58 protein-coding genes, 3 tRNA genes and 1 pseudogene (1 of these 62 running past the window's edge) are annotated in these 57671 nt (G+C 38.6%); 29 read left to right on the top strand and 33 right to left on the bottom strand.

The genetic code is table 11. The features are described from left to right. Window positions 1-428, bottom strand: partial view of a DeoR/GlpR family DNA-binding transcription regulator gene (locus IQ31_RS22090; RefSeq protein ID WP_088161529.1) — the 5' portion only. Its footprint begins 325 nt before the window's first position; only the first 428 of its 753 coding nucleotides appear in the window; it begins with the start codon at window positions 426-428; its stop codon lies beyond the left edge, outside the window. A 294-nt stretch (window positions 429-722) separates the two neighbouring features. Between IQ31_RS22090 and IQ31_RS22085 the strand changes: the two genes are divergently transcribed. Then, window positions 723-1874 carry a glycoside hydrolase family 130 protein gene (locus tag IQ31_RS22085; RefSeq protein ID WP_145330091.1) on the top strand — a complete coding sequence of 384 codons (1152 nt, stop codon included), beginning with the start codon at window positions 723-725 and terminating at the stop codon, window positions 1872-1874. Window positions 1875-2021: 147 nt separating this feature from the next. On the opposite strand, the gene IQ31_RS22080 is transcribed toward IQ31_RS22085, so the two are convergent. The 3 genes from IQ31_RS22080 to IQ31_RS22070 all read right to left on the bottom strand — a co-directional run bounded on the left by IQ31_RS22080 (window position 2022) and on the right by IQ31_RS22070 (window position 4968). Further along, window positions 2022-2095: transfer RNA gene (locus tag IQ31_RS22080), tRNA-His, on the bottom strand. A gap of 248 nt (window positions 2096-2343) precedes the next feature. Further along, window positions 2344-4233 (bottom strand): molecular chaperone HtpG, encoded by a 1890-nt coding sequence (htpG, locus tag IQ31_RS22075; protein ID WP_120335893.1) that lies wholly within the window; start codon window positions 4231-4233, stop codon window positions 2344-2346. A 171-nt stretch (window positions 4234-4404) separates the two neighbouring features. Further along, window positions 4405-4968, bottom strand: coding sequence for a YqgE/AlgH family protein (locus tag IQ31_RS22070; protein ID WP_088161531.1), 564 nt, complete (start codon window positions 4966-4968; stop codon window positions 4405-4407). A 152-nt stretch (window positions 4969-5120) separates the two neighbouring features. Here IQ31_RS22070 and pdxH point away from each other — a divergent pair, with 152 nt between their 5' ends. The 5 genes from pdxH to ruvB all read left to right on the top strand — a co-directional run bounded on the left by pdxH (window position 5121) and on the right by ruvB (window position 9604). Then, on the top strand, window positions 5121-5774 hold the full coding sequence (gene pdxH, locus IQ31_RS22065; RefSeq protein WP_145330089.1) for a pyridoxamine 5'-phosphate oxidase: 654 nt from the start codon (window positions 5121-5123) through the stop codon (window positions 5772-5774). Window positions 5775-5776: 2 nt separating this feature from the next. Next, window positions 5777-6265 (top strand): NADH-quinone oxidoreductase subunit C, encoded by a 489-nt coding sequence (locus IQ31_RS22060; RefSeq protein ID WP_088161533.1) that lies wholly within the window; start codon window positions 5777-5779, stop codon window positions 6263-6265. A 5-nt stretch (window positions 6266-6270) separates the two neighbouring features. Beyond that, entirely contained in the window at window positions 6271-7467 is a 1197-nt protein-coding gene (locus tag IQ31_RS22055) for an NADH-quinone oxidoreductase subunit D (RefSeq protein ID WP_088161534.1), read from the top strand. Window positions 7468-7832: 365 nt separating this feature from the next. Beyond that, window positions 7833-8570, top strand: a complete 738-nt coding sequence (locus IQ31_RS22050; protein WP_075994792.1) for a polyprenol monophosphomannose synthase — start codon at window positions 7833-7835, stop codon at window positions 8568-8570. An 11-nt stretch (window positions 8571-8581) separates the two neighbouring features. Beyond that, a complete protein-coding gene (ruvB, locus tag IQ31_RS22045; RefSeq protein WP_075992593.1) occupies window positions 8582-9604 on the top strand; it encodes a Holliday junction branch migration DNA helicase RuvB in 1023 nt (340 codons plus the stop codon). A gap of 20 nt (window positions 9605-9624) precedes the next feature. On the opposite strand, the gene IQ31_RS22040 is transcribed toward ruvB, so the two are convergent. From IQ31_RS22040 to IQ31_RS22030, 3 genes are all read right to left on the bottom strand, one after another. Next, window positions 9625-10167, bottom strand: coding sequence for a hypothetical protein (locus IQ31_RS22040; protein WP_145330087.1), 543 nt, complete (start codon window positions 10165-10167; stop codon window positions 9625-9627). 7 nt (window positions 10168-10174) lie between these two features. Further along, the gene (locus tag IQ31_RS22035) at window positions 10175-12661 is read right to left on the bottom strand and encodes a S9 family peptidase (RefSeq protein ID WP_145330085.1); all 2487 of its coding nucleotides are present in this window, start codon (window positions 12659-12661) and stop codon (window positions 10175-10177) included. An 87-nt stretch (window positions 12662-12748) separates the two neighbouring features. After that, window positions 12749-14173 carry an ATP-dependent DNA helicase gene (locus tag IQ31_RS22030; protein ID WP_145330083.1) on the bottom strand — a complete coding sequence of 475 codons (1425 nt, stop codon included), beginning with the start codon at window positions 14171-14173 and terminating at the stop codon, window positions 12749-12751. An 85-nt stretch (window positions 14174-14258) separates the two neighbouring features. On the opposite strand from IQ31_RS22030, the gene IQ31_RS22025 reads away from it, so the two are divergent. The 3 genes from IQ31_RS22025 to coaD are packed head-to-tail and all read left to right on the top strand — an operon-like array spanning window position 14259 to window position 16064. Continuing rightward, window positions 14259-15056 carry a DUF3822 family protein gene (locus IQ31_RS22025; protein ID WP_088161539.1) on the top strand — a complete coding sequence of 266 codons (798 nt, stop codon included), beginning with the start codon at window positions 14259-14261 and terminating at the stop codon, window positions 15054-15056. Beyond that, on the top strand, window positions 15047-15586 hold the full coding sequence (gene rsmD, locus IQ31_RS22020; RefSeq protein WP_145330080.1) for a 16S rRNA (guanine(966)-N(2))-methyltransferase RsmD: 540 nt from the start codon (window positions 15047-15049) through the stop codon (window positions 15584-15586). The genes IQ31_RS22025 and rsmD overlap by 10 nt, the downstream gene beginning before the upstream one ends. A 1-nt stretch (window position 15587) precedes the next feature. Next, entirely contained in the window at window positions 15588-16064 is a 477-nt protein-coding gene (gene coaD, locus IQ31_RS22015) for a pantetheine-phosphate adenylyltransferase (RefSeq protein WP_075992599.1), read from the top strand. A gap of 244 nt (window positions 16065-16308) precedes the next feature. On the opposite strand, the gene IQ31_RS22010 is transcribed toward coaD, so the two are convergent. Next, window positions 16309-17262 carry an aldo/keto reductase gene (locus IQ31_RS22010; RefSeq protein WP_145330078.1) on the bottom strand — a complete coding sequence of 318 codons (954 nt, stop codon included), beginning with the start codon at window positions 17260-17262 and terminating at the stop codon, window positions 16309-16311. Window positions 17263-17444: 182 nt separating this feature from the next. Here IQ31_RS22010 and IQ31_RS22005 point away from each other — a divergent pair. After that, a tRNA-Leu gene (locus tag IQ31_RS22005) sits at window positions 17445-17524 on the top strand. A 207-nt stretch (window positions 17525-17731) separates the two neighbouring features. Here IQ31_RS22005 and IQ31_RS22000 read toward each other — a convergent pair. From IQ31_RS22000 to IQ31_RS21955, 10 genes are all read right to left on the bottom strand, one after another. Continuing rightward, on the bottom strand, window positions 17732-18151 hold the full coding sequence (locus IQ31_RS22000; protein WP_120335886.1) for a c-type cytochrome: 420 nt from the start codon (window positions 18149-18151) through the stop codon (window positions 17732-17734). A 91-nt stretch (window positions 18152-18242) separates the two neighbouring features. Further along, entirely contained in the window at window positions 18243-18629 is a 387-nt protein-coding gene (locus tag IQ31_RS21995; RefSeq protein WP_088161542.1) for a hypothetical protein, read from the bottom strand. 43 nt (window positions 18630-18672) lie between these two features. Further along, on the bottom strand, window positions 18673-19329 hold the full coding sequence (locus IQ31_RS21990) for a DUF1345 domain-containing protein (RefSeq protein ID WP_088161543.1): 657 nt from the start codon (window positions 19327-19329) through the stop codon (window positions 18673-18675). 11 nt (window positions 19330-19340) lie between these two features. Then, a complete protein-coding gene (locus IQ31_RS21985) occupies window positions 19341-20153 on the bottom strand; it encodes a hypothetical protein (RefSeq protein ID WP_145330076.1) in 813 nt (270 codons plus the stop codon). A gap of 58 nt (window positions 20154-20211) precedes the next feature. Further along, the gene (locus IQ31_RS21980) at window positions 20212-21201 is read right to left on the bottom strand and encodes an LLM class flavin-dependent oxidoreductase (RefSeq protein WP_120335883.1); all 990 of its coding nucleotides are present in this window, start codon (window positions 21199-21201) and stop codon (window positions 20212-20214) included. 46 nt (window positions 21202-21247) lie between these two features. Next, window positions 21248-22435 (bottom strand): THUMP-like domain-containing protein, encoded by a 1188-nt coding sequence (locus IQ31_RS21975; RefSeq protein WP_145330074.1) that lies wholly within the window; start codon window positions 22433-22435, stop codon window positions 21248-21250. Continuing rightward, window positions 22436-23698 (bottom strand): aspartate kinase, encoded by a 1263-nt coding sequence (locus tag IQ31_RS21970; RefSeq protein ID WP_145330072.1) that lies wholly within the window; start codon window positions 23696-23698, stop codon window positions 22436-22438. Between the two features lie 23 nt (window positions 23699-23721). After that, a complete protein-coding gene (locus tag IQ31_RS21965) occupies window positions 23722-24471 on the bottom strand; it encodes a DUF3298 and DUF4163 domain-containing protein (RefSeq protein WP_158638952.1) in 750 nt (249 codons plus the stop codon). A gap of 63 nt (window positions 24472-24534) precedes the next feature. Continuing rightward, window positions 24535-24987 (bottom strand): GNAT family N-acetyltransferase, encoded by a 453-nt coding sequence (locus IQ31_RS21960; protein ID WP_145330068.1) that lies wholly within the window; start codon window positions 24985-24987, stop codon window positions 24535-24537. Then, window positions 24980-25672: a YggS family pyridoxal phosphate-dependent enzyme gene (locus tag IQ31_RS21955; RefSeq protein WP_145330066.1), complete on the bottom strand. Its 693-nt coding sequence runs from the start codon at window positions 25670-25672 to the stop codon at window positions 24980-24982. The genes IQ31_RS21960 and IQ31_RS21955 overlap by 8 nt, the downstream gene beginning before the upstream one ends. 73 nt (window positions 25673-25745) lie before the next feature. On the opposite strand from IQ31_RS21955, the gene IQ31_RS21950 reads away from it, so the two are divergent. From IQ31_RS21950 to IQ31_RS21940, 3 genes are all read left to right on the top strand, one after another. Continuing rightward, complete coding sequence (locus IQ31_RS21950; protein WP_088161551.1) at window positions 25746-26516, top strand: DUF4296 domain-containing protein; 771 nt, start codon at window positions 25746-25748, stop codon at window positions 26514-26516. A 21-nt stretch (window positions 26517-26537) separates the two neighbouring features. Beyond that, window positions 26538-28907 (top strand): endonuclease MutS2, encoded by a 2370-nt coding sequence (locus IQ31_RS21945; protein WP_145330064.1) that lies wholly within the window; start codon window positions 26538-26540, stop codon window positions 28905-28907. A 63-nt stretch (window positions 28908-28970) separates the two neighbouring features. After that, window positions 28971-29627 carry an MgtC/SapB family protein gene (locus IQ31_RS21940; protein ID WP_075994794.1) on the top strand — a complete coding sequence of 219 codons (657 nt, stop codon included), beginning with the start codon at window positions 28971-28973 and terminating at the stop codon, window positions 29625-29627. 28 nt (window positions 29628-29655) lie between these two features. On the opposite strand, the gene IQ31_RS21935 is transcribed toward IQ31_RS21940, so the two are convergent. The 9 genes from IQ31_RS21935 to IQ31_RS21895 all read right to left on the bottom strand — a co-directional run bounded on the left by IQ31_RS21935 (window position 29656) and on the right by IQ31_RS21895 (window position 38626). After that, entirely contained in the window at window positions 29656-30021 is a 366-nt protein-coding gene (locus IQ31_RS21935) for a hypothetical protein (RefSeq protein WP_232475781.1), read from the bottom strand. Then, the gene (locus IQ31_RS21930) at window positions 29999-30244 is read right to left on the bottom strand and encodes a hypothetical protein (protein WP_075992612.1); all 246 of its coding nucleotides are present in this window, start codon (window positions 30242-30244) and stop codon (window positions 29999-30001) included. The genes IQ31_RS21935 and IQ31_RS21930 overlap by 23 nt, the downstream gene beginning before the upstream one ends. Window positions 30245-30346: 102 nt before the next feature. Next, the gene (gene gdhA, locus IQ31_RS21925) at window positions 30347-31678 is read right to left on the bottom strand and encodes an NADP-specific glutamate dehydrogenase (protein ID WP_075992613.1); all 1332 of its coding nucleotides are present in this window, start codon (window positions 31676-31678) and stop codon (window positions 30347-30349) included. Window positions 31679-32259: 581 nt separating this feature from the next. Beyond that, window positions 32260-33504 (bottom strand): sulfate adenylyltransferase subunit 1, encoded by a 1245-nt coding sequence (locus tag IQ31_RS21920; protein ID WP_145330062.1) that lies wholly within the window; start codon window positions 33502-33504, stop codon window positions 32260-32262. Between the two features lie 29 nt (window positions 33505-33533). Then, a complete protein-coding gene (cysD, locus tag IQ31_RS21915; protein ID WP_088161554.1) occupies window positions 33534-34424 on the bottom strand; it encodes a sulfate adenylyltransferase subunit CysD in 891 nt (296 codons plus the stop codon). 59 nt (window positions 34425-34483) lie between these two features. After that, a complete protein-coding gene (locus IQ31_RS21910) occupies window positions 34484-35179 on the bottom strand; it encodes a phosphoadenylyl-sulfate reductase (protein WP_145330060.1) in 696 nt (231 codons plus the stop codon). Continuing rightward, on the bottom strand, window positions 35169-35747 hold the full coding sequence (locus IQ31_RS21905) for a precorrin-2 dehydrogenase/sirohydrochlorin ferrochelatase family protein (RefSeq protein WP_088161556.1): 579 nt from the start codon (window positions 35745-35747) through the stop codon (window positions 35169-35171). Before IQ31_RS21905 ends, IQ31_RS21910 begins: the two co-directional genes overlap by 11 nt. Before the next feature lie 2 nt (window positions 35748-35749). Then, complete coding sequence (gene cobA, locus IQ31_RS21900; RefSeq protein WP_088161557.1) at window positions 35750-36508, bottom strand: uroporphyrinogen-III C-methyltransferase; 759 nt, start codon at window positions 36506-36508, stop codon at window positions 35750-35752. Between the two features lie 12 nt (window positions 36509-36520). After that, a complete protein-coding gene (locus IQ31_RS21895) occupies window positions 36521-38626 on the bottom strand; it encodes a HEPN domain-containing protein (RefSeq protein ID WP_088161558.1) in 2106 nt (701 codons plus the stop codon). A gap of 199 nt (window positions 38627-38825) precedes the next feature. Between IQ31_RS21895 and IQ31_RS21890 the strand changes: the two genes are divergently transcribed. The 4 genes from IQ31_RS21890 to IQ31_RS21875 are packed head-to-tail and all read left to right on the top strand — an operon-like array spanning window position 38826 to window position 42252. Further along, a complete protein-coding gene (locus tag IQ31_RS21890; RefSeq protein WP_244294556.1) occupies window positions 38826-39743 on the top strand; it encodes a PstS family phosphate ABC transporter substrate-binding protein in 918 nt (305 codons plus the stop codon). A gap of 1 nt (window position 39744) precedes the next feature. Then, window positions 39745-40641 carry a phosphate ABC transporter permease subunit PstC gene (gene pstC, locus IQ31_RS21885; protein WP_075992619.1) on the top strand — a complete coding sequence of 299 codons (897 nt, stop codon included), beginning with the start codon at window positions 39745-39747 and terminating at the stop codon, window positions 40639-40641. Beyond that, on the top strand, window positions 40634-41485 hold the full coding sequence (locus IQ31_RS21880; RefSeq protein WP_075992620.1) for a PstA family ABC transporter permease: 852 nt from the start codon (window positions 40634-40636) through the stop codon (window positions 41483-41485). Before pstC ends, IQ31_RS21880 begins: the two co-directional genes overlap by 8 nt. Further along, window positions 41443-42252, top strand: a complete 810-nt coding sequence (locus tag IQ31_RS21875) for a phosphate ABC transporter ATP-binding protein (protein WP_075992621.1) — start codon at window positions 41443-41445, stop codon at window positions 42250-42252. Before IQ31_RS21880 ends, IQ31_RS21875 begins: the two co-directional genes overlap by 43 nt. A gap of 305 nt (window positions 42253-42557) precedes the next feature. Here the strand turns inward: IQ31_RS21875 and bshB1 are convergent, their stop codons facing one another. From bshB1 to IQ31_RS21860, 3 genes are all read right to left on the bottom strand, one after another. Next, window positions 42558-43289 carry a bacillithiol biosynthesis deacetylase BshB1 gene (gene bshB1, locus IQ31_RS21870; RefSeq protein WP_088161560.1) on the bottom strand — a complete coding sequence of 244 codons (732 nt, stop codon included), beginning with the start codon at window positions 43287-43289 and terminating at the stop codon, window positions 42558-42560. 174 nt (window positions 43290-43463) lie between these two features. Then, the gene (locus IQ31_RS21865; RefSeq protein ID WP_075992623.1) at window positions 43464-43955 is read right to left on the bottom strand and encodes a glutathione peroxidase; all 492 of its coding nucleotides are present in this window, start codon (window positions 43953-43955) and stop codon (window positions 43464-43466) included. A gap of 19 nt (window positions 43956-43974) precedes the next feature. Beyond that, window positions 43975-44607: a DUF4294 domain-containing protein gene (locus tag IQ31_RS21860; RefSeq protein ID WP_088161561.1), complete on the bottom strand. Its 633-nt coding sequence runs from the start codon at window positions 44605-44607 to the stop codon at window positions 43975-43977. 151 nt (window positions 44608-44758) lie between these two features. Between IQ31_RS21860 and IQ31_RS21855 the strand changes: the two genes are divergently transcribed. The 6 genes from IQ31_RS21855 to IQ31_RS21830 all read left to right on the top strand — a co-directional run bounded on the left by IQ31_RS21855 (window position 44759) and on the right by IQ31_RS21830 (window position 51807). Then, window positions 44759-46978: a RelA/SpoT family protein gene (locus IQ31_RS21855; RefSeq protein ID WP_070564136.1), complete on the top strand. Its 2220-nt coding sequence runs from the start codon at window positions 44759-44761 to the stop codon at window positions 46976-46978. Between the two features lie 110 nt (window positions 46979-47088). Continuing rightward, entirely contained in the window at window positions 47089-47580 is a 492-nt protein-coding gene (locus IQ31_RS21850; protein WP_075992626.1) for a Fur family transcriptional regulator, read from the top strand. 128 nt (window positions 47581-47708) lie between these two features. Then, the gene (locus IQ31_RS21845) at window positions 47709-48986 is read left to right on the top strand and encodes an adenylosuccinate synthase (protein ID WP_070564133.1); all 1278 of its coding nucleotides are present in this window, start codon (window positions 47709-47711) and stop codon (window positions 48984-48986) included. Between the two features lie 3 nt (window positions 48987-48989). After that, the gene (locus tag IQ31_RS21840; protein WP_145330056.1) at window positions 48990-50276 is read left to right on the top strand and encodes an anthranilate synthase component I family protein; all 1287 of its coding nucleotides are present in this window, start codon (window positions 48990-48992) and stop codon (window positions 50274-50276) included. Window positions 50277-50338: 62 nt separating this feature from the next. Then, on the top strand, window positions 50339-51004 hold the full coding sequence (locus tag IQ31_RS21835) for a TatD family hydrolase (protein WP_158638951.1): 666 nt from the start codon (window positions 50339-50341) through the stop codon (window positions 51002-51004). A gap of 77 nt (window positions 51005-51081) precedes the next feature. After that, window positions 51082-51807 carry a tRNA threonylcarbamoyladenosine dehydratase gene (locus IQ31_RS21830; RefSeq protein WP_075992627.1) on the top strand — a complete coding sequence of 242 codons (726 nt, stop codon included), beginning with the start codon at window positions 51082-51084 and terminating at the stop codon, window positions 51805-51807. 74 nt (window positions 51808-51881) lie between these two features. Here IQ31_RS21830 and IQ31_RS21825 read toward each other — a convergent pair whose 3' ends face one another. Together IQ31_RS21825 and IQ31_RS21820 are read right to left on the bottom strand one after the other, a co-directional pair. Beyond that, window positions 51882-52433 (bottom strand): BON domain-containing protein, encoded by a 552-nt coding sequence (locus IQ31_RS21825; protein ID WP_157698454.1) that lies wholly within the window; start codon window positions 52431-52433, stop codon window positions 51882-51884. A gap of 35 nt (window positions 52434-52468) precedes the next feature. Beyond that, a complete protein-coding gene (locus tag IQ31_RS21820) occupies window positions 52469-52969 on the bottom strand; it encodes a GreA/GreB family elongation factor (protein WP_088161564.1) in 501 nt (166 codons plus the stop codon). A gap of 114 nt (window positions 52970-53083) precedes the next feature. On the opposite strand from IQ31_RS21820, the gene IQ31_RS27430 reads away from it, so the two are divergent. From IQ31_RS27430 to IQ31_RS21805, 4 genes are all read left to right on the top strand, one after another. After that, a tRNA-Ser gene (locus tag IQ31_RS27430) sits at window positions 53084-53171 on the top strand. Between the two features lie 560 nt (window positions 53172-53731). After that, window positions 53732-53944, top strand: a complete 213-nt coding sequence (locus IQ31_RS21815; RefSeq protein ID WP_075992629.1) for a hypothetical protein — start codon at window positions 53732-53734, stop codon at window positions 53942-53944. A gap of 2 nt (window positions 53945-53946) precedes the next feature. Next, window positions 53947-54492, top strand: a complete 546-nt coding sequence (locus tag IQ31_RS21810; protein ID WP_088161565.1) for a hypothetical protein — start codon at window positions 53947-53949, stop codon at window positions 54490-54492. Continuing rightward, the gene (locus tag IQ31_RS21805; protein WP_244294555.1) at window positions 54489-55118 is read left to right on the top strand and encodes a GNAT family N-acetyltransferase; all 630 of its coding nucleotides are present in this window, start codon (window positions 54489-54491) and stop codon (window positions 55116-55118) included. Before IQ31_RS21810 ends, IQ31_RS21805 begins: the two co-directional genes overlap by 4 nt. Window positions 55119-55242: 124 nt before the next feature. Here IQ31_RS21805 and IQ31_RS21800 read toward each other — a convergent pair whose 3' ends face one another. Next, window positions 55243-56436 carry a TlpA disulfide reductase family protein gene (locus IQ31_RS21800; protein WP_145330051.1) on the bottom strand — a complete coding sequence of 398 codons (1194 nt, stop codon included), beginning with the start codon at window positions 56434-56436 and terminating at the stop codon, window positions 55243-55245. Between the two features lie 160 nt (window positions 56437-56596). Here IQ31_RS21800 and IQ31_RS21795 point away from each other — a divergent pair, with 160 nt between their 5' ends. Next, window positions 56597-57322, top strand: a complete 726-nt coding sequence (locus IQ31_RS21795; protein ID WP_088161567.1) for a DUF6090 family protein — start codon at window positions 56597-56599, stop codon at window positions 57320-57322. A 102-nt stretch (window positions 57323-57424) separates the two neighbouring features. After that, a pseudogene (locus tag IQ31_RS21790) lies at window positions 57425-57671 on the top strand (IS256 family transposase); the annotation flags it as partial.

The following is a 57671-nucleotide window of genomic DNA, read 5'->3' as shown; positions in this document are numbered from 1 at the left end:
GTGCCACCAGCAAAAATCAAGGTGATGTTTGGGAAGTTGGCAAGTATATTAGCTATTGGGAGACTATGTGTAACAACAGTAAGGGTTAGGCTATCGGGAATATTTCCTGCAATTGTCTGTGTTGTTGTGCCGCCATCGAAAAAGACAACTTGATGATTTTTCAATAGTGTGATCGATTTTTCTGCTATGGATTGTTTCTCCATAACATCAAGGTTGTTTCGGTCGTATATATCGAATGGCATGTTTGAACGTAGCGTGGCGCCACCCCGAATAGCGCGAAGCAAGCCGGCGTCGGATAACTCTTTAAGATCACGTCGGACGGTATGTTCAGAGACACCAAGTTCAGCTGCTAAGTCTACCATCGCTAATTTTCTTTCCTTTTTGATTTTAACCAATATAAAATCGTGGCGTTCCTCTTTGGATATCATGCTATAAATATAGCGCTTTTATGCTATATGTTGCAATATTTAACCTTATATTTGTTGTTATGTTGCAATATATTGCAACATAACGAGTTGTTTATCGATAAATTGTTTATTAGTTTTCTAGGGTGGCTTCCAATTCAATTTTTGATGAACTTGTTTTTGTGCCATCTATTTCTTTCAAATAGCGTTATATTTGTGAATGATCGGGGGGGCAGATTCGCTCACCTTTCTGTTGTAACCAATTCTAATTTTCGCCTTTACAGGTTTGCATCTTAAGTATGGGAGATCAAATAAAACATGAATGTTATCGTTAAAATTGCAGGTTCTATAGTGTTCGTCTTTTTATGTGGCTGTAACGTACAGCCTGGCGGAAAGCTTAAGAAAGAACAATGGGTATTAGGAGGCTTTGAGCGGCCCAAAGGTATCAATCCAATTATTGAGCCTGATACGAGTTCGGTATTTTATGATCCAATTCTGAAGAAGGAGATTCGATGGGAGGACAACGACACTTTTAATCCTGCTGCAGTGGTAAGGGGAGATAGTGTTTATGTCATTTATCGTGCAGAAGATCGGACAGGGAAGGCTATTGGCCACCGGACCTCCCGACTGGGATTAGCAGCTAGTGCTGACGGTATTCATTTTGAACGACTGAAAACACCGGTATTCTATCCAGCTCCCGATGAGCAGCAGGATAACGAGTGGCCCGGTGGGACGGAAGATCCCCGCTTAGCACAGACGGAGGACGGGCGTTTTGTGCTATTTTATACCCAATGGAATCGAAAGGTGCCACGCTTAGGTTTAGCAATATCCACTGATCTGAAACACTGGACTAAGTATGGTCCCATTTTTAAAAAATCGAAAAACAGGCCCACTCTTGTTGATGAACCGCACAAATCAGCTTCTATTGTGACAGTAATGAAAGGTAACAGACAGGTCATAGCTAAAATCAATGGGAAATATTGGTTGTACTGGGGGGAACATGGTGTGTATGGCGCCACATCTGATAATTTGATTGACTGGGAGCCCGTAACAGATAAAAAGGGGGCATTGATCGCTTTTATTTCGCCAAGGGATGGTTATTTTGATAGTTCATTGACGGAGTGTGGTCCCCCGGCAGTTTTGACTGATAAAGGAATTGTATTGTTGTACAATGGTAAGAATCATGCTGAAAAAGGAGATAAGCGCTTTAATAAAAATACTTATTCCGCTGGGCAGGTTTTATTTGATTCACGAGATCCGACAAGCGTATTGGCTCGAATGGATGTTCCGTTTTTGCGTCCCATGGAATCTTTCGAAAAAAGTGGGCAATATATCGATGGTACGGTTTTTATTGAAGGATTGGTCTTTTTTAAACAAAAATGGTTTTTATATTATGGCTGTGCTGACTCCAGAGTTGCTGTGGGCATTTATGACCCAGGAAATCCTTCCGTCATGGACCCCTTACCCTAATCGGTGTAAATCTGTTTGTATAGCATGAAAACAGTATTGAGTCTGAATTTTATATTAATTAAAGATTGATGGAGCAATTTTGAAGGGGGCTGTATGGGTTGAATTCGCAAAATTAAAAAAAGGCAGATCATTTGATCTGCCTTTTTGGGTAAGTAATCGGGCTCGAACCGACGACCCCTAGAACCACAATCTAGTGCTCTAACCAACTGAGCTATACCTACCGTGATTTTGATGATACAAAAGTACGATTAAACCCTATTCCCTCCAAATATTTGATTGAAAAAAAACAGCGTTTAATGCCAACTAGGTGAAGATTAGTTTATTAAATTTTAATAAAAAACATCGATATGGTTACGTTTCGATGTTGATGTGCATTTCGCTTGTCTAAATTTGTCATTTGCTTCCGATATTTTAACAAAAAATGCGGTTCCTACCATAGAAACCGCATTTTTTGTTAAAAGAAATATGATTAGATCATTTCTACACTTCTCTTCACGAAAGACGTTAGATCTGCTCCTGACAATAAACCTCTGGACAAGAGCGCTAAATCAAAAGCCTGTTTTGCTAGTTTTGAACCTTCTTCGTCCGATGACGATAAAATTCTTTTGATCAGCGGATGGTTCCCATTGACAGTTACTTTATAATTATCGGGCAATGAACCATAAAAATTCATACCACCACCAGTCTTGGCCATATCTTTCATTCGGCGCATAAATTCATCAATTGTTACCGACACAGGCAAATCGCCTTCATTTAATGCATCAACCTCAACTTTCATGTCTTGACGGGAGATTGCTTTTTCAAAAACCGCTAGTGCTTTTTTAGATTCTTCTTCCGAGAGGGCAAGTTCGACCTTTTCGTCTTTTTGGATCAATTTATCGATAACGTCAGCATCTACACGCTTCAGCTGTACCTTTTCACCGCCTTTTTGCTCCAAATAAGCTGCAAAGTGCGTATCCAGTGGTCCATCGAGCATCAAAACATCATACCCCTTATTTAATGCAGTTTGGATGAAACCATCTTGTTGAGCAGCATCATGTGTATATAAATAAACAATGTTTCCATCTTTATCTACCTGGATATCTTTGACCTTTTCGTAATACTCCTTAATGGTGAAACTTTGGTTACCTGTGTTTTTTACTAAACAGAAGTCATTTGCTTTTTCAGCAAATTTTTCATCGCTTAGCATACCGTATTTGATAAATAAACCGATATCCGTCCATTTCTCTTCAAATCCCTTACGATCAGTCTTAAATATTTCGTTCAATTTGTCGGCCACCTTTTTGGTGATATAACTGTTGATTTTTTTAACGTTACTGTCTGCCTGTAAAAATGAACGGGATACGTTTAATGGAATATCCGGCGAATCAATTACCCCATGAAGTAACATCAAGAATTCAGGAACAATATCTTTCACTTCGTCGGTGATGAACACTTGTCTAGAATAGAGCTTAATTTTATTGCGTTGGATCTCCAGTTCATTTTTAACTTTAGGGAAGTAGAGGATACCTGTCAGGTTGAATGGGTAGTCTACATTGAGGTGAATCCAAAACAATGGTTCATCCATTGAGTAGGGATAGAGTTCGCGGTAGAAGGCTAGATAATCCTCGTCTTTTAATTCAGACGGCGATTTTGTCCAGGCCGGATTGGTATTGTTGATGATATTATCTACCTCTACAGATTTGTATTTTGGTTTTCCTTCTTCGTCTTCACCATCTGGTTCAGAATTTGTCTTGGTACCAAAACGAATTGAAACAGGAAGAAATTTAGCATACTTATCTAAAATGTCCTGTAAGCGTGCCTGGCTTAAAAATTCAGTTGATTCTTCGTTAATATGCAAGATGACATCTGTTCCGCGGGTGCTTCTTGTACCTGTAGAAATTTCGTAAGATGTACTACCATCGCAAGTCCAATGAGCAGGTTCTGCTCCATCCTGATAAGATAAGGATTGGATTTCTACCGTATCGGCTACCATAAATGCGGAATAGAAGCCTAAACCAAAGCGGCCAATGATTTCATTTGCATCATTTGCCTCTTTGAATTTTTCCATGAACTCTGTTGCTCCTGAGAAAGCGATCTGGTTGATGTATTTTTTTATTTCATCTGCTGTCATACCAATACCATTGTCGGAAATAGTGATGGTCTTGGCAGCTTCATCAAATTTTACGTCTACAATCAATTCACCTGTTTCACCTTGGTATTGACCCAAAGATGCCAGGCGTTTGATTTTTTGAGAAGCATCAACTGCATTAGATACCAGTTCACGCAAGAAAATTTCATTATCAGAATATAAGAACTTTTTGATTACGGGAAATATGTTCTCCGTGTGAATTGAAATACTACCTTTTTCTGGATTCATAATTTGTATGTCGCTATTTTTAATTTTATGATTTGTTTAAAACATACAATCAGTGTTCCAAATCGTCTTTATAGGACATGATGGCAGGAAACAGCCTATTTTGTCATAGGCTCATTCGGTGAATTTAAGGGCTCTATAAGTAAACTGCCAGCGAGAGCATGTTCCCTAATACTAATTTAGGCCTGGGCTCTGAGGGAAATTGGCGACATGTGCATATTTGGGACCAAGTCCAATGATGGCATCCTTCCACAACAATTCACCGTTACCTTCAAAAATGAGCTGATGATGGTATTTGTTTTGTACAGCCCAGCTATTTTCTTTGATTTCGCCGTCTAATTGACCTGCAGACCATCCAGAATATCCGATAAAGAATTTTAATTCGTCAGGTTTTATGCTACCGGTTTGTATGGCTTCGATAAGCTTCTCTTCATCGCCGCCAAAATAGATTCCAGGAGCCACTTCTTCGCCACTCAACAGTAAATCGAAACGGCTATGTACAAAAAAAAGGCTTTCCTGAGCAACCGGGCCACCGACGTAGATCGGGAAATTGCAATCCGGTATAGATTCCAATAATTGGCCTATACGAACATTGGTTTGATTATTTAGAACAAATCCGAGTGAACCTTCGGTATTGTATTCACATAACAATATCACGGACCTGAGGAATCTGGGGTCTAGCATAAAAGGCTCGGAAATCAATAAACTTCCTTTTTGTGGGTCTAGTTCGGTAAACATATAGCGCGAATTTAATTATTTATTGAATTTAATCTTTTTTATTCAATCTATGCGAGATTTGTGCCAAAATTAGGATTTTGTCAATTTCTACTAACTTTATAGAGAAAAAGCAATGATTTTAGTAAGTTTGTAGGATATAAAAACAGGTTTCTATGTCCATTCAACATAAAGATATTGCAGCAATCAGACAGGATTACGTATTAGGTAGCCTATCTGAATCGGATGTGGATCGTGATCCAGTCCACCAGTTTAAAAAATGGTTTGATGAGGCTATTCACAGTGAGGTAATCGAGCCCAATGCTATGGTACTTTCAACGGTTTCTTCACATCAATTGCCGTCCTCGCGAGTTGTTTTATTGAAGGACATCGTAGCAGAAGGACTGGTCTTTTTTACAAACTATGAAAGTCGTAAAGGGGAAGACATGAAAGCTAATCCGCATGTTGCATTGTTGTTTTTTTGGCCTGAACTACAAAGGCAGGTCCGGATCGAAGGTGTTATTGATTTTGTAAGTGAGGCCGATTCGGATGAATATTTCCAATCGCGGCCAAAAGCAAGCCGTATTGGTGCGCTAGCATCCCCACAGAGTCACGAAATCCCTAACCGTAATTTTTTGGAAAATAGGGTGGAGGAACTCGAGAATCAATATTATGGAAACGATTCTGTACCGAGACCATCACATTGGGGTGGTTATCTATTGAAACCGATTTATTTCGAGTTTTGGCAAGGGCGTGCAAGTCGGCTACATGATCGTATGGTCTATAAAAAAGTGTCGGATTCCTGGAAGATTACGCGCATAGCTCCATAAATATGACATTTGACGAAATTAAATCGATGCTTGTTTCCAAATTTGGAAGTCAAATTATCCTTAAAGAAGATCGGAATGGGCTGCAGCCAGCACTTTTTATTGATAAAGCAGATATTGTTGCCGTTTGTTTATTTCTGAGGGATACAGAAGGCTTGTACTTTGATTTTTTAAGCAACCTAACTGCAGTGGATTATGAAACGCATTTTGCTATTGTTTACCATCTAAATTCCTTGCCTTATCAACACGGTTTGGTCTTAAAAGTTGAGTTGCCGGGTAATCGTTCGCTGAATGAACTACCTGAGATTCCTTCGCTTACTTCGGTGTGGCGTACGGCAGACTGGCATGAACGTGAAGCATTTGACCTTATGGGGATATATTTTGAGGGACATCCGGACCTTAGACGGATTTTGCTGCCTGACGATTGGGAAGGTTATCCTTTACGAAAGGATTATGAGGAAGCAGAAAAATATCATGGCATTCATATTAATTGATAAAAATGGCGAATCCAAAATATAATGAAGCATTAATACGCTATGAAAAACACCTTACAGAGATCTCAAGCCAGGAAATGGTGTTGAATATGGGACCTCAGCATCCTTCGACGCATGGTGTACTTCGGTTACAACTGATTACAGACGGAGAAATCGTGAAAGAGGTTGTTCCACACTTGGGTTATCTGCATCGTTGTTTTGATAAGCATGCTGAATCGTTGAATTATGCAAAAACAATTCCATTTACTGATCGCCTGGACTATCTAGCTTCGATGAACAATAGCCATGCTTTCGTAATGGGGGTTGAACGTATGCTTGGACTCGACAGTAAAATACCTAAGAGAATTGAGTACATTCGGGTTTTGGTCTGTGAACTCAACCGGATGGCATCCCATCTAATTGCTATTGGTACATATGGTATTGATATCGGCGCAACAACGCCATTTCTGTGGTGTTTTAGGGATCGTGAACATATCATGAATATGTTGGAATGGGCCTCAGGTTCCAGGATGTTGTACAACTATATCTGGGTAGGAGGTTTATTTTATGATTTGCCTGTTGGCTTTGAAGAGCGCTGTACGGAATTTATTGCGTATTTCAAACCCAAATTGGTCGAACTTGATGAAATATTGACACAGAATCAAATATTTATCTCTCGTACAGCTAAAATAGGCGTACTTCCTGCTGATGTTGCCATAAATTATGGTGTATCGGGGCCTATGCTGCGTGCTTCGGGAATAAAATGGGATTTGAGACGAATAGATGGCTATTCTGTTTACCCAGAAATTGATTTTGAGATACCTGTGGGAAAAGGTGAAATGGGGACACTTGGTGATTGCTGGGATCGTTATAAAGTTAGGGTAGATGAGGTCAAGGAATCTGTTCGCATTGTTGAACAATGTCTTGAACGATTACAGAAAGACTTTACACGTACAGCCGAATTTGATCCGCGAGCTTTGGTTCCGAAGAAAGTGAATTTGAAAGCGCAGGACTACTATGTCCGTGCTGAAAATCCGAAAGGAGAATTAGGGTTTTATTTTGTCACAAAAGATAAATCAGATATTCCATTACGTGTAAAATCAAGGGGACCAAGTTTTAATAACCTTTCGGTGATTTCAGAACTCGGAAAAGGGGTGCTGATCGCTGATTTGATAGCGATCCTTGGGTCGATTGATATCGTTTTGGGGGAGGTGGATCGTTAGATTGCGGTAGTGTGCGTGTTTTATAAACGATTTAGCAAAATAAAATAGAGATTGTATTGAAAATGTTGCATGAAAACGCAAATAAATTTGTAAATGAAAGCAATTTTCATCATATTTGCAGTCTCATAATTTAAGTTTATAATTGGTTAATGAAAGCTCGTTACTCCCAAAGTAACGGGCTTCTCTTTTTTATAAGGGTGTAACTTATTGATGCCGCTTATTTATGATGTCGATGTGTTGGTTTGAGCTTGAAGGATTTACTGTCTTTTCTCCCGAGTATTGTTGATTATCCTGTAGATTTCATCGAATTCCTGTACTAGAATTTAACGTAAATGATTACCTTTACTGGTCTTAAATATAAAAAAGTGACGGATAGTTTAGTTATCATTCCAACATATAATGAAAAGGAAAATATTGAAAAAATCATTCGCAAAGTTTTTTCCTTATCACAGGCATTTGATATTTTAATTGTAGATGATGGTTCTCCCGATGGGACGGCTACCATCATCAAGAATTTACAGGCTAATGAATTTACTGGCCGTTTGTTTATCGAAGAGCGAACTGGGAAGCTGGGGTTAGGAACAGCATATATCCATGGATTTAAATGGGCACTATCCCGCGAACATTACCAATATATTTTCGAAATGGATGCGGATTTCAGCCACAATCCAGAGGATCTGCTTCGCTTACGGCAGGCTTGTGTGGATGGTGCAGACATGAGCATAGGTTCGCGTTATATCAAGGGCGTGAATGTTGTCAATTGGCCGATGAGCCGTGTGCTGATGTCCTATTTCGCTTCGGTATATGTTCGTTTTATAACGGGAATAGCTATTCAGGATGCTACTGCGGGGTTTGTTTGTTTCTCCAGGGAAGTCCTCAAGACAATCCCACTTGAAAAGATTAAATTTGTAGGCTATGCTTTTCAGATTGAGATGAAATTCACAGCCATAAAATATGGCTTTAATGTGGTTGAAGTACCCATTATATTCACAGACCGGACCGAAGGTACATCAAAGATGAGCACAAGTATCTTTAAGGAAGCTTTTTTTGGAGTGATCCAATTGAAATTAGGAAGTATCGGAAAGCGCTACAAGAGAAATTAAATATTGCCACAATGAACGAGAATTTAGATCCAAACCCAGAACGTCTGAGCAATACAGATCGTGATATTGAACGGGCATTGCGGCCTCAGGCTTTTGAAGATTTTACGGGACAGGCTAAAATATTAGAAAACCTCAATATTTTTGTGAAGGCAGCTAGGCTGAGAGGAGAGGCGCTGGATCACGTTTTGCTGCATGGCCCCCCTGGCTTAGGAAAGACAACCTTATCCCATATCATTGCTAATGAGATGGGGGTTGGTATCAAAATTACTTCTGGACCTGTATTGGATAAACCGGGTGATTTAGCAGGATTATTGACAAATCTCGAAGAAGGGGATGTTTTGTTTATCGACGAGATCCACCGTTTAAGCCCTTTAGTAGAGGAATATCTCTATTCGGCAATGGAAGATTTCAAAATTGACATTATGTTGGAAACGGGACCAAATGCGCGGTCTGTTCAGATATCCCTGAATCCGTTTACCTTGATAGGGGCCACAACGCGTTCAGGTCTTTTGACAGCCCCCTTGCGTGCTCGTTTTGGAATTAATTCACGCTTACAATATTATGATGCAAAGCTGCTGACAACTATTGTGCTGCGCTCGGCTCATATCTTAAACACACCGATTTCTGATGAAGGTGCCTATGAGATTGCGCGAAGGAGCAGAGGGACGCCCCGGATAGCCAATGCTTTACTGCGTCGTACAAGGGATTTTGCACAGATAAAGGGCAATGGGAGCATCGATAAAGAAATCGCGAAGTACGCTTTGCATGCGCTTAATGTGGATGAAAATGGTTTAGACGAGATGGACAACAAAATCTTAACGACCATTATCGACAAATTCAAAGGTGGTCCAGTAGGATTAAAGACCGTAGCCACAGCAGTTGGGGAGGATGAAGGTACGATTGAGGAAGTCTATGAACCTTTTCTGATTCAAGAAGGATACATTATGCGGACGTCGAGGGGACGCGAGTGTACCGAGGCTGCTTATAAGCATTTGGGCCGTGCCAACCTCTCGAAAGGAAATACATTGTTTTAAGCGCGAGTGAAAAGTATATTTTAATTTTTCTGCTGAATAATTTTATTAGTCCGGCTCATTAAGGCCGGACTAGGTTTTGTCCGTTGAAAATAGCTTATCTGGGCCTGTAATTCCTCATATATCCAAGGGTGCTTCTTTCGCAAGTTATTTAAGATGTCCAGGCAGTTGACCAGTACAGCGACAGGACATGTAGGTTCAATCATCCATTGGGAGGAATACTCGATAATTTCTTCTTCTATCTCATTTTGAAGCGTATATTCTTTGTTTTTTTTCGATGTCAAAAATAGCAGAATTTTAGTGTAGCTTCTAAGGCAGCTCCAGTTTTTTTGTTTTTTTAAATTGTCCAAGAACTGCGGGAGAACAGATTTTAGCAATGTTGTATTCTTTAAAACGATGGTTTCAAATACCCAGGCGGCGCGAAAGGCAATCTTTTTGTCCTTCTCTAAGGAGATGTTCAGCAGATCGGCCAGGGTTATTCCTTGAAGAATATCCAAAGAAAAATCCGTTACCTCGAAAGATCTCAAGGTAACGGATAAAAATGCTAATTTTTCATTGTAGGTCATGTAACCGTTATTTTTGTGGCTTTTCTCGATTCATTTCAGTCATGTCAACTTCGTTCATCTTGGAATCACCCAACAGATATTGGCTAAAGTAATCGCCCATTTTCCAGAAGAAATACTCAGTCATATCGCCAAAGCCATGTCTTTGTCCAGGTAATAGCAGGAAATCAAATCTTTTGTTAGCCTTTATCAATGCGTCTACCATGCGAATGGAATTTGCCGGGTGCACATTGTTGTCAATATCTCCGGTAGCGATAAGTAGTCTACCTTTTAGGTTTTTTGCGAGCTCTGTATTTTTATTGATTTGGTAGGAGAATGTTGTATCGCCTTTAGCGGATACTTTTTCTGTTACCCCATGATGGCGCTCACTCCACCAGCGGTTGTAGATCTGATTTTCATGGTTTCCTGCACCAGATACCGCGACTTTAAAGAAATCAGGGTAAACAAGCATTGCGGCTGTAGACATAAATCCACCTCCGGAGTGGCCGGTTATACCAACGCGGTTGATGTCGATGTATTTATAGCGATCTGCAAGCTGTTCCGCAGCGACTTTTTTATCTTCCAAACCATAGTCACGCAGATTGCCATAGCCATAGGTATGATACCATTGTGAACGTGAAGGATGTCCGCCACGGTTGCCGACTGTGATGACGATAAATCCAAACTGAGCTAGCCTGTCGATTCTGTCCATGCTTCTTCCAAAGGATTTATTGACAGCCTCGGTTTGGGGCCCTGGATATACATATTCCACAATGGGGTAAGTTCTGGTACTGTCAAAGTCAAATGGTTTATACATGACTCCATAAAGATCCGTGGTACCATCTCCGGCTTTTACTTTAAAAGGTTCCGGGAATTTGTACCCTGCAGCAAATAGTAAGGATAGATCTGTTTTTTCCAGTGTCATTACTTTCTGTCCATTGCTATTGTATAAGACCGATTCAGGAGTCGTGTTTACTCTGGAGGAATTATTGATAAAATATCGGGTAGATTCGCTCATTTCCACTTGGTGATCAAAGTTTCCCGGATTTAATAATTTAATTCCGGAGCCATTTGTATTGACACTGTACTGATGTAGATAATAAGGGTCTTCGTTTTTCTCACGGCCCGATGCTGTAAAGTATAGTGTTCCTGAAGCAGGGTCTAAACCGGTAATTTCCTCCGTATGAAAGGCACCTTTTGTAATTTGATTAATCAATTTTCCATTCGTGTCGTAAAGGTAGTAGTGACCCCAGCCATCTCTTTCTGACCAATGGACCAATTGCTTTTTGTTTTCGATAAGGAATGGTTTTTGAACATCCAAATATACATTGGAACGCTCCTGGATAATATTTTTTACCGTACCATTTATATTGACTTTTAGGAGATCAATCCGTTTGAGGTCACGGCTAGAGCGTGAAATGTAAAACTCTTCGTTATTGCCTAACCAGTAGTTGATAAAATAATCCTCTTTATAAGAATTTTTATCCGGAGTTTTTGTCCAGGTAGAGATGGTCTGATTTTTGAACGCGGATATATTGATGCGGCGTGGAGATTTTGCTGCTGCATCGAAGATATAAAGTTCAGTTTCCGTCGAATCGACTTCGCCCGGCATTTGGTATTTATAGGTTTCAAGTGTCGGCCTGGCTGAGCCAACATTATTGATTACCCATAAGGGTTTTAGAGAACGGTTGTCCTTTCTGGTCAAGGTGAAATAACGTCCATCCGGCGACCAGCTGATCCATACTCGTTTACGTTTTGGGTCATTGTCTTTGTCTTTTTCCTCACCTGTAGTTGTGCTGTATTCATCACCGCCCCAAGCATAATATTGTACACCGTCTTTTGTTATCTGGTGCTCTACAATGGTGCTATCTTTTTCATTCTTTACCGCTTTAAGGTAGTTGGGTTTGTCCATCCAATACAAGTTGTAATCTTTCGCAAAATAGACTGTATTGGTGTCAGGGGAGAATGTCGCCCAGCCCAATGGTGATTTTACTTTTGTTGAGTCACTTATTTCAACGACAGACTGTGCAGCTAAGTCATATTCCAGATAAAATAGTTTCTTTTTAGTCGTATCGGACTTATTCTTGAGCTTTTGTATTTCATCTTTGGATTTTACGGTGTCTTTGGTACTCTGAACCTGAAACCTTAATTTTTTCTCATCCTTGGTAAATCGAAGCCCCTGTAATTCCAGATGTTGGGCATCAACAGGATTTTTAACGATTTTAGTAATTTGAGCGGCGAGGTTGTCATTATTGAAAAGAAGTTCTTTCTTTTTTAGTGCAGGGTTTACAATGTACCAGTTTCTTCCTTGTGGACTTGCGTAATCATACCAAAAGCGATCGGAAAAATTGATCCAATTTGGTTTGATGCTAGTCGAAAAAATCATTTTCTTTAATTTTTCAGGGGAGAATTTTGCAGCCAGCTGATAATTGGGCTTTATAGGCGTTTCTTTCGCCTGTTGTGCAGTGCTAACATAGGGCAATAAGCTCGCCGCCAAGATTAAGTAGTACTTATGCATTAATAATATAGATAATTGTATAATAATGGTTCCGAACGTAAAAATATCCATTATTAGGTTCTTTTGCGAATGATTCGTGTAATAATCCTATGATGGATAGAAGTTTTCATTGAAATTGACCAGAAAAAGTTCCTTTGTTGCTCGGGTAACCCCAGTGTACAGCCATCTTAAGAATTCAAGATCCAACATATCATCGTTTATATACCCCTGGTCGACAAACACGATTGGCCATTGGCCGCCTTGTGCTTTATGACAGGTAATTGCAAATGCAAATTTAATCTGAAGCGCATTATAATAGGGGTCTTTTTTGATTGCTTCGAGCCTGTCCTTCTTATCCATGATGTCGGCATAATCCAAGGCAATCTCTTCGTAGAGTGCTTTATGGGTTTCATAGGGCAGATTGGGGCTGTCTGTATAAAGGCTGTCTAGGATAACGCGGCAGGTGATGGGTTCTATTTCGTCAATGTCTACAAATTCAAGCGTGACATCTGCAAATCGAAATCCATGCTGATCGTGGATGTTACTTACTTTTCGCACTTTGGCCATATCGCCATTTGCAATAAATCCATCACCCATGTTGTTTTCCTGTAACCAGAAGTAGTTGTTTTTTACAACCATAATATAATCTCCGCCGGTGAGCTCCTCGTCCCGGAACAAAATCCTGTTCCTTATATTTTGGTTGTATAAATTTGCAGATCGATTTGAACGGCAGATAATCATTGTATTTTCGAGTCCATATTTGTCATATGCATAGTTTATACCTTCGATTAACCGTTCACCTGTCATTCTGTAAAGATCTTTAAATCCTTTTGTTATGAACTTTGGAAAAGGGAAGTCGTCTTGTTCTTCCTCTGCCGAGGTTATCTCTTCGCGTATTTTGGTTGCATTGTACAATATACCGGAGTCTTTGGATTGGCGGACAACCGTGGTTAGCTCAAAAGGATAAACGCAAAGGTGAAATTCACTTTCGAGATAGCTTGGGTTTAAGGCAGGGCTATCCAGGAGTCCTACAGGAGGTAATTGAGCCGTATCTCCAACAAATAATAGGGTACAGTTCTTCCCAGATTGCACATAACGGATCAAGTCGTCCAAAAGGCTTGCCGAAAACGCATTCACGGAAGCATTGGATATCATTGAGGCTTCATCGATGATAAATAAAGTGTCTTCATGCAGGTTCTCCGCCAAGGTGAAATCGAGCTGAAAAGAAACAGCAGATTTTTTACGGTATATTTTCTTATGGATTGTAAGTGCTTTGCGTCCCGAATAATAGGTGATCACTTTTGCAGCCCTGCCGGTCGGTGCCAGCAGAACAGCCTTTTTCCGCAATGCAGGCAGCACTTTAACCAGCGCAGAAATTAATGTTGTTTTTCCTGTACCCGCATATCCTCTAAGTACAAAGCAGGATTGTTTGTCAAAAGCGAGAAGAAATTCTTGCAATAATTCGAAAGCCTCCAACTGCTGTTCGGTGGCTTGCCAAGGGAATTGCTGTATTAACAGATTTTTGATGAACACCCTCAAAGTTATTTAAAAGGTTTGTCTTATCCTCTAGAAAAAGCTATTTTTGCTCTAAGAAGTTTTAATTTTTACAATTCAGCGAATGAATTATATTTCAAAACAATTTAATATTCATTATTTACCGGAGTACAATCTTTTGGTCAAGGCTGGCTTTCAGAAGGATGTCTTGGCGGTGGTTGATAAAAAGTCGATCGCACCGATTTTGATCGAGTATCCTTCAGAGGAGCCAATTTTGGATGCCACACGAATTATGAGCCTTCCGTTTCGATTTGTCCGCGTTGTGATACCACATCAAACTTTTACGTTTATTCCAAAAGAATTTTTTCTGAGTGAAAACATCAGTGATTACCTACAGTTTTTAGGCACAACTGATCTTGAAAATACATTTAGCTATTCTTTAGATAATCTTAATTTAGTTGCTGTATATCAGTTTGATGGTCTTTTATTGAATAGGTGGAAGCGGTTGTTTCCTGATGCTGTTATACTTCCAGAATTTGCGGTTGTACTTGACCGTGCGCAGGAGCGTGTATCCATTAGGGGGAGTGTATTGGGGCTTCATTTTGTAGCTGACAATACAGTTGATTTTTATCTTTTTAAAAATGGTGTTTTCCAGCTTTATAATAGTTTTGAAATTCATAATCTAGATGATATCAGCTACTATGTGCTTAATATTTTAACACAATTCAATCTAGGGGACTCCATCAATAAAGTGCTCCTTTCAGGAGAAATTCCAAATGAATCCTATTATAAACGTATCTCTACTTATGCGGGTGATATCGAAATATTGGATTTGAAGACAAAAGTCGTATTGGCGGATAGCGAGATCGAGTCAAATTTGGCCCCATATAATGTATTGTTTGATTCTATACTATGCGAATAATCGGAGGTCGTTTAGGTGGTTTAAGGCTGAATCCACCGACCAATTTACCTGTGAGGCCAACCACGGATATCGCTAAGGAAGCGCTGTTTAATATTTTACAGAACCGACTGGATTTTGATCGTTTAAAGTGTCTGGATCTTTTTGCGGGAACAGGGAATATTAGTTTTGAGCTCGCATCGCGGGATGTGGAATCAGTAGATGCAATAGATCTTCATTTCAAATGCGTGCAATATATCAATGAAACAGCCGGGAGGATGAAACTGGAGCAAATTAAAGCAAGGAAAGCCGATGTATTTAAGTTTATTGCCAGCTGTAAGAATACCTATGATTTTATTTTTGCAGACCCACCTTATGATATTCCTAAATTGCCACAATTGCCAAAATTAATTTTTGAAAAGGAATTGTTGCATGAACATGGGCTCTTTGTTGTTGAGCATCCGTCAACAAGACAGATGGAAGATCATCCAAATTTTATAGAAACTAGAAAATACGGGTATTCATCATTTTCCTTTTACGCTAAGACTATCTAATATGAAAATTGCTGTTTTTCCGGGCTCTTTTGATCCCTTTACTTTAGCTCATCAAGATCTTGTTGAGAGAGCAATGCCGCTATTTGATAAAATTATTATTGCAGTGGGCTATAACGCCAATAAAAAAGGAATGTTAGATCACGACGAGCGGGTAGATTCAATTAGCCGTGTTTTTAACGACGTAAGTAGGGTTGAGGTGCATAAATATAAAGGTCTTACAGTAGATTTCTGTAAGCAAGTTAAAGCACGTTTTATATTGCGTGGGCTCCGAAATACCAATGATTTTGAATTTGAAAATGCTGTTGCTCAAAATAATTTGTTGCTCAATAATGATGTTGAAAGCTATTTTTTAATGAGTAGATCTGGAAAGGCTCATATTTCTTCATCCATTGTTAGAGACGTGTGGTTTAATGGAGGAGATATCAGTGCGATGGTGCCTGTTTCTATTCTATCTTTGTTGAATGAAAAAATAAGATAAGTTACCTAAGTATAGGAAAAGCGATATTTAACGAAAATGGCTAACAGAATAATATTTTGTTGGCCATTTTTTATAACTGAAAAACAAGAACTTATATTCGTTATCTAACTAATATGTTTTCTTAAATTAAGGTCATTTCACTTTCTTGTATGCTGTGTGGCCAAATATTATTTGGTAATGCAATTGAAGTGTTTTTAATATTCTTATTTTCAGTGTGTTAAATTGTTTTTCCCTTGCTTTTAGTCTAGTAAGAGCTTGCTTTGTCCAAGAGAAAACATTCTTCCGGCGTCAGTTTGATTTCTACAGCTCTACTGAGTTCCTCGAGCTGTTGGATACTGGTTGCACTTACAATAGGCGCCGTAACTGAAGGCCTGTGTAGACTCCAGGCTAAGGCGATAGCTGACATACTAGCTTGTTGTGTATGTGCTATCTCAGCCAACACATCTAAAATGCGCAGGCCACGCGCGTTAAATTTGTCTTTTAATGCATCGTAACGCTTAGTCTCTTTGATGTCTTCAATAGATCGGTATTTGCCCGATAGGAAGCCACTGGCAAGTGAATAGTAACTGATTACGCCCAAATGATTATCAATGGCCAATTGTTCATACTGCTCTTCGTATTTCATACGGTCGTAAAGGTTATATTCAGGTTGGATAGCGATATAATATGGTAAATTGTGGTCTTCGGCCATTTGGAGGGATTCTGAAATACGTTCTGGACTTAGGTTTGAAGCACCGATCCATTTTATTTTTCCATTCTGGATCAGGTGATGATAAGCCTCCAGTGTTTCATCGATTCCAGTTGTCAGATCATCGTGATGAGATTGATAAAGATCGATTGTGTCTACGTTCAATCGCAGGAGTGAATCTTCCACAGATTTAATAATATACTCTTTTTTAAGATTAGGTTTACTATTGTCTATTCGACGTCCGCCGACTTTTGTTGCAATCTGAATTTTATCGCGAATATCTCTTTTGCTGATCCATTTGCCAATGATTGTTTCTGATTCGGACCCACTGTGACCCGGGACCCAATGTGAATAGTTGTTGGATGTATCAATAAGACTGAATCCCATATCGATAAAAGCATCTAACAGGGCGAAAGACTGTTTCTCATCGACGGTCCAGCCAAATACATTTCCACCAAAGACAAGAGGTTTGAATTCAATTTCACTGTTTCCGAGTTTTACTTTTTCCATGATCATTTGATTGTTTACTGATTAAAATTACGTAAAAAAGGCCATTTTCAATCAATTGATAGGGCATTGAAAAGTTTTTTTAAAATTTTCTCATTCATTTTCAGCGAGTTTTAAAAATGCGCGTTATGGTGATTTGGAATAATAAAAACTTTGCTTACTTTTGCATCATCCCAAACGGATATGCCCGGATGGCGGAATTGGTAGACGCGCTGGTCTCAAACACCAGTGGGAAACCGTGCCGGTTCGACTCCGGCTCCGGGTACTAAAGCTTCTCAATCGGGAAGCTTTTTTTATTTACTTACTTACTGCTTTTTATACTTAGTTTAAGGTAGTTTTGCGTGGTTCCTTATTCATTTCCAAAACTAATGGCTTTATTCTTCTACTTTTTAGCTTTCTCCATTAAAATGTATTAGAAATAAAAAACACCACAATACAGTGTATTATGGTGTTACATGAATATGTGGTTTGATTAGTTTTTTGCTAAGACCATTTCTGGTTCTTCTTTTCCGCCATGACAGGTTTTGCAGGAAATAGCTTTGGCAGGCGAGCTATCCCAACTACGATTAAAATACTTTTTGTTTATCTTTTGGGTCATCTTAATCATCGCTCGTCCAATTTCTTTTTTGTGGTTATCGTCACTTGCAAAATCCATTTTTTTAGGATCCTCTTTTGATGGTGCATGACAGAAACCACATTTTACGCCCAATGCAACGTTAAATTCCTTCATGGTGGAAATCAATTCATCGTGGGAGATATTCTTGGGAAGAACTTTTAGATTGGTTGGTTTTGGTTCTTCCTTAGGTTTTTCCTGTTGGAAACTGAATGCACTCAAAGCAAGCGCAATAGCCAACACCGATGCAATCGTACCTAATTTATTTATTTGTTTCATTTCTCTTTTCCTTTATGCTTAACTAAATATAGGGAGAAAGCGATAATTTTCAAATAGAAAATGAAGTTAATATGACAATTTAGATTGATTATTATTTACGTACTGCATCCGTAACGTTCCAGCTTTGACTATTGGACTGGTAGTTAATTGTCAGCATTTTCCCCTCAATCGTCACGTTTTTTAAGCCGGTGGTGTCGGAAGAGACCCAGGTGCTATCATTTGTTTTATTTAATACAAAGTCTGTAATATTCGGAATGCCTGTATAAAATTCAATTTTATAGGTGTTTCCGCTCACTTGTAAAACACGTATCAAACGATTATCCCGATCCACATCCAATGAATTATCCTGATATTGAACACGGCCTATAAAGCTGCCGGAAGCCCCTGCAGATCCGTCCCCTGTGTTATCTTTTTTTGCACATGAGGTGATTAGAATAATAGATAAACTGAGCGCAGCTAAAGGGATGAACAATTTCATGTGTGTAATTTTTGCTCTAAAATAAGACTTTTTGATCGAAAACTCAATTGATTAATCCAGAAATGATATTTATCGTCAATGCAACGACAAATGTATTTAAAGCAAAGGAGAGGAGGCCATGGAATAGCGCTACTCTTCGTATCTTTTTTGAAGAGATTCCAACGTCAGAAACCTGAAAGGTGCATCCCATCACAAATGAAAAATAAGCAAAATCCAAATAATCGGGCTTGTCGTCTCCCGGAAATTCCAGTCCAGTTCCGGCAGCTTTATTTTCATAGTATAAACGGGCGTAATGAAAGGTATATATGGTATGGACCAATCCCCAGGAGGACAGCATGGCTAACATGCAAATAATGATAATATACGCGTCATTTAACTGTTTATCCTTACTTGATATAATAATCATCAATACCGAAACAAAACAGCCTATGGTCACTAGGATGATAAATAACGACACGAAGAGACGGCTACCATCCTCTTGCTGTGCTTTCCTGGCAATGGAAGCAATCGGCATTGTGTAGAATGTGTACCAGGATATAGAAATATAGGATACACAAAATCCAAACCAGCATAACATTAAATTAAGCAGCGGAAGGCTTTTGATCGGCGAGAGCAGGTAGATCAACAGAAAGAAAAAGACCGAAATCAGTGCCCTATGGATGGATTGCATCCGATGCAGGTAGTAGCTCATTTTTTCCATTTCAGGTTCAATTAACAGTCAAATTGTTCTTCTGCTTCAAACATCAATGGGTTGCCGTTATTGGACAGAAATAGTAGCATAGCTTCTTCCTCATAATTTTTTGGATTGGAAAAAATAAAATCTAATGCACCATCTCGGTCGATATCCCCAACGAATAGAGTCGACATAAATACGTGGTCATATTGGTCAACCTGAAAAAGTATTTTCTCTTTATTTCGATTACTTGGAATATAAAGCAGCTTGTAATTGGTAACCTCATGAAACACCTTTTCGTGCCCTTTTTCATCTGTTTGTACTTCTGTGGATTTGATAGTTCCCGAGCCCTTAAGCTCGATCTTTTGGTTATTGAAAGAATATGCAACGGATTCTTTTGGCCAGACTTCGGAGTGACTTATTTTAACATGTTCCACAGCACCAGCTTTAAGCCCCTTGAGTTTCAAGAATAACAATGAATTTCTTCGTGATTCAACGCTTTTAGTCACTACTTGTGCGCAATCGTCAAAACCGTCCTTGACCTCATAATCGGCTTTACCTAAATAATATTGACCATTCTCTTCATAGAGATCATACCATTCTTTGTTTAATACTGTTGTAGGATCGTTCTTTTCCCATATACGATAGCTGCGCACTAGAAAAATCTGTCCTTGTGAAGAATCACTTTTAGGAGAAACGAACGATGTAGTGCTATCGCTAGTTGATAGGGCTAAACTATCCGAAGTGTTTGCTGTATCAGGTAAATTTCTGTGCTGTTTTGTAGAGGAGTTTGTACATGCCTGCAGGAAAAATAATCCCAGGATCAGGCTAATGTTAATGGAAATATTCATATACGGTGAATTTTGTTTAAATATATAAAATTCACCGTATATAAAGTAGCTTGGATCCTTAAGCGAGTATTTCTTTCAACAATGATAACGAATGGAGACACTTTTCATCATCAAAGATATAGGAAGTAGCCATGATCTCGTCCACTTTGTGATCGTTTACGAATTTTTCGATTTCCGGAAGAATTTTAGTGCCATCGCCGATAAATGCACAGGAAGCCATACTTTGCACGGCCTGTTCTATCGCCGGAATGCCTTTATAGATAACTTCCTGAGTAGGTTCTGAAAGTGGCCTTCTGGTATTTGTCACAATACCGGCGAATAGATTATAGAAGCTTGTTGCCAAAAAATTGGCTTCTTCGGTACTATCGGCAGCAATAACATTTACACAAGAAATGAAATATGGCTTTTCCAAGGCATTAGAAGGAACAAAATTTTGATGATAGATCATGCTTGCTGAGGCAAACTGAGCTGGAGCAAAATGCGTTGCAAAAGCATAAGGAAGACCTAGACTAGCGGCTAAATAGGCACTATCGGTACTTGACCCGAGGATATAAAGTGGGATATCCAGTCCTTCTCCTGGAAATGCACGTACTTTTGCGTCATAGTTGTCTGCACTGAAGTAGCGCTGTAAGTCTTTTACCTCTTGAGGAAATTGAAATGCTGTATTCAAGTTGTTTCTACGTAAAGCCATTGCGGTCAATTGATCAGTGCCTGGTGCACGTCCTAAACCGAGGTCAATACGCCCTGGAAATAAGGTCTCTAAGGTTCCAAATTGCTCTGCAATGACTAAAGGAGCATGATTTGGCAACATGATCCCACCAGAACCCACGCGAATAGAACTGGTATTTGATGCGATATGTTGTATTAGGAGTGAAGTTGCTGAACTGGCAATATATTCCATATTATGATGTTCGGCCACCCATATTCTTTTAAAATCTAATTTTTCTACATGTCGGGCAATCTTAACAGTACGAGCCAATGCGCTCGCTGTATGCTCCCCTTTTTTGATCGGAGCCAAATCCAATGCTGATAATGCTATTTTATCCATACATTAAAATTACGGAGAAGATTTTCGACAATTGTAATGAAAATGTCTATTCTAGCATTCGCTGTGTATGTATGACACTAAATTGATCATTTAGGGTTGTCGTAAAAAAAGAAAAGGAGTTCCCAACGTCCTTGATTTTAAATTTCTTTTTAATCTCTTCTGTTTTGAGCGGGAAATTTTTGGCAATTATCCCTGATTGCAATGATTTCTTGTTTTTCTTGAAATCAGAAAAGGATTCTACCTGTTTTACGATGAATGTTTTACCAGGAAAGTTTTCGATCTTTTGATCGGAAGTGTAGAGATGCGTGTTTTTATGAAGTTTTTTGATGTTAAATAATTGGCCAACCGTTTTAAAGGCCCCGGCTTTGGAGAGAGCAACATCTGGTTCATATAAATAGGATAGTGGTTCGCTATATTCATTGACGAGAGCGCGCTCACTTTCATAGGTGAAGGAGATAACTTGTTGCTGTCCGTGATATAATCTGATGGCATGAACGACGGCGTCACCTTCATAATCTTTTTCTTGCACGAAAATAAGCTCTTTGCAGTCATTTTGTGAGGATACAACATAAACATCTTTTACATGTCTAAGCTGTTGTATGGCAGAAGAGATATCCAATAGTGGTGCAAGTTTGCTAATGATGGTGTTGCTGCGTTGAAAAAAGTCATCCTGCAATTGCACTAAATTAGGTTCACATTCATCCAATAAAAAGACTTTTTTGTTTTGAATTCTTCTCGAAGGATCTAAATAGATGTAATCAAATTGTTTGATTGGATCATTGAGAATGTAATCAACACCGTTAGCGGCAATGATCTGAAGGTTATCTGCTTTCAATACAGCGGCATTATGTTTTGTGATCGCTGCCAAATCAGGATTTAGTTCGCAAGACGTAACCTGTGCAGCCTGTTTTGAGAAGTAAAAGCTATCTACCCCAAAGCCACTGGTGGCATCAATCAAGCGTGTACCTTTTTTAATCAGTGAACTTTTGAATACTGCCGTTGTTTCCGAAGAACATTGCTCCAAGTTAAGCTTGGCAGGAAAATAGATCCCTGGCGTTTCCGCCCATAAGGGAATTTTTGCGCTCGCCCGTTGTCTTCCGTCGAGTTGTGCGGCAAGCTCGGAAGACAATATTCCTTCAAAAGGAGATTTTTTTAATGCAATTTTAGTAGGGGACTCAAGTGCGTTTTTATCTAAAAACTGTTGAATCTCCTCTTGAAGGATCAATGTATTCATTTATATTTTCTTTACGAGAAGCTGACAGGTATATGTATCCTTTAATTCACTAATAACTTGCTTATCAACCAAAACGCGATCAATTGTTTCTTGATTGTAATAACGAATTGTAATAAGTTCGAGTCCGGATTCATGTTTGACTTTGAACCTTTGCTCCAGCTCATTGATTAAGTCCACCAGATTTTTTCCTGTATCATCTACTGCAACGGTGAAATTGATAGCTGTGTTGTGCATCATATTGATTTTGATACGATGCTCGTAGAATAGATTGAAGATATCTCTTAAATTATCTTCCACGATAAAAGAAAAGTCCCTTGGAGAGATTGAAATAAAAATTTGATTTACCTTGAATATGAAAGAAGGGACAGGTAATGTTTGATTCGTACTTTTTATCATAGTACCCGGAGAATCGGGGTCGACAAAGGAACGTACGTTCAATGCGATTTTCTTATTCTGTAATGGTTTGATGGTTTTAGGGTGAATGACCGTGGCACCATAATAAGTGAGTTCGATGGCATCTGTATAGGATAACTCGGGAATTAGCTCGGTTTTCTCAAACCATTTTGGATCGGCATTAAGTACACCAGGAACATCCTTCCAAATCGTTACATTTTCAGCATTCAAACAAGAAGCAAAGATCGCAGCCGAATAATCGGAGCCTTCACGACCCAAAGTAGTTGTGAAATTTTCAGAGGTAGATCCCAAAAAACCTTGCGTAATCACGATATATTCGTCAAGTATTGCAGGCAACTCCGTGCGAATTTTTTCTTCAGTTTTATTCCAGTCTACAACTGCTTCGCGATACGTATTGTCTGTGAATATATAATCACGCGCATCGAGCCATTTTACCTTTTCACCAATAAAAGCAACATAAGCTGCCACAATCTTTGTCGAGATAAGTTCACCCATCGATACAATTTGATCGAAAAGATAATCATATGAATCTTGAGGTTCCTCCTCTAAAATCCACTCGATCTCCACAAAGCAGTTAGAAATCTCGTCAAATATAGGGTGTTCAGCGTCAGGAAATAATTCTCGAAGAATATGAAAGTGAAATTCTTTGGCCTCTTCCAATGTCTGAAATTGGTTGCCAGTATTGTTAAAATATTCTTTGGTCAATTTTTCTAGAAGGTTTGTTGTCTTTCCCATCGCTGATATGACAACTAACAAGGCTTCGCCCTTGTATTTTGAAATAATCCGCGCTGAATTTCTGACACTTTCTGCATCCTTTACTGATGCGCCCCCAAATTTAAAAACCTGCATTTATTTATTAGTTTAGTTGATTGCTAATTGATACTATTGATATAATGTAATCCTTTGTCAGAAATCAAATGTTTGAATGTCGTGTAGGGAATACGTAATTCTGTATTTCCCTCTGCATAGGATTTGATCTCATACACGTTATAATAAAATAGAATATCGTCCTTTTCAAACGTAAAATTATCTGCGAGCGAAAACCTACCATCTTCAAAAAAATACTTTCCACTTAAAGAATCGTCCGCGCTTAACCCTTCTTGTTTGCGGAAATATTGCTCAGCGATTTTGACAAATTTATCTTTATTCTCTTTCTGAATAATGTCATCAATCATAATCTGTTTGTTTGACTGTCTATCGAAGTTTGAATAGAGGGTGAAGTGGTCCCCATGTGCACCGCCCGTGTATTCGTCCTGCTTTGTTCTTAGTCCCAAAAAAACAGGAGTATTGGCGATCACATCGACCTGTAGATCCCGGTTCCAGGTTGCAGTGGATTTGCCGTTATTATCCTCCACATATTCATTGTAAGAATTAATAAAACGATGGGCGGCCTCCTGCATACTTGTGTCGCCTTCGAGATGAACAATATTGGTGATAAGTTCATTAATTTTATCTTCTTGAAAAACAGGGTATTTTGCGCGAAAATACGTTGTGTCCAATCGATCATCTTCTTTAAGAAAATAATTGCTATGCTCATCTATGCTTTTTTGACTATAGGAGAGTGTGTCCGTGAGCTGTGCCGCTATAGCGGCCTTTTTGTGGTCATCGCAAGCAGATAGCAAACAGCTGATAACTAATATTATTAAAGAAAAGTAAAATCGCATTGAATAGATTATCTCCGTTATTTAATAAGTGATTGACACATTGATCCATTCGGCATCAAAGTTTGCTTTATATTTTTCATAAAACTTTATAGCGGGTTCATTCCAATCGAGGACTTGCCATACCATGCCATGGAATCCACATTGTTTGCCGTAAGCTAAAGTTTTATCAAAAAGCAGTTTTCCTATCCCTAAACCTCGCATGCTTTCGGTGACAATCAGATCCTCCAAATAGAGTCTTCTGCCTTTCCACGTTGAATATCGGACATAATATAATGAAATTCCGACAATTTCGCCATCCACTTCAGCAACGAATGCGCCCCAAACGGAATTCTTTCCAAAGCCTGCATCTTTAAATTCTTCAAGTGATACTGTGACTTCGTCTGGTGCTTTTTCAAAAATAGCCAATTCTTTAATCAGCTCAAGCATTTGTGGGCAATCATTGTCGATAGCCTCTCGTATGGTTGCTTTAATCATTGTTTTTGAAGTGCTTAATTACTCTTTTACCAAATATTGTGCTTCCGATGCGTACCATTGTTGAACCTTCTTCAATCGCCAGCTTATAGTCTGAAGACATCCCCATGGAGAGAATACAGAAATATTCTTCTTTCCGGTAAAAACTTGTCTTAATTCCATCGAATAACATTTTTAACTCATAGAATTCAGCCTTAATGACTTTTTCTTTATCCGTATTGGATGCTATGCCCATTAAGCCACAAATTCGAATATTTTTTAATTCGAGAAACTCGTCGTCGCGAAGAAGCTCAACTAGCTCGGCATGGTCGAAACCAAATTTTGTTTCTTCTTCTGCAATATATACTTGCAACAAACAGTCGATTGTACGCTTCGCTTTCTGAGCATGTTTGTTAATCTCCTTTAATAATTTTAATGAATCAACTGACGCAATTAAGCTGATGAATGGTGTAATATATTTAACCTTATTTGTTTGAAGGTGGCCAATCATATGCCACTGAATATCTTTAGGTAAAAGCGCTGCTTTCTCTACTAATTCTTGAACATGATTCTCACCAAAGATACGTTGTCCTGCCTCATAGGCTTCCATAATGTCCGAATTGGATTTTGTTTTTGAAACTGCTACAAGTTGTACCCCAACAGCCTCGGTTTCCAATCTTAACGTTTCTAAATTACTAGCAATACTCATTTCCGATATAGTTTTGATGATGTAAAAAGTGCCAAATGTCGGTGCTTTTTGTAAATTTGTACAAAACTACGAAATGCTACGATTAATACTGAATCTACTTGCAGTGATTTTTTTATTTGGTTCTTGTGTCGGAACTGGGGAGAAAGATATTATCTCTCAAAGTAAGTTTGTGGATGCCTTGACAGAAATTCAGCTGACAGACTCTTATCTTAATATTTTACCCATTGATAGTGCACGTAAAGTGATGTTGCCTTTGTATCAAGTGACCTTTGATAAATATGGATTGGATTCGATTTCTTTTCGAAAGAACTTAGACTATTATGGTAAGGATGCTGAAGTAATGTCTGCGATTTATAAAAAAGTGGAGGATAATTTAACGAAGGAAAATAAGATTTATGCAGATATAGAACGGAAAAAACAAGATTCAATTCGAACGCGTGATTCAATCCAGAATATGCGTCTTCAAGATAGTACCAATCGTGTTATGCGTGCACAACAGGCTTATCAGGAACGAATTGCAGCACTTATCCATTATCTGCCAAATAAGACGAAATTCAACTTTAGGGAAGCTTCTTCCTTGTTTAATACCAGTGTTCAAACAAAGACTGGTATAAGCTTGAATGGCTATCTCATGAACCAGTTGTCGGTCGGTAATTCAAATTTACCAATTGAATCACCTTCTCCACAGAAAGATACAGCTTCCCAACTGAAAACACCTGGTACTTCAGTCAAGGATACTGTTGTGACACAAAAGCATGTGGAGCCACAATTACCAACAAATGAATTGGAAAAAAGACCAATTCTTACGCCGCCGCAGCATATCAAGCCGCCGACGAAACTTTAACCATCAAAGAATATAATTTCTATGGTATATCCAATAAATGCAATTGATAAACTCGGGTTTTCCGAGATAAAAGATAAAATAAAACAAAAATGCCTAAGCGAGTCGGGGCGTGAGTTGGTTGAAAAAATTCAACCTCAAACTCGGTTTGACCAAATCGACCGGTTTCTAAGACAAACCAGCGAGTTTAAGGATCTTCTATTGAATGATGGCGCATTTCCGGTTGAAAATTTCTTTCCGCTTCGATCTATTATTGAGAAAGCTCGGGTAGAGGGGACATTTTTATTCGAGGATGAATTCTTTCGGGTATTATTATCCCTCAAGACTGTCTACGCGATTATTCGTTATTTTAATGAACGGGAGGGACTCTATCCCAATCTAGAGGTATTATTTGAACATTTACCGATCGAGAAGGGAATTATTCGCGATATTGAAATGATCATTGATGAACGTGGAAAGCTTAAAAATAATGCTTCTCGATTATTGTTGGAAATAACCCAACAGATTCAACGAGCGGAACAGGAGGTACTTAAACGTATCAATAGTATCTTTAAGAGCGCACAGGACAGTGGCTGGACAGCGGACGGGAATCTGACGATACGGGATGGAAGGCTCTGTATTCCTATTCTTGCGGAAAATAAAAGAAAGCTCAAAGGTTTGATTCATGATGAATCAGCTACAGGACAAACAGCTTATATAGAACCTGAAGAAGTATTTCAGTTAAATAATAAGATTAGGGATTTAGAGTTTGAACGTAGACGTGAGGTCATCCGTATTTTAGTGGAGCTAACGGACAAGGTCCGACCACATATTCCGCTATTGCTTTCCTATCATAGCCTATTGACCAAAGTAGATTTTGTGCGTGCGAAAGCACTTTTTGCTTTGGATATTGAGGCGGAGATGCCGGAGTTATCGAAGGAGGCCGAGATTAATTTGGTCAATGGTCGACACCCGCTTCTATTGCTGAATCAGCATCATACTGTTGTTCCGTTGAATATTCAAATCGATAATATTCAACGCATTATTGTTGTCTCAGGACCGAATGCAGGAGGGAAATCTGTATGTATGAAAACGGTTGGCCTGTTGCAAATCATGGTGCAATCGGGCTTATTAATACCAGCGGAACCGACAAGTAAAGTCGGTGTTTTTAAGCAAATATTTGCAGATATAGGCGACGATCAATCCATTGAAAGTGATTTAAGTACATACAGCGCGCATCTGTCCAAGATGAAATATTTCACGGAATTTGCAAACGGGCGTACTTTGGTACTGATCGATGAGTTTGGAACGGGTACTGACCCTTTGTTTGGAGGACCTATTGCTGAGGCTGTATTGGAATCACTTAGCAAAAAGCAAATTAGGGGAGTTGTGACAACACACTATTCAAATCTTAAAGTTTTTGCTAGTAACACGACGGGTTTGGAAAATGCTTCAATGTTATTTGACAATCGCGAAATGAAACCGATGTATATCCTTCAAATTGGCAAGCCAGGAAGCTCTTATGCTTTCGAAATCGCGCAGAAAATAGGATTAGGTAAGGATATTCTGGAATCTGCTAAAAGTAAAATTGGTGTTCAGCAGAAGAAAGTAGATACACTATTGATCGATCTTGAACGAGAGAAGAAAGAGGTGTTTGATACAAAAATTGCTATTAATAAGCGCGAGAAGGAACTGGAGTCGATTAAATCGGAGTATTTGGAATTGCAAAGTTATTTGGAAGAAAATAAGCGCGTGATTTTGAAGAAGGCGAAAGAGGAAGCGCAGCAGATTATTAAAAGTTCGAATAAGTTAATCGAAAATACCGTAGCACAGATCAAATCTGCAAAAGCGGATAAAGAGAAAACACGTGAGTTGCGCAGCAATTTGGATCAGGCACTTCAAGCTGTTCTCCCCAAAGAGCAAAAACCAGCAAAGCAAATCGTCAAAGAGAAAACACCTGAATCCACTGTATTAAATATTGGGGATTGGGTGCAGATTATTGATAATGGTGCTGAAGCGCAGATTGTCGAAATTGCAAAGAACAACCTTATTCTTGCCATGGGTGAATTGCGTACTGTTCAAAAGCGAAAGAATGTCGTTAAACTCGAAGGTCGGGAAGGGAAGAAGTCCGCAAAAAGCCTGTCAAAATCACTGTCTTCTGGTAGTGTTGCTGATTTTAAACCAGAACTTGATTTAAGAGGCATGCGCACAGAAGACGCACTGAATGAATTAGAACGTGTTCTGGATCGGGCCGTCATGATAGGTTACCCATCGTTAAAAATTATTCATGGTAAAGGTGATGGTATTTTGCGCAAATTTATTCGCGACTACCTCCGTAAATATAGCCATGTAAGCCGTTTTGAGGACGAGCATCAAGATCGTGGGGGCGATGGTATAACATACGCTTATCTATAGCCTATATTGCATGGAGCTGCGAATGTTTGGAGTTCCATGTTTCATCTTTCTGCAAAGTTTAGTATGGAGAATATTATTAACTTTTTGACTAGTGAGCCTTTGTTAAACGCGATCACTTCAATTCTGTGTGGCAGTTTAATTGGTTTTGAACGTGAGTATAGGAATAAATCTGCTGGATTTCGAACGGTAGTACTTATTTGTTTCGGTTCGGCGATGTTTACTATTGTCTCCTGTTTGTTTATTGGAAATAGTACGGATCGCGTAGCTGCAAATATTGTGACTGGTATAGGCTTTATTGGCGCTGGTGTGATCTTTAAAGGCAAGCTATCGGTCAGTGGTCTCACAACGGCGGCCGTTATTTGGGCGACAGCTGGTATTGGAATGTTTGCCGGATTGGGGCAACTGGTTTATGCCATTTCCTTTGCTGTCTTTATGGTGGTAATACTCGCGCTTTTTCAGCGGATAGAAATTCTTCTGGCTCGTTATTACCTAATCCGTTCTCTACACGTGAAATTTAGTTCCAATGAGTTTTATCACTTACATGAGTTTGAACAATTGGCATTGGATTTTAAGATTAAAGCTACTAGACGTGTTATTGAAAAGATCAATGGTAAGTTGGAGGTAATGTATGATATTTCTGGCAAAATGACCGATCTAGATCGTTTTAACCAACAATTGGCAGGTTCATTAGTTATAGATGAGTTTTACTATAACAAATAAACACATCTATAACTAATTTCAGCATAGCTTAGGTTGTTTCTTTACCTCCAAAAGTAATCAAAACCATGCCTGAAATAATGACAAACATACCCAGTACTTGCTGCCAGCTCAATGAACTTTTAAAATATAGCGCCATCGCCAACTGGACGGTCAAAAACGTACCGCCAGAACATAAGGCAATTACGATGGGTTGAGAGACATTTTTAAATAACTGTACAAGAAACCAACTTGCTGATAAAAGAATAATGTTTCCAATAATTAAAGTTGTCCATTTATACTTCGGATGTACCCCGCCAAGTTTAAATAGGATAGATGAAATAATTTGACAGGCCCAAAATGCCACAAAATAGATATAGTTCAGCATAGATTTTTTATTCGTATCTACTATAAGCATTGTTAAAAGATTGGCGCATCGAAGCGAATTGATTGATCACACTCTTTAGAAATTCTTCGTCGAGTAAATCAAATACCCCATTTACACCGCCAATTATATCCATTTCTGCAATTTTATAGGATTGTTCTAAGTTTCCTTGCTCAAATTTAATAATGAATTTTTGATTCATACCAAAAATTGAAATCTTGCAATCGGGATGGGGGAGTTCAGCTATTAATCTCATGTAAATTTCGTGTTTTTTAAAATTAGCATAAAAATATAAAAAAACGCCCAAATGCAATGCATTTGAGCGCTCAGGATTATGATATGATTAGAAAAAGGCGTGTTATACGATACCTTGTGCTTTCATCGCGTTAGCGACTTTTATGAAACCACCAATATTGGCACCTTTCAAATAATTAACGAATCCACTGTCTTGGCCATATTTCAAACAAGTTTCGTGAATGCTTTCCATAATAATTTTTAAGCGATTGTCAACTTCTTCTGTACACCATTGTGTCCGGATTGAGTTTTGAGACATTTCTAAACCGCTGACAGCAACACCTCCAGCATTCGCGGCTTTACCGGGTGCAAAACTGATTTTTGCGTCTAGAAAAACTTTAATAGCTTCTGCAGTAGAAGGCATATTGGCACCCTCAGCTACGCAGATACAACCATTTGCTACAAGCGCTTTAGCATCCGATTCTTCTAATTCATTTTGTGTTGCACATGGCAATGCGATATCACATTTAAATTGCCAAGGCTTTTGACCAGGTAAGAACTGGGCATTCGGATAACGTGCAGGGTATTGATCGAGGTTTCTTCCCAAGGTAGCCCCAAATGCCATTTTTTCGGCATCAAAACCATCAGGATCATAAAGTGTACCCAAGCTATTTGAAACTGTAATCACTTTGGCACCAAGTTGAACGGCTTTTTCAACAGCGTAAAAGGCTACGTTGCCAGCACCAGATACTGTCGCTACTTGACCTTGTAAAGATTTTCCTTGATATTTAAATATACAGTCAACAAAATATAGAAGCCCATAGCCAGTAGCTTCAGGACGAATATATGATCCACCCCATAATTCACCTTTACCTGTTAGAACACCTGTAAAATTGTTTTGAAGTCGCTTAAATTGACCAAATAGGAAACCTATTTCACGTCCACCAACGCCAATATCTCCTGCAGGAACATCTGTATCTGCACCAATATGACGATAAAGTTCAGTCATAAAGCTTTGACAAAAACGCATAATTTCATTATCTGATTTACCTTTAGGGTCAAAATCAGAGCCTCCTTTACCACCACCAATTGGCAGTCCTGTTAAGCTGTTTTTAAATACTTGCTCAAAAGCGAGGAATTTTAAAATACTTTGATTAACAGAAGGAGCGAAGCGGAGACCGCCTTTATATGGACCGATTGAACTGTTCATTTGAACACGATAACCACGATTTACCTGTACCTGATGGTTATCATCCAACCAGGTTACACGGAAGGATATAATCCGCTCTGGTTCAGTCAGTCTTTCAAGAATCTTTTGGTCGAAAAATTCAGGATGGTTTTCGGTAATATAAGGAAATAAATCCTCGGTAACTTCTTTTACAGCTTGTAAGAATTCTGGTTCATTTGGATTGCGTTTCTCAACGATTGAGATGAACTCGTTAAAATTTTTTGACATGTTTTAATTAGTAAAATTTCCCTTTGGCTGGCACTAATTTATGTATTTTTTAATGAAAAACCAATATTTGTTAATTATTTACAAATATTAATCTGTTTTAATGAAATTTCATATTTTATATTTTTCGTTTAAAATAGACGATTCATTGGTGAAATGTGTGTGTAGTGATAAATTGACTGTATTTTGTTCGATTTTTATTATTGAAAAACGAAAATGATTCTGTTTTGATAAAATAGATTGAAATAGAGCTAATAATTATAAAATATCTAACATCTAACGCTTTTTTATGATTATTTGGCAAATATTTTAGCTTAGTTTTAACTCGGAGGCCTAAATCCTTTTTGTATATTAGTTATTTATAATTTATATTATGTTAAATAGATGTTTTGAATACTCTCCTTTTATATTGATTCAATAGTATTTTTGTAAATCAACAGTTTTTAATAATAAGCCGAATACTGGGATGTTGGTTGTAATAATTGTCTCTGCTTTTGTACTACAGTAAATATAAAAGGAACCCAAACATTGTCTGAGTTCCTTAAAAAATATTTAGGTTGAATATTTACGATTAATCGTCTTTGTTAGTCGACAGCTTGGATCATCAATGCGCCGACTGTTAAATTTGTCCGCGGATCAATAACAATGGCTTGAGAATTTGCGGCATTTTCCTGCTGTAAATCAAATACTAGATTCTCTGCAGATTTAAGGGTTATTCGACCAATATCATTTAGTTTGATCGGGTCGTGGTATATTTTTTCCTGTGTATTGATATCAAATTTATACAACACATCTACGATCTTAACTTTGGTTAATTTACTGTGACTTTGGACAAGATACACTTGTGTTGTATCCAAAGGTTTATTGTCGAACCAACATAAATTTGCTTGAATATTACGCTCAAACTTTGGTGGATGTTCTACACTCGTAATGGTATCGCCACGACTAATATCAACATCATCACTGAGGTGTACAATAACAGATTGTCCGTTTTCAGCCCGTTGAAGTTGTTGTCCGTTTAATTCAATCGCTTGAATTGTACTATATGTTTCTGCTGGATAAACAATAACCTGGTCACCAACCGTTAATCCCTCTCCTAGTACGCGGCCTGCATAACCTCTATAATCGTGCAAATCATCTGTTTGCGGTCTTACAACCCATTGGACGGGAAACCGCCAGCTGGCTGCTTCCTGTTCGTGAATTTCCACATTTTCTAGGTAATCCAATAAAGATTCGCCTGCATACCAACTCATTCTTTCGGACTTATGGACAATATTGTCTCCTTTTAAGGCTGAAACTGGTATGAAATCAATATCCTTAAGTCCGAGATTGGTCGCTAAAGTTAAATAATCGGCTTTGATCTGTTCGAAAATAGAAGCGCTATAATCGACCATATCCATCTTGTTTATGCAAACCAAAACTTGTTTCATGGCCAATAATTTAGCAATGAAAGAATGGCGTTTTGTTTGCTCTATTACACCTTTACGTGCGTCAACCAAAATGATTATAAGATCCGAATTGGACGCGCCAGTTACCATGTTTCTGGTGTATTGGATATGTCCTGGAGCATCGGCTATAATATATTTTCGGTGTTCGGTCTGAAAATATTTATATGCTACGTCGATTGTTATCCCTTGTTCGCGTTCAGCTTTAAGTCCATCAGTCAATATGGCCAAGTCTACTGTTCCGTCGTCATTTTTACGGTTGGCACGTTGTATAGCTTCCAATTGGTCATCCAAAATGGAGTTTGTATCGTATAGTAATCGGCCAATCAAGGTACTTTTACCATCATCTACAGAACCGGCCGTTATAAATTTCAATATATTCATTGTTGTCAATATCAGGTATTTGATTTGAATTAAAAGTATCCTTGTTTTTTGCGTTCTTCCATAGCTGCTTCCGATACCTTATCGTCCATTCTGGCGCCACGTTCACTTACCGTTGAGGCCTTGATCTCAGCGATAATATCATCTAGCTCAGTTGCCGTTGAATCTACCGCTGCTGTACAAGTCATGTCACCCACAGTTCTGAAACGTACAGATTTACGTTCTATATTATCCTCTGCATCGATATTTAAGAATGAGGCTGCAGCCATCAATTGCCCATTTCGGGTAATAACCTCCCGTTCATGGCTGAAATAGATAGATGGCAATGCGATCTGTTCGCGTTTAATATAATTCCAAACATCGAGCTCGGTCCAGTTTGAAATGGGAAACACGCGTACATTTTCACCTTTATTTATTTTGCCATTAAAGATGCTCCACAGCTCGGGTCTTTGGCGTTTGGGATCCCATTGTCCAAATTCGTCACGCACTGAGAAGATTCTTTCCTTGGCACGGGCTTTTTCTTCGTCCCTACGTGCGCCACCGATACAAGCGTCAAAACCATGTTTTGAGATTGTATCGAGTAAGGTAACCGTCTGCAAGGCATTTCGACTTGCATTTTTTCCCTTTTGTTCAACAACTTTCCCTTGATCAATGCTGTCTTGAACATAACCAACAATAAGTTTTTCTCCTATATCTTCAATCAGAGAATCCCTGAAAGTGATTGTTTCGGGAAAATTGTGACCAGTGTCAATGTGAACTAATGGGAAAGGAAATTTACCCGGTCTAAATGCTTTTTTTGCCAAGTGAACAAGTGTAATCGAGTCCTTACCACCAGAGAATAATAGCGCTGGTTTTTCAAATTGTCCGGCTACCTCTCTTAAAATATATATTGCTTCCGCTTCTAAATGATCTAAATAGTCCATTCTCTGAAATAATAAAATTTGATTTAATGAATTTGGGTTTCTGCTTCGCTATTTTATGATTAAACACCGTGCAAACCACATTCTTTTTTACTTTGATCTTCCCACCACCATCTACCAGCGCGGAAGTCCTCTCCTTCTTGTACCGCTCTTGTACAAGGTTGACAACCGATACTTGGGAAACCCTTGTCGTGCAGCACATTGTAAGGGATATATTGTTCTTTACAATACTTTTTTACTTCCTCAAAAGTCCAGTCAAATAAAGGATGGATTTTGATGATTTGGTTTGCTTCATCGTATTCGATAAAGTCCATATCGTGGCGATTGATGGATTGATCTGATCGGATGCCCGTTACCCAAATTTTTTTTCCTTTAATCGCACGTTGTAAAGGTTCAATTTTCCTTATCCTACAACATTCCTTCCGATTCTCAACCGACTCATAGAAGGAATTTGGGCCTTTTCTGCTGATAAAATCTTCCAACAATGTTGTATCAGCAGTATAGGTTTTGATGTGCAATTGATAACGCTCCAAGGTACGGCTCCACAGGGAATAGGTTTCTTTGAACAGTCGTCCAGTATCCAGCGTGAATATTTCGATATTGATACTATTTTTACCGATCCATTCCGTGATTACTTGATCCTCAATACCGAAAGAGGTCGAAAAAACTACCTCATTAGGAAATAGTGATGCTATTGTTTGTAAGAGCTCCACTCCTTTTTTTTCGCCAATAATTTCTTTAATTTTCTTAACGTTCATAACGTAATATATTTTTGGTATGCTCGTTCAACTGCTTTACTTTGTATTCGAAATCTCCTCTAAGCTGCTCTCGATAAGTACTCATGAGTGACAGTGTTTCGTCAATTTCCTCAGGTAGCAGGTCATTTAATAGTTCTTTCACCCTTTTGGCAATTGTTGGTGATTTACCATTGGTGGAAATGGCTATTTTCAGGTCGCCTTTTTTTACAATGGATCCCAGATAGAAGTCGCATAAGTCGGGTTTGTCCGCAGCATTAAATAGGATGTTATTTTGCGTTGTTAGATTACGCAACTGCTCGTTAAGCTCTATGTTATTGGTTGCTGCAATGACAAGTTGTTTGTCGGTAAGGTCATCTGGTGTAAATGGGCGAATGTAGAGCTGAATTTGTGCGTAATTTTGCAATAGTTCCTCAAATTCTGGGATGATTTCCCTAGTCACAATGGTGAGTCTTAATTTCTGATCATTGGAAATTAAAGCCTGAAATTTTTCCAATGCAACTTTCCCGCCTCCAACAAGTAAGGTGTCAATTTGATTTAGTTTGACGAATATTGGAAATAGCTGGTTCATATCTATAAAGCTAAAGCTTTTTCTTTAATGTTCTGGAATGAACGATGCTTGGCAACGACCTCGCCGATTACAATAATCGCTGGTACACCGACCCTTTTCTCAGTTGATTCATCAAGAATATTATCGATAGTACCCAGTACAACCTTTTCATTAGGCAATGAACCATTTTGAATCAAGGCTATTGGTAAATTGTGAAGATTTCTTTGACGGTAAATTTCCACGATCTCTGCCAATTTTCCATAGCCCATCAAGACAACGACGGTGGCCTTGGATTCTGCCGCCAGATAAAGATCTGTTGATAGTGAGCCATCCGATTTGGAGCCTGTGATGACCCAAAAGCTCTCACTGATTCCCCGGTAAGTTAATGGAAGTTGTTGTAGTCCGGTAAGCCCAATTGCGGAGGAAATACCCGGTACAACTGCAGTTTCAATACCGTATTGTTGTACGTAATCAATTTCTTCTCCACCACGACCAAAAACAAATGGATCACCACCTTTTAGACGGACCACATGGCCATAGTTTAAGGCATAATCAACCAAAAGGCGATTAATTTCATCCTGTGAAGTAGAGAGTTGTTCTGCTCGTTTTCCAACATATATCTTGATGCATTCAGCCTGTGCGTAATCCAGTAATTCTTCATTCACCAAGGCATCGTATAAAATGACATCTGCTTTTTCTATTGCTTTGATGCCCTTTAGGCTGATCAGATCCGGGTCACCCGGACCTGCTCCTACCAATGTTACTTTTGCTTTTATTGACATACCTATTCCCTCCTATACCAATACTGGTTTTAAATTTTTGCGTTGATAGACTTCATTGATAAACTTCGTTGCTTCCTGAAGATAGTTAATTGCAAAATGCTCCGTTGGTTCATTTTTACTCATCTGTAAGACTAATTCCGGAAACGTTTGGTCAAAATTATATTCACCTGTTTCCACAAAATGCGTTTGGAATTCGTTGATTACGATATTTTGTGTACTTGCGCTAACTCCCTTATCCAATAATAGGGCTTTTGCTGCTTGTACAAAGGCATTATAGGCATGATAAATTGCATCAGAGAATTTGGATTCTTGAAATGTTTCATTTGCCCATTGTAACTTTTCTTCCGCCTCATAGATCAACGTAGCAACCAAGTCAATAACGACACCCGCACACTCGCCAACCCCGATTGCCGTTTGGAACGTTCCTTCATGCCCCCAGTCGACAAATTCGTCTTCAGCAAGATTGGTCAGATCCGATAGCGGTTTTAAAAGATTATAAAAGTAATTCTTACTTTGTCTGTCGTAGTAAGCATGGAAATTTTCATTTGCTTCCGCATTTTTTTTATAATCATTTAGCACCCATTCGACAACATGTAGAACTCTTTTTGTTGGTACTTTGATAATACGCTCTGCAACACGCCCTTCACCATTGCCAATTGTTCCACCGCCAAGCATAACTTGTGCTGCAGGAACCACTTTGCCCTCCGCTTTGACGGAACTACCATGAAAGCCAATATGTGCCAGACCATGTTGCCCGCAAGAATTCATACAACCAGAAATTTTGATTTTTAAATCACGATTAAAGACAAAATCTTGGTGAAATTCAGCGATATAAGATTCAATAACCCGAGCCATTTCGGTACTGTTTGAGATACCTAGATTGCAGGTGTCCGTACCAGGGCAAGTTGTTACATCTGCTGTACTATCAAAACCGACCTGAGCTAGATCCAAAGATTTAAGTAATTGATAGATATGTGGCAGTGACTTTTCTGTTGCGTATTTTAGCAGTAAGCTTTGGTTTTGCGTGATACGGATATCGTCAGCGACCAAATTGTTCAGACCAGCAACCAACGCGCGAGATTTATCTGTACCAATATCCCCCGTGGATACCCGCACATAAACACCATAATATCCATCTTGTTTTTGCGCGAATGTATTGGTGCCCTTCCAGACCTGATAGTTTAAATCGCTATCTAGATCAATAGTAGATAGCCGGCTGTCATCTGGTGGTAATGGCTGTTCGATTTTGGTTCGGTCGATCGGATAGCTTTTCACCTTCGTCGCAATTTTTTCGGCTTCAATTAAATTTAGCACTTCTTCCAACCCTAATTTCTGAATAAGGTATTTGAATCGAGCTTTATTGCGGTTATTTCTTTCACCATAACGATCAAAGACACGAAGTGTAGCTTCTATATAAGGGATCAGTTCATCTTCTGGTAGAAACTCACTTGTTACTGATGCTAAGAAAGGCTGAGATCCCAATCCCCCACCCAATAGCACTTTAAAACCCCTCGTTTCCACACCATTGACAACTTTTAGTTTTGGAATAAAACCAAGGTCATGAATATAGGAAAATGCAGTGTCTTCATCACTGGCAGAAAATGACATTTTGAATTTTCTTCCCATTTCCGCACATACTGGATTGCGCAAAAAATATTCAAAAGTTGCCTGAGCATATGGCGAAACATCAAAAGGCTCCTTTGGATCGATTCCTGAACTTGGAGACGCGGTGACATTACGGACTGTATTCCCACAAGCTTCACGTAATGTAATATCGTCTTCAGCTAATTTGGACCAAAGTTCTGGTGTACGGTCAAGACTAACGTAATGAATCTGTATATCTTGACGTGTGGTCAGGTGCAGGTTGCGGCTTGCGTATTCGTCTGATATCGCTGCAATTTTGTTCAATTGCTTAAACGTAACCTTTCCAAATGGAAGTTTTATACGAACCATTTGAACTCCAGGTTGTCTTTGTCCATATACCCCCCTAGCCAAACGCAACGATCTAAATTTCTCGTCGGCAATTTTGCCCTCATGGAACAATCGAATCTTTTTTTCAAGTTCGATAATTTCCTTTTCCACGATTGGGTTTTCTAATTCTGTGCGGAAGCTTTGCATATAACAAATAAAATCTATTGATTTAGTATTCTTTTCTCGAGGTCAAATGTAAAAATATTTTTTTAATATTCTATAATATCTACCAAATTAATATATATTTGCCCTATAAAATTTAATATACAAAACCTGTAGACTTTTAGGTGTAATGATGAGAAAGTGTTTTATAGTTCTGATTTTAAGCTGTGTAATCGTATTTAAAATGACTTCCTGTGCGCCGAAAGTTAAAAATGGTTACAGCAAGGAACATGGTTTTGAAGGGAATATTTCTTTGTCCGGTGCATTTGCCCTTTATCCTTTGGCAGTGGTTTGGAGTGAAGATTTTAAAAAAATACACCCGAATGTTCGCTTCAATATTTCAGCTGGAGGTGCTGGAAAAGGGATTGCAGATGTTCTTACAGGGATGGTTGATATCGGGATGGTGTCGAGAGATCTGCATGAGCAAGAAATAAAAAAAGGAGCTGTTCCGATTATTGTTGCAAAAGATGCTGTTATCTGTACAATTAATCCTGAGAACCCTAATTATCCTGCTATTTTGAAGCGTGGTTTGAGTCGCGAAGAATTGCTGAATATTTTTGTGAATCGAAAGTTTAAGACCTGGAAAGAGATCGATTCTCAGTTTACAGCGGATCCTATCAACGTGTATGTGCGTTCCGATGCCGCTGGAGCAGCTGAAACATGGGCCAAATTTTTTGGTCATAAGCAGGAAGATCTGCAAGGTATTGGCATTTTTGGTGACCCCGGGATTGCCCAAGCTATTAAGGATGATATCAATGGGATTGGATTCAATAACATTAACTACGTTTATAATCTAAAAACTAACAAGGTCTTTGACCGTATTGCTGTTGTTCCTTTGGATCTGAATAAAAATGGACATGTTGAAGATGATGAGCAGTTTTATGGTACACTATCTAATTTGACTGAGGCCGTTGCTACGGTGAAATATCCTGCTCCACCTTCAAGAGAATTAACCTTTGTAACGCGTAATAAAACCGAATCCCTTCTGTTGAAGGAGTTTATTTCTTTTGTGCTCCAGAAACAGGCGCAATCGCAACTCCTTGAAAATGGTTATGTCCCACTAAATGAAACACTGATAAAAGAAGAACTTAATAAGTTATAGCATGCTAAATACTCGTCTCGTTAAAGATACACTGGTCAAGCGATCCACTTTGCTCCTCTTACTGATTTCACTTTCAGTTGTGGTGATTATTGCAGTTGGTTTAACCATAAAATCGATTCCGTTATTTGAATATAGTAATATCTTTCAACTGTTAACCGACAAGGTTTGGTCACCAATGAAAGGGTCGTTTGGCTTTTTGCCTTTTATTGCAGGTACGCTTGCTGTTACCTTGATTTCTCTTGCTATTGCGATTCCGCTTTGTATACTGACTGCTGTTTATTTGACTGAATATGCTTCGGATGCCTTAAAGAATATGATGTTTCCGTTGGTCAATATTTTAGCGGCAATACCACCGGTTCTTTATGGTGTTTGGGGTGTGTTATTTATTGTGCCTTTAATTCAGTTGTATATAGCTCCCGTCTTTGGGGTTGTTACATCGGGTTATTCTGTGCTTGCCGGTGGAATTGTATTAGCGGTGATGATTTTTCCCATTATGATTTCTATTATGGTAGAGGTGCTTCAAACGATACCCTATGAGTTAAAAGCGGCTTCGCTATCCTTGGGTGCGACAAAATGGGACACCATCAAACATGTTATTCTGAAGAAAGCTAGACCTGGGATTGTGGCTGCAATTGTTTTGTCAACATCTAGGGCCTTTGGTGAAACAATTGCGGTATTGATGGTCTGTGGCAATGTTGCAAAAGTACCGACTTCGGTATTTGATGCGGGATATCCAATTCCAGCATTAATAGCCAATAATTTTGGGGAAATGATGTCAATTCCACTCTATGAATCTGCATTAATGTTCTCCGCGTTGCTGCTGTTTGTAATCATATTTGTTTTTAACTTAATATCTCGTCTTATATTGAGACGACTGGAAGGAGCTCAGCATGGATAATACGAAAAGACGGCTATTGAGTGAAAAGGTAGCCAAAGGTTTTATGCATCTCTCTGGGATAACTGTGACTGCTTCCCTATTTTTTATCGTAGGAACTATCTTGTATAAGGGGCTTCCTTATCTCAGTTGGGAGATGGTTAGTCAGTTACCAAAAGGTGGGTTTTATATTGGAAAAGAAGGTGGGATTTTGAATGCGATTTTGGGTTCTCTTTATTTAGCAGGTGTGGCAACAGCCTTGTCTGCAATTATAGGAATTCCGATTTCGTTGTACCTTAATGTTTATTTGGGAACAAAATCAAAAGTGACACAACTTTCTAAACTGTTGTTTGATGTATTGTATGGCGTACCTTCTATCGTGTATGGGGCTGTTGGTTTTGGGATTATGGTTTATTTAGGTATTCGAGCATCACTATTGGGAGGTATCATTACAGTGACACTGCTGACCATTCCAATTGTGGTTCGTACCGTGGATGAATTGATCAAAACCATTCCTGAAGACCTAAAGAATGTCACTCTTTCGCTAGGGACGACACGCTGGGAATTGGCTAAGGTTATGCTAAAGAGCATCCGAACAGGGCTTCTTACTGCGATTTTACTGGCTTTTGGACGTGCTATTGGTGATGTTGCAGGCGTTTTATTGACAACTGGTTTTAGTGATAATCTTCCAAAATATATTGATGAACCGGCAGCAACGTTGCCATTGGCCATATTTTTTCAGTTAAGTAGTCCTATTCCTGAAGTTCAGGGTCGCGCTTATGCTTCAGCTTTAGTTTTAACAATCATTATTTTAATTATTGTAGTATGCACTCATATCCTTCAATCGAAACAAAAAAATCGTCGATAACAGACCCCTTGAGCGATCCACACATTGAAATCAAGGATCTTAATGTCCATATTGACGGCCGACATATACTCAAAAACATTAATCTTGCCCTGCCTAACAATAGTGTAACTTCTATTATTGGTCCTTCGGGTTGTGGAAAGACTACGCTTTTAAAGACGCTTAATAGATTGGTAGATGATACCAAGGGTGTTGAAATAACGGGTTCTGTTCTCGTTAATGGTGAGGATATTTATGGTAGAAATGCTGAGGTAACACATATTCGTAAGAAAATGGGCCTCTTATCCCAAAAGCCCTACCCGTTACCAATGTCGATCTATGATAATGTGGCTTATGGCCCCCGTATACATGGTACACGAAGCAAAAAGGAATTGGATAGAATTGTAGAGACGCAATTGCGAAATGTGGCTCTATGGGACGAAGTTAAGGATCGACTTGGACATTCGGCCAGCGGATTGTCCATTGGTCAGCAACAAAGGCTTTGTCTTGCAAGAGGTTTGGCTGTAGAGCCCGAGATTATCCTTGGGGATGAATCGACCTCTGCATTAGATCCCCTTTCTACTGCTAAAATTGAGGAATTATTAATTGAATTGAAGAAAGATTATACCATTGTATTGGTGACGCATATATTGCGACAGGCGCGACGCGTTTCTGACTATATTTTGTTTGTCTATGGTGGAGAAATTCTTGAGTTTGGACCAACGGAACAAGTTTTATTGAATCCGCAGAATGAAATCACAAAACAGTATGTAAAAGGATTTATTTCCTAAAAGGTTAAGAAACGTCCACGCCGGGTCAAGTTTATTAGAAAGCAAAGAAGATCGGCTGATAAAAAGAAAAGGCCGAAGACTTATTTTGAAGCTAAAAACAATGGTCTAGTTTCTTCTGAGGGTTGTGTTCCCGATAATTGTCTAGACGATAGTTTTGTTGGGATAAACACCAGTAAAATCAGCATGCCGCTGGTATTGTTTCCATAAAATCGGTTTGTAAATTTTGTTTCAGGAATTATGCGGGACGATTCTAGTTAAAACATGAATAATCCCGCCTTTTATTTTACTATAGTACCAGATAAGTTCTACTTCAGATGAAATAAATCATCAACGCCAAGTATCTTCTTTGAAGTAAACCCTTCCGCATATTTCGCTTGGATGTACCGTCCAAATTCTCGCGCTCTAGCAGCAGTTGATTCCATGAAATCCGGATTAGAAATATAAGTCTGTGGTTCATCCGGGTTTACATTTTCTCCGGTATAAAATTGAGTTTTGTAAGCTAATACAGATTTTTCTTTAATGTGATAATAATCCGTTATATCAATGACAACATCAGGTTTGATATAATAGTCCTGTACAAATTGCAGCACCAATCGGGGGCGGTAGGCCTCCTGAGAAATATTGTCCTGATCAAAAGTTTCTACCTTTCTCAAGCCGGCAAGAAAGCAGGCTTCGTTGATCATCTGTCCGGCTCTTCCGTGGTCTGGGTGACGATCCGTAATGGCATTTGTAATGATAATTTCCGGTTGGTATTTGCGGATGGCCCTTATTACAGCCATTTTTTCTTTTTCAGCATTTTCAAAGAAACCATCTCTTAGGCCAAGATTTTCTCTAACGGCCAGCCCTAATATTTCGGCAGCATCTTTAGCTTCCTGTGCTCTGGTCTCCGCTGTGCCGCGTGTGCCGAGCTCACCTTGGGTTAAATCAACAATTCCTACCTTTTTTCCTTCAGCAACATATTTTGCCATCACACCTCCGGCGCCTAGCTCGGCGTCATCTGGATGTACAGCAATGATAAGCAAATCTAATTTTAACATATAATATTTCTCTCTTTAAATTGGCTTCCCTTTTTATGATAAATCATTCCAATTGACCGATGGATAGTTTTGGCAGAAAGCCTTTACTAATCCCGCGTAGTTATTGATCCTAAGTCGATATGCGACTTGGCCTGCGCTGTGGGGAAGCTGTCGCAAATGTAAGCAGTTTATAGTTTACTCTTGTAAAAGACGCTCGATATTGCGGCAAATTTTACTTGACAATGGCGAAGTAGTCGGATAATAGAAATCAATGACCTCTCCTTTTTTGTTTACCAGATATTTGTGGAAATTCCAGGAAGGTTTACTGTTAATATGTCCATTTTGATCTTTGCTCGACAGAAAACTGTATAGAGGTGTTGTATATTCGCCGATAACATGGCTACGCTTAAAAACAGGGAAACTCACCTGTTGATTGATCCGGCAGAATGTCTCTAGCGTACCGCCGGTTAACGGTTCCTGGTTACGAAAGTTATTTGCTGGAAATGCCAGAATTTCGAAGCCTTGGTCTTTATATTTTTGGTAGAGTTTTTCGAGCGATTTAAATTGTCTGGTAAAGAGACATTGGCTGGCAGTATTGACGATGAGTAAAACTTTACCTTCAAAGTCAGCGAGGGATTTTTTTTTACCGTTAAACTGAAGTGCGTCAAAGTCGTATACTGTTTTCATCTAGTTTTGGTTTGATTGGTCACATGACAGGTTGAGGTCTCGACTTTTCGAATTCCCTAATGATATTTTCAATGGCAAAGTCTTCTTTTGGGTCATAAGTTGACTTTAGGTTGTGACCGAATATTTTCGCAACTCCCTGATAGAAAAAAGCGGAAATCCCACCTTTCATTTCCTTTACCATTTCATAGCCAGTATGTCCCGTATAACGATCGATCAATTTAATGAGTATTTTGCCTTGTGAAATAGTCATATTTTTGATTTCTCGGTCAAACATCTGTTTTACGTCACTTTCACATTTTTCAACCAATGCTTTATGTTCCTTTTTATCCGAAGTCAGCGCGAGATCTCTGTCTAGCTGATCATATCTTTTTTGCGCATATATCGCATAAGGAAGAACCTTTAGAACATTTCTTCTAAAGCGGAGATATTCTCTTCGTGCTTCTTCACTTGACCAGGTTCTTTTGGCCACGACAGTGACCTCTGGAATCGGAAACCAGGGTAACACCTCTCCGTTTGCCAAGGTTGTTGTCATATAACTGTTTACGGTCTCCTGCGCACCTTCTCCGTATAAAGGAAGAGTGAGTGATTGAGACTGTGCCCATACGGACAAAGTCCCTGTGAGGAAAAGCAAACAAAATAATATTGTCTTCATTTGGGCAATTATATAACGCTTTTTAATTTGTCAATGCTATAATATTTTGGTAGATTTATTACAAAATAAGTTAGCTTGAAAATAGTATTCAAGAATACATTAACTAAATTACACAAATTTACTCAAAAAACATCATTTACCTGCAACGTTTATGAAAGATTATGTGATTGATATTGAAGCAGAAAACAAAGAGATTAGGAAACGTTACCGTGCATTGTTGCGCGCTTGTAAGCCAACTTTACAACGCGGAGACAAGCAGGAGATCCGAAAGGCATTTGATTTAGCATTGGATAGTCATAAAGAGATGCGACGCAAATCAGGAGAGCCTTATATCTATCACCCTATTGCTGTTGCCCAGATTGCTGCTGAAGAGATTGGCTTAGGAACAACATCTATTGTATGCGCCTTGCTCCATGATGTAGTTGAAGATACCAATGTTACATTGGATGAAATTGAAGAAATGTTTGGTAAGAAAGTTCGCCGAATTATCGATGGGCTTACCAAGATTTCAGGGATTTTTGATCCAAATAGTTCCATGCAAGCGGAGAATTTCAGGAAAATGTTGCTCACACTGGCTGACGATGTTCGTGTAATTCTCATTAAATTGGCAGATCGGTTGCACAATATGCGCACCATGGAATTTATGGCCAGGGATAAGCAGTTGAAGATTGCTTCGGAGACAAGTTACCTTTATGCACCATTAGCGCATCGTCTTGGGCTGTATGCGATAAAATCTGAATTGGAAGATCTCTCGATGAAATTTACCGATCCGGATACCTATAAATTTATCGCTCGAAAACTGAATGAGAAAAAAGCCGAGCGCGAAAAATTTATAGGCGATTTTATTGGTCCCATCAAAGAGATATTGGAGGAACAGGGTATTAAGGCGTCCGTATTTGGACGACCTAAATCAATCCACTCTATTTGGAATAAGATGCGAAAAAAATCGATTCCTTTTGAGGAGGTTTATGATTTGTTTGCTATACGTATTGTAATAGATGCTGTGGATGAGAAAGAAAAGACCGAATGTTGGAAAGTCTATTCTATTGTCACAGATTTGTATCGCCCTAACCCCGACCGTCTTCGGGATTGGATTTCGTCTCCAAAAGGGAATGGTTATGAGTCTTTACATACTACGGTAATGGGGCCTAAAGGGCAATGGGTCGAAGTTCAGATTCGAACTAAACGGATGAATGAAATTGCGGAAAAAGGGTTCGCAGCACATTGGAAGTATAAAGAATCAAATTCCGATTCCGGCCTGGATCAATGGATCAAAAAGGTGCGCGATGTCTTAAGTAGTCCGGATCAGAATGCGATGGATTTTGTGGATGATTTTAAGATGAATCTTTTCTCCGATGAGATTTTTATATTCACTCCCAAAGGAACACTGATTCAACTACCCAACAATGCCACTGCTTTAGATTTTGCCTTTGAGATCCACTCTGATATTGGGGCAAGTTGTATTGGCGCCAAAGTAAATCACAAACTCGTTCCTTTAAGTCATATTTTGCAAAATGGGGATCAGGTAGAGATTATTACATCAAGCAAGCAGTCACCTAAGGAGGATTGGTTGAATTTTGTTGTGACTGCAAAAGCCAAATCCAAAATCAGATCTTCTCTAAAAGAGGAAAAGAGAAGAGTTGCGGAGGATGGGAAAGAGATTTTGGAACGTAAGTTGAAATCGCTAAAAGTTACCTATAATACGGATAATATTAACAAAATTGCCAATTTTTTAAAATACCCCAGTTCGCAGGATCTTTTCTACAATGTTGCTAAGGGAATTGTTGATATCAGGCAACTGAGAGAATATGTCGCGCATGAAAAAGCAGTTGAAATTAATGTAAGTTCTTCATCAGGAAATCAATTTAATACCCACATAGGTGGACTAGTTGAAAAGATAAATAAGAAGGAATTCGACACGATCTTAATCGGGGACGATATGCAGAAAGTCGATTATACCCTAGCGCCCTGTTGTAATCCTATCCCTGGTGATGATGTCTTTGGATTTTTGACCGTAAATGATGGTATAAAAATTCACCGTACGAGCTGTCCAAATGCTTCCAAGCTGATGGCAAATTATGGCTATAGAATTTTAAAAGCACGTTGGGCTTCTACAAAAGATTCTGCATTTTTGACAGGTTTACATATCGTTGGCATAGATGATGTTGGATTAGTAAATAAGCTTACAACTGTTATTTCGCAAGAATTTGCTGTTAATATTCGGTCCTTGTCAATTTCAAGTAACGAAGGTATTTTTGATGGTAATATTATGGTCTATGTGAATGATACTGCTCAGCTTGAAAGTTTGATGAGAAATTTAAAGCAAGTCAGAGGGATAACAGGTGTCAATCGATATGAATCGGAAAATTAATAACCAAGTGTTGGATTGAAAATTTCGCTAAGGCGACTACTATTAAGCACTATTTTTAATAGAGGAAATATCAATCTTAATTGGTAAATTTGTACAAGAATATTTTTACTATGAATCAAGCTGAAAATTTTGCAACTGTAAAAAAAATCTTTGAAGCCTACTTAGAAAATAAAAATCTAAGAAAAACACCAGAGCGCTATGCGATTTTGGAAGAGATTTATTCACGTACTGATCACTTTGATGTAGAGTCTTTGTATATTCATATGAAGAACAAGAAATATCGTGTCAGTCGTGCTACAGTTTATAATACCCTAGAACTTTTGGTCTCTTGTGATTTGGTTACAAAACACCAATTTGGAAGGAACATGGCACAATTTGAGAAGTCTTACGGGTTCAAACAACACGATCACGTGATCTGTATTGAATGTAATAAGGTTGTTGAATTCTGTGATCCACGTATCAACCAAATTCAGAGTCTCATGGGAGATCTTTTAAAATTTGACATTAAGCACCACTCACTCAATTTGTATGGTGTATGTCAAGACTGTCAACTTAAGAACAAAAAAGAAGAGGCCGTCGCTCACGAAGCTATTTCAAATTAATCTTATATTTTCTTAAATATAATAGTACATTTGTTCAGGAATGTTCAGGGGAAAAATTCCTGAACATTTTATTTTTAAATAGAGTCTATTTTTATTAATAACATTTTAATTACTATACTTTAAAAGCTATGCAAGTTGATGTGCTTTTGGGCTTACAATGGGGTGACGAGGGTAAAGGTAAAATCGTAGACGTATTTTGTCCAAAATACGATTTAATCGCTCGTTTCCAAGGCGGCCCTAACGCCGGACACACGTTGGAATTCGATAACAAGAAATTCGTACTCAACACAATTCCATCTGGTATCTTCAATGAAGGTACACTAAATCTTATTGGTAATGGTGTCGTTATCGATCCGATTATCTTAAAAAGAGAGTTAGACAACCTTAAGACAGCTGGTTTTGATCCGGTGGGTAAAGGCAATTTGGTTTTAGCGCGTAAAGCACACCTTATTCTGCCGACACACCAATTATTGGATGCTGCCTCAGAATCAAAAATGGGTGCAGGAAAAATTGGATCCACTCTGAAAGGTATTGGTCCAACTTACATGGATAAAACCGGTAGAAATGGTTTGCGTGTAGGTGATACAACACTTCCAGATTTTCAAGAGCGTTACCAAAAGTTGAAAGAAAAACATCTAAGTATTCTTTCGCACTATGGTGAAATACCTGATTTCAGTGAAAAAGAGAAAGCATTTTTAGATGCAATCGAATTCATTAAATCTATCCCGCATGTGGATTCAGAGCATTTGGTGAATCAATATCTGAAAGAAGGCAAACGTGTGTTAGCTGAGGGGGCTCAAGGTACGCTTTTGGATGTTGATTTTGGTTCTTATCCATTTGTTACTTCATCTAATACCACAACAGCCGGAGCTTGTACAGGCCTGGGTATCGCACCAAATAAAATAGGTAAGGTATATGGTATCTTTAAAGCATATGCTACTCGCGTAGGTGGCGGTCCCTTCCCTACTGAACTTCACGATGAAACTGGCGAAAAATTACGTCAATTAGGTCATGAATTTGGAGCGACTACAGGGCGTGCTCGTCGTACCGGATGGATCGATATTCCGGCTTTAAAATATGCTATTATGCTGAATGGCGTGACAGATTTGATTATGATGAAGGCTGACGTTTTGGACACCTTCGACAAAATCTACGCATGTACACATTATAAATATAATGGTGAAGTGATTGATTATATGCCTTATGAAATCATCACGCATCAAGCAGAACCTATCTTAGAAGAAATTGATGGGTGGAAACAAGATTTGACGGGTATAACGTCTGAACAAGAAATACCTGAAGCATTAAAAAATTATATTTCTTATTTAGAGAAAGCTCTTGAAGTACCTATCACGATCCTATCGGTAGGTCCTGATCGTAAACAAACATTAGCTTTATCAAAATAAACTATGCGGATCGAAAGTTTTGATCTTCTCGATTCTAAAGATAAATTTCATCAGAAAGCCCTGCATTGGTCGGGGCAATTTGATGAAATTTCTTTCTTTAATAGTAATGGGATGTCGGATCAATGGGGCAAATTTGAACAGATACTGGCTGTCAAGGCATTATTCTCTTTCCGTGCAAATGAAAATGTATTTGACCAGCTCGACACTTTTTTGAGATTACATCAATCTCAGTTTATCCCCGGATTTCTATCTTACGACCTTAAGAATGAGATAGAAGAATTAAAGACAACAGGAAAGGATCAGCTCGAATTTCCAGAAGCTTATTTCTTTGTGCCAGCAATTACGCTTCGATGGACGGCAGATCAAGTGCATATAGAAGCCGAGGATCCTGTTAAAATCTATCAGGCCATTTTGGATACTCAGATTCCTGCGATAACCCCAATTTCTGTACAGGTAAAGTCGCGTTGGACAAAGTGTGAATATGTCAAAGCTTTTGAAAATGTACAGGCACATATTCAGCGTGGAGACATCTATGAAGTGAACCTTTGTCAGGAATTTTTTGCTGATGATGCTGATATCGCTCCTATGGAAGTTTATCACCGGTTGAATACCATATCACCTACTCCCTTTAGTTCATTTTTCAAGGTAGGACATCATTTTATCATGAGTGCTTCTCCGGAACGATTTTTAGCGAAAAGAAAAGGAAAGTTAATTTCTCAGCCAATTAAAGGGACGGCCAAAAGGGGGACAAATTCAACAGAGGACCAACAGATTATAGCTGATATGTTGAGGTCAAAAAAAGAGATCGCCGAAAATGTGATGATCGTTGATTTGGTTCGCAATGATTTGACACGAAGTGCTCTTCCCGGAACGGTTGAGGCTACTCGCCTTTTTGAGATTCAATCCTTCGAACAAGTGCATCAAATGATTTCAACTATTACCTGCATGCAAGACCCAAAAGTCACCAATGTGGATGTGTTTAGAAATACCTTTCCTGCAGGTTCGATGACAGGTGCTCCCAAAATTGCAGCTATGCAAATTTGCGATCAGCTTGAAGCTCGAAAGAGAGGTATCTATGCAGGATCTATCGGTTACTTTGACACCATGCGCGATGAATTCGATTTTAACGTCGTTATCCGTTCATTGCTTTACAATAAGCAAAAAAGGTACCTTTCCTTTCATACAGGTGGAGCAGTTACCAATCAGGCAGCTGCCGATCAGGAGTATCAAGAATGTCTTTTGAAGGCTTCTGGTATTCTTGAAGCTTTAGATGCTAGCTTGGGAGAATAAAAACTATACTAATTTTGTAGAGAATATTTTTTGCTTCAAGTATTTTTTCGACCTTTGTCTCGTTGGCTACACAGATTCCCTATATCGATCTACATACGCATCGGAATTATCCGGTGAAAGAAGGTGCTACTCTTTCCATTAAGAATATCACTTTGAACCATTCGGAAATAATTTCTGAAGCGGATTGTTCAGTAGGTTTGCACCCATGGTATATCAATGGGAATACCGAACATGATTTGGGACTCATGGTGGATGCATTAGCGCTGAGTCAGGTTTTAGCCATAGGTGAATGTGGTATGGACAAAAATATCGCCACTCCCCTCGCCGACCAACAGCTTGTGTTTGATCAACAGGTTCGCTTGGCTAAAACGTATAGGAAGCCTTTGATCATTCATTGTGTTCGAGCTTTTCAGGAGATTGTTGGTTGTTTGAAAAAAGTGAATTTTAGCGAAGCTGTTGTTTTTCATGGATATCGTAAGAACTGGACCTTGGCTCAACAGTTAATCGATCAAGGGTATTATCTTTCCATAGGAAAACATTGTTTAAACGGAAGTCAAGACGAACTTTTAGAAAATATTTCACTCAGTCATTTGTTTCTAGAAACGGATACAGATACGACCGTAGAAATTGCTACACTTTACCGATACGTTGCTCAGATCAGATCGATCGAATTGGAAGAGTTAAAGCGGGCTTTATACCAAAATTATAAGAATGTATTTAATAAATGAGGCCATCATAGTCTGTTTATTCACGTTGTCGGATAGCTATAAGGTTTCATTATAATATAAAAAACAAATTTAGATAAATGAAAGATTTAAGTTGGCTGTCACGTACCGAAGCATTGATAGGTCGATCAGCGGTTGAAAAATTGGCAAATTCGCATGTGATGGTTTTGGGATTAGGCGGTGTTGGATCATTTGCTGCCGAATTTATATGCCGAGCAGGTGTTGGAAAAATGACCATTATTGATGGAGACACCGTAGATCCATCCAATCGTAATAGGCAGCTACCTGCCTTGGCAACTAATCATGGTGAAGCAAAAGCTGAGATTATGCGAGAAAGATTAATGGCGATCAATCCGGAATTAGATTTAACTGTGATACAGGATTTTATTATTCCGGAAAAAATACCAGCTTTGCTAGATTTAGCGCCAGATTATTGTGTGGAAGCTATTGATAGTATTACACCTAAACTATTTTTTATTCGGAGAGCATTAGAAGCCAATATACCATTTGTCAGTTCAATGGGCGCCGGTGGCAAAGTTGATCCTACAAAAATAAAAATTGCTGATATCGGTAAATCTTATAATTGTAAGTTGGCCCAGCATATCCGTAAGAAATTGCGTAAACATGGTATACGTGATGGAGTGAAAGTGGCATTTTCAACTGAACTTCCAAACAAGGATTCATTATTATATACTGATGGGAGTAACTTTAAAAAGTCTGCTTATGGTACCATGTCATATCTACCAGCAGCCTTTGGTGGGGCAATAGCTTCTGTTGCTATACGAGATCTAATAGAAAATGCTTAACTTAGGTATTAAATAAACATATGAACAAATGAAGGAAGCTACCCGTTAATCGATGGATAGCTTCTTTTCGTTGTTTAGCGACTGGTGACACCTTTCATATCAATACCTTTGGGCTTGATATGCTCTAATCTTTTCTTTAGTGTATCGATTTTTGATTTTTCAAGATTACCTGTCGCAATTATAATTCCTTCCTTCACCTGAGCCGTAATGGTTGGAAAATCTTCCAGAACAAGATTGACGTCTCTCGTTAAGGTAGAATCTATCGCGCCGCCCATAATTTCATGATATTTTTCACGGGCATCTTCTGGTTCAGGAAGATTTACAATGATATTGTTGTGAATGGATTTGATACCCTCTCCCCCCGCTAATTTTGTTCTGTTTTCTATATCCTGCTTGAGCGAATCCGAACCGATCTGTCCATCCAACGTTACATTCCCTTCCTCGACATCTACTTCGATGCCTGCAGTAGTTTCCAACGCTGCCTCGATTTTTGATCTTAGTTTTTCGTCCGATTCGGGCGATCTACAAGAGTGAATAAACAGTAAAGCGCCAAGTAAGAAGATTAAAAGTAAATTATTCAATTTCATGTCATTCTTCGTTTCTGTACTAAATAAGAACAGATGCATCGACATATTGTTTAATTTTTCGGTATTTTCATCACTTAGTAGATTGCAATAACTTTCTGATTAACGTTGTTAAAAACAAAACTATCACCTATTTTTTTTCCGATAAGTAGTTGTCCAATTGGAGATGCAGGCGAAATGACGAAGATATTATTGGTCCCTATTTTTACAGCTCCAATACTTGTGGCGATCAAATATAGACCAACACTGGTTTGAACAAGCGTTCCTAATCTGGCTACATCCATTACATCATTTGGTAATGATTCTATACTGATTAGCTGCTGTAGATCTTTATTGGCTTCCAGGAGTTGTTTCTGGTAGCGATTGATGTCCTGTTGAATCATTTCACGCGAAGTTTCATATTTGTCTCCAGCACTACTTTTGGTATCGTCATTACTTGAATCTCTTGCTGTTTCTAAAGCAGATGCTATCATTGTGATACGTTCCTGAGTACGTTTTAGTGCCATGTCGAGGATCGCCCCTTTTATGTCGAAATAATTATTTGTCATTCCGAAAAATAAGGAATAAGTTTTATTCATTAAAAAATAAAAACAATACGCTTATTCTCAATAGAATATAACAAATCCGATGGTAAATAACACGAACAAGGTTGCAATAAATTAAAAAATTGCTACATTTGTGCACTGAAACACGGAAAGGTGTCAGAGTGGTCGAATGAGCAGTCCTGGAAAGACTGTATACGGGATGACTGTATCGAGGGTTCGAATCCCTCCCTTTCCGCAAAAAACCGTCTTTAGCACTGTTAAAAACGGTTTTTCTGTTTTAAGTGTTATACCAGCACCAAAATCAAACTAAAGGAGGAAACGTTCTATTAGAATTTCATCTTACAAAATCCCACGTATAATAAGAGCCAAATCTGCGGAGTCGTTTATGAATACGAAATTCTGAGGTAGCTTAATGAGTTTAAAAAAGTTTTACGTTCTCCAAGGATGCAGAAATAAACTGAGTTCACGATCTTCAAGAAAACGAAATAGTTGCCCGAGTGAAAAGTACTTTTTTATACCTTGTCGGTTTTCTGAGTTAGTTGTCTAAATTTTGACTTCAGCCCCTAAAAAATTCAAATCAGTATATAACTTAAACAATCAACTGTATAATTCTTTTGTATACTTTCTTGATAAAAAGAATATACAGCGTCTGTTAATTTTTATAATGGATTATGTTGCCAATTTAAAGTCGGTCTATCAAATTTCCTGCGTATTTTGTGTTAATATTTTTTTATATTATATTAATATATGTTTATATTTAATTGATCGTATAAGCTAATGTTAATTAATTTTTAAATGAAAAGGATAATTCAAGAAGAACAACTTGTCAAAACTGGAAAGATGAAAAAAGACCCATTCACTATGTCTGCGGATGAAAAGATTCAATGGAGGCAAGAATTACAAACGAGCATTCGCTCCTACTTGTTTTCCCGTGAACAGCCGTTGGTTTATAGCAAGGATGGCCAAATGGTTGAAGAGCATAGCGATGGGACAATTCAAAGTATCTGATCATGGCAACAATATATGTGATAACTGGTCCTCCTCATATTGGGAAAAGTACTTGTGGGCAGTATTTCATTCCCGAAGGGATCAAGATACTTGACCCTAATCTCTTTGTTCAAAGCTATGCTGCACTTGGTTTAAAATATGGATATAGGAGATTTGAGGAACAACTGTTGTTGCTGTTAAGTAACGATGAAGATTTTGCTGTGGAGATCAATATCGTTAATAAGACGCATCTTCAAATGCTACAAGATATTAAAGCCTTGTACCCTGAAAATAAGATTGAAATGATCTTTTTTTACACCGATAATATGCATATATGCCATGCGAGGTCTAAGGCTAAGAAAAGTACTAGTTGTGACTCCAGCACGGACAAAATAACTCATTTATATATTCATACCATTCCGCTTGTGAAAAGGCATCTAAATCTCTTTTCCTCTGTTAAGGGGGTCGATATAAGCGAAAACGACATGGTACCTGAAACTGTGTTTAAATACCAGGATGCTGTTTCAGAGATCGAGGTATCTACACATCTCCCCATATGGGCTCAATGAAAGAACATCACATTGGCTTAAATTCTATCTTTGTTCGAGCACTGTTCGGCTTTTCCTCAAGTTGTCGTCGGTTGACTTCGATGAAGACTAAAGGAAAAGTATTTATTACTATATTTGGGGATAAACCGAATATAAAAAGCATGGATGACCTCAACTTTCAACTTACTCTTAGACCGACAGTATACACGGATTTAGAAATACATTATCAGTTTCAGCTTGATGAAGAAGCAAATTATCTCGCGGCTTTTACCTCAAGTAGTTCTTCAGATAAGAAAGTTTACCTTGAGAAGTATGCTAAATTTCTCAATGAGCCAAGTATAAACAATCAAACGATTCTGATTGATGGGACAATTGTAGGAAGTATTGCGAAGTTTGTTATTGAAGGTGATGCTGAGATCACTTATTGGATTGACCGAAAATTCTGGGGACGTGGAATTGCAACAAAGGCACTTAAAGCGTTTCTTTCAATTGAAACAAACCGCCCTATGTATGGGCGCGTCGCTTTCGATAATCTCGGTTCCCAAAAAGTATTGGAAAATTGTGGTTTTGTTAGGGTTGGTACAGATCGCGGTTTTGCTAATGCACGCCAAATCGAAATTGAGGAATTTATTTATAGATTAGATTAATGAGCGATTTGATCAGTCTATTTTTATTACCAGCCCCCCTCAGTCGGTTTCACACTTAGGTTTCGCGACCCTAACAAGAATATCCCAATCTAAATAGAGCTTATTGTATATATTACTAAACTGGCTATTTAGGATCGCTTTTATCTGAAAAGATCGCCTGTAATTTCTCTTCTAAATCTTTCCCCCTGAGGTTGCGGTACACAATTTTTCCTGTAGGATCCAACAAAAAGCTTTCTGGTATGGAATTGATGCCATAACGTTTTGCTGCTTGGCTATCCCAACCTTTTAAATCAGATACTTGTGGCCAGCTCAGCTTATCATCTGCAATTGCTTTGACCCATTGTTCGCGTTGAGCTACTTTATCCAAAGATATTCCTAAGATTTCGAATCCCGAATCTTTGTATTTATTGTAAAGCGCTACTAGATTTGGATTTTCTTCGCGGCATGGTCCACACCAACTAGCCCAAAAGTCTACCAATAGATACTTTCCTCGGAATTCAGATAATTTTAGACTTGTACCCATTTGAGTTTGAAGTTCGAGATCGGGGGCAACCTGTCCAACTTTGGTCCTGATTGACGATTCTAACTGCATGGGTATCTCTTTGGCCAAAGGATAGCTTTTGAGCTTCTCAGCTAAATCGGCATATATCCTTCTAACCTCGTCTATAAATTTCTCCTGTCCAGCAACAGAGGATAAACTGATTAAACTAAGGTAGGACGATGGATGCTGACGAGCAAATGCTAAATGAACACGATATAGGTCATCCATTAATCCTTTTTCCCGATCAATATAAGCCTTCCGTACTTTAGGATCGTTTTGTTGATTGGCTGAAAGTGCATAAAATTCTTTATTAAGTGCTGTAAAGTTATCATCTACGGAGCTACGCATCTTTTTAAAAGCATCTTGGTCGAGATTAATTTGAGATCCACTGATCGTTATATTTTTCAAGGAGTCGCTTGCTTGCATTTGCATAGTGACAGGCTCAAGGTAAAAACGAAAAAAATCCATTTGCTCATTGCGAGAGGGTCTATTTACATAAGGATTTTTATCGAGATATAGCGACGATGAAACAGGATAGTCTACCGTCCCAGAAAACGAAAAATTTCCACCTCTTGAATTAGTGGAATCAACAACAGACTTACCTTCTATTTCGTAGATCAAAAATACTTTGGAACCGTCCTTCAATTGAGGTATTACCCCATTGATCTGATAGGGATTTTGTCCACAAGCGAGGAAAGGAAGTATAAAAACCGCTATTAATAGCAATCCTGTCCATATTTTCATAATATAGCCTATTTCCTGGTAATTTACTATCATAAATATACGCAATTTCTCTGTTCTGAGCCCGTTACTATTTTCTTCCTCAAAAAAGTAATGGACAAGTTATTAATTTGTGTGTTTTACCAAACTTTTGCATCTTTGTGTATTAGCACCAATATTTAACAAAATCACCTTTATATTAACTTAAAGCTGTAAAATGCAAGACGAGATCATTAAGCACACGAAGAAAATTTATAAAACCGCAAAAGAGCCAAAGCATAGCCTCTCTGAAAAACTGAAAGAAATATCCATTGAGATCTTCATTATCGTTTTTGCAGTATCACTTTCTATATGGCTTCACGGCTGGAGCGAGCATCGGCATGAACAACAAGAAGTAAAAGAATTTTTGGAAGATCTAAAAGTCGACCTCCAAAAAGATGTCCACGACTTGGAAAAGCAAAATTCCTACTTGACAAATACAGCTGAAGGTTGTAAATTTTATGGAGAACTAAACCAACAAAAAATTGATAGCTTGGTGAAAGTCAACCCGAATGACCGTATTAAGATGAACCTTAATCCGATCTTTAAGATCAGAAATACCGGAAATTATGAAGGATTCCGATCTAGTGGCAAAATTGGTCTCATCAAGGATCGAAAATTAAAAACAGGAATTTTGGAATATTATCAAACCGTAGTGCCATCAAAAGACGATTGGCAAACCTACTACAACGCATTGGTTTTTAAGCTCGCCGATGAACTAGTATCCATTCCTAATGCAAATATAAATCCCGATATGATGTATAAAGCAGTTAATGCATCGCCAAAAGTAAAAGGAATCCTTATCAATGCAGCATCTCAAGCAAATATGATTATTCAGCTGAATAATCAAGTCATCAAATCTGCTAAAGAAATCATTGCCGAAATTGAGCATAATAATGAATAAATCGGTTTCGAATGAGTGCATAACGCCAAAAAAAAGACAGCTTTTAAAGAGGGTGTAAATTAAACTGTGTCAAATAAAGAATATTTATATTAGACACAGCAAATGGAAAAAGAGGAATTTGACTTTGAACGCTTCAAAGAGGAAGCAATGAGAGGCCTTTACGAAGGCAAGAAAATGGGCGGTACCGACGGAGTTTTCGCTCCGATGTTGAAACACCTTCTGGAAAGTATGCTTGAAGGTGAGCTGGATCATCATCTACAGGAAAGTAAAGCTTCCGGGGAGATTAATCGTAAAAACGGGAAGACAAAAAAGACGGTACGGAGCCTTCAGGCCGGACATTTTGAACTGG

It is taken from the genome of Sphingobacterium siyangense (genome assembly GCF_007830445.1).
Classification (GTDB): Bacteria; Bacteroidota; Bacteroidia; order Sphingobacteriales; family Sphingobacteriaceae; genus Sphingobacterium; species Sphingobacterium siyangense.
The sequence above is the reverse complement of the archived record's forward strand: the minus strand, read 5'-3'. Positions and strand labels throughout refer to the sequence as shown.

Excerpts from the sequence above, each read along its gene's own strand:
- bshB1 (WP_088161560.1), bottom strand. The coding sequence starts at position 43,289 with ATGTTAAAATTAGATTTGCTTATCATTGCTGTACATCCAGATGACGCC.
- cobA (WP_088161557.1), bottom strand. The coding sequence starts at position 36,508 with ATGTCAATAAAAGCAAAAGTAACATTGGTAGGAGCAGGTCCGGGTGAC.
- IQ31_RS21855 (WP_070564136.1), top strand. The coding sequence starts at position 44,759 with ATGAAAGATTATGTGATTGATATTGAAGCAGAAAACAAAGAGATTAGG.
- IQ31_RS21795 (WP_088161567.1), top strand. The coding sequence starts at position 56,597 with ATGCAAGACGAGATCATTAAGCACACGAAGAAAATTTATAAAACCGCA.
- IQ31_RS21980 (WP_120335883.1), bottom strand. The coding sequence starts at position 21,201 with ATGGATAAAATAGCATTATCAGCATTGGATTTGGCTCCGATCAAAAAA.
- htpG (WP_120335893.1), bottom strand. The coding sequence starts at position 4,233 with ATGAATCCAGAAAAAGGTAGTATTTCAATTCACACGGAGAACATATTT.
- IQ31_RS21875 (WP_075992621.1), top strand. The coding sequence starts at position 41,443 with ATGCACTCATATCCTTCAATCGAAACAAAAAAATCGTCGATAACAGAC.
- rsmD (WP_145330080.1), top strand. The coding sequence starts at position 15,047 with ATGCGAATAATCGGAGGTCGTTTAGGTGGTTTAAGGCTGAATCCACCG.
- IQ31_RS21820 (WP_088161564.1), bottom strand. The coding sequence starts at position 52,969 with ATGAATAAAACTTATTCCTTATTTTTCGGAATGACAAATAATTATTTC.
- cysD (WP_088161554.1), bottom strand. The coding sequence starts at position 34,424 with ATGGACTATTTAGATCATTTAGAAGCGGAAGCAATATATATTTTAAGA.
- IQ31_RS21935 (WP_232475781.1), bottom strand. The coding sequence starts at position 30,021 with ATGCTTATAGTAGATACGAATAAAAAATCTATGCTGAACTATATCTAT.
- IQ31_RS21970 (WP_145330072.1), bottom strand. The coding sequence starts at position 23,698 with ATGCAGGTTTTTAAATTTGGGGGCGCATCAGTAAAGGATGCAGAAAGT.
- IQ31_RS21880 (WP_075992620.1), top strand. The coding sequence starts at position 40,634 with ATGGATAATACGAAAAGACGGCTATTGAGTGAAAAGGTAGCCAAAGGT.
- IQ31_RS21850 (WP_075992626.1), top strand. The coding sequence starts at position 47,089 with ATGAATCAAGCTGAAAATTTTGCAACTGTAAAAAAAATCTTTGAAGCC.
- IQ31_RS21960 (WP_145330068.1), bottom strand. The coding sequence starts at position 24,987 with ATGATTAAAGCAACCATACGAGAGGCTATCGACAATGATTGCCCACAA.
- pstC (WP_075992619.1), top strand. The coding sequence starts at position 39,745 with ATGCTAAATACTCGTCTCGTTAAAGATACACTGGTCAAGCGATCCACT.
- IQ31_RS21990 (WP_088161543.1), bottom strand. The coding sequence starts at position 19,329 with ATGGAAAAAATGAGCTACTACCTGCATCGGATGCAATCCATCCATAGG.
- IQ31_RS21985 (WP_145330076.1), bottom strand. The coding sequence starts at position 20,153 with ATGAATATTTCCATTAACATTAGCCTGATCCTGGGATTATTTTTCCTG.
- IQ31_RS21930 (WP_075992612.1), bottom strand. The coding sequence starts at position 30,244 with ATGAGATTAATAGCTGAACTCCCCCATCCCGATTGCAAGATTTCAATT.
- IQ31_RS21800 (WP_145330051.1), bottom strand. The coding sequence starts at position 56,436 with ATGATAGTAAATTACCAGGAAATAGGCTATATTATGAAAATATGGACA.
- IQ31_RS21910 (WP_145330060.1), bottom strand. The coding sequence starts at position 35,179 with ATGAACGTTAAGAAAATTAAAGAAATTATTGGCGAAAAAAAAGGAGTG.
- IQ31_RS21805 (WP_244294555.1), top strand. The coding sequence starts at position 54,489 with ATGAAAGAACATCACATTGGCTTAAATTCTATCTTTGTTCGAGCACTG.
- IQ31_RS22040 (WP_145330087.1), bottom strand. The coding sequence starts at position 10,167 with ATGACCTACAATGAAAAATTAGCATTTTTATCCGTTACCTTGAGATCT.
- IQ31_RS21810 (WP_088161565.1), top strand. The coding sequence starts at position 53,947 with ATGGCAACAATATATGTGATAACTGGTCCTCCTCATATTGGGAAAAGT.
- IQ31_RS21830 (WP_075992627.1), top strand. The coding sequence starts at position 51,082 with ATGAAAGATTTAAGTTGGCTGTCACGTACCGAAGCATTGATAGGTCGA.
- coaD (WP_075992599.1), top strand. The coding sequence starts at position 15,588 with ATGAAAATTGCTGTTTTTCCGGGCTCTTTTGATCCCTTTACTTTAGCT.
- IQ31_RS21845 (WP_070564133.1), top strand. The coding sequence starts at position 47,709 with ATGCAAGTTGATGTGCTTTTGGGCTTACAATGGGGTGACGAGGGTAAA.
- IQ31_RS22085 (WP_145330091.1), top strand. The coding sequence starts at position 723 with ATGAATGTTATCGTTAAAATTGCAGGTTCTATAGTGTTCGTCTTTTTA.
- IQ31_RS22025 (WP_088161539.1), top strand. The coding sequence starts at position 14,259 with ATGAATTATATTTCAAAACAATTTAATATTCATTATTTACCGGAGTAC.
- IQ31_RS22010 (WP_145330078.1), bottom strand. The coding sequence starts at position 17,262 with ATGGAAAAAGTAAAACTCGGAAACAGTGAAATTGAATTCAAACCTCTT.
- IQ31_RS21995 (WP_088161542.1), bottom strand. The coding sequence starts at position 18,629 with ATGAAATTGTTCATCCCTTTAGCTGCGCTCAGTTTATCTATTATTCTA.
- IQ31_RS21905 (WP_088161556.1), bottom strand. The coding sequence starts at position 35,747 with ATGAACCAGCTATTTCCAATATTCGTCAAACTAAATCAAATTGACACC.
- IQ31_RS21815 (WP_075992629.1), top strand. The coding sequence starts at position 53,732 with ATGAAAAGGATAATTCAAGAAGAACAACTTGTCAAAACTGGAAAGATG.
- IQ31_RS21945 (WP_145330064.1), top strand. The coding sequence starts at position 26,538 with ATGGTATATCCAATAAATGCAATTGATAAACTCGGGTTTTCCGAGATA.
- IQ31_RS21860 (WP_088161561.1), bottom strand. The coding sequence starts at position 44,607 with ATGAAGACAATATTATTTTGTTTGCTTTTCCTCACAGGGACTTTGTCC.
- IQ31_RS21890 (WP_244294556.1), top strand. The coding sequence starts at position 38,826 with ATGACTTCCTGTGCGCCGAAAGTTAAAAATGGTTACAGCAAGGAACAT.
- gdhA (WP_075992613.1), bottom strand. The coding sequence starts at position 31,678 with ATGTCAAAAAATTTTAACGAGTTCATCTCAATCGTTGAGAAACGCAAT.
- IQ31_RS22055 (WP_088161534.1), top strand. The coding sequence starts at position 6,271 with ATGGCGAATCCAAAATATAATGAAGCATTAATACGCTATGAAAAACAC.
- IQ31_RS22060 (WP_088161533.1), top strand. The coding sequence starts at position 5,777 with ATGACATTTGACGAAATTAAATCGATGCTTGTTTCCAAATTTGGAAGT.
- IQ31_RS21840 (WP_145330056.1), top strand. The coding sequence starts at position 48,990 with ATGCGGATCGAAAGTTTTGATCTTCTCGATTCTAAAGATAAATTTCAT.
- IQ31_RS21865 (WP_075992623.1), bottom strand. The coding sequence starts at position 43,955 with ATGAAAACAGTATACGACTTTGACGCACTTCAGTTTAACGGTAAAAAA.
- IQ31_RS21955 (WP_145330066.1), bottom strand. The coding sequence starts at position 25,672 with ATGAGTATTGCTAGTAATTTAGAAACGTTAAGATTGGAAACCGAGGCT.
- pdxH (WP_145330089.1), top strand. The coding sequence starts at position 5,121 with ATGTCCATTCAACATAAAGATATTGCAGCAATCAGACAGGATTACGTA.
- IQ31_RS21940 (WP_075994794.1), top strand. The coding sequence starts at position 28,971 with ATGGAGAATATTATTAACTTTTTGACTAGTGAGCCTTTGTTAAACGCG.
- ruvB (WP_075992593.1), top strand. The coding sequence starts at position 8,582 with ATGAACGAGAATTTAGATCCAAACCCAGAACGTCTGAGCAATACAGAT.
- IQ31_RS21895 (WP_088161558.1), bottom strand. The coding sequence starts at position 38,626 with ATGCAAAGCTTCCGCACAGAATTAGAAAACCCAATCGTGGAAAAGGAA.
- IQ31_RS21950 (WP_088161551.1), top strand. The coding sequence starts at position 25,746 with ATGCTACGATTAATACTGAATCTACTTGCAGTGATTTTTTTATTTGGT.
- IQ31_RS22070 (WP_088161531.1), bottom strand. The coding sequence starts at position 4,968 with ATGTTTACCGAACTAGACCCACAAAAAGGAAGTTTATTGATTTCCGAG.
- IQ31_RS21825 (WP_157698454.1), bottom strand. The coding sequence starts at position 52,433 with ATGCATCTGTTCTTATTTAGTACAGAAACGAAGAATGACATGAAATTG.
- IQ31_RS21920 (WP_145330062.1), bottom strand. The coding sequence starts at position 33,504 with ATGAATATATTGAAATTTATAACGGCCGGTTCTGTAGATGATGGTAAA.
- IQ31_RS21975 (WP_145330074.1), bottom strand. The coding sequence starts at position 22,435 with ATGAATACATTGATCCTTCAAGAGGAGATTCAACAGTTTTTAGATAAA.
- IQ31_RS22000 (WP_120335886.1), bottom strand. The coding sequence starts at position 18,151 with ATGAAACAAATAAATAAATTAGGTACGATTGCATCGGTGTTGGCTATT.
- IQ31_RS22035 (WP_145330085.1), bottom strand. The coding sequence starts at position 12,661 with ATGCATAAGTACTACTTAATCTTGGCGGCGAGCTTATTGCCCTATGTT.